Below are 55808 nucleotides of genomic sequence, written 5' to 3' on the forward strand. Positions count from 1 at the left end.
GCCGGTCTTGAGTTGATGATATTGCGTGCTGATCTGCGTGTTGTCGGGCGTGAGCATCTGCACCGGCGATTGCGGATTCGCAAAACGCACGAGCCCCGGCTCGCGAAGCGGATTGAACGTGATGATCGGCACCCCGCGCTTGCGCGCGTCCTGCAATTGATGAAGCATGCGCGGGCTATTGGTGCCCACATTCTGGCCAAAGAAGAACATCAGGTCCGTCTTCTCGAAGTCGTCGAGCGTAATGGTGCCGACGCCTACCCCGATTGCTTCCTTCAGCCCGACGCTGGTGCTTTCGTGACACATGTTCGAACTGTCGGGCAGATTGTTCGTACCGTACATGCGCGCTAAAAGCTGGTACATGTACGACGTTTCGAGCGACGCGCGGCCCGACGCATAGAACACCACACTGTCCGGCTCGAGCTTGTTGAGCTCGCGACCGATTTCATCGAACGCCTGTTGCCATTCCACTTGCACGTATTTGTCGGTGGCTGGATCGTAGCGCATCGGCGCGGTGAGCCGCCCCGCTTCTTCCAGGTCATGGTCGTGCCATGACAGCAGTTCGGTCACGGTATGCAGCTGAAAGAACTCTGGCGTCATTCGCTTGGACGTCAGGTCCCAGGCGGTGGCCTTCGCACCGCTCTCACAGAACTCGAATACGTGCGGGTCGGCCGGCTTGGCCCACGAACAGCTCACGCACATGAAGCCGTCCGGCTTATTCTGCTTCGCGAGCACAGCACTGTCTTTCAGGCCGACATGTTCCTGCGCGAGAATTGTGGTGACTGCCTTCAGCGATCCCCATCCGCCCGATGCGTAGGGGTAATCTCGTGTCGTGTCCTTTTCTTTCATTACGGTCTCCGCGCGAACGTCAGTACAGAACGAGAGCAAAGTGTGTACCTGTTGGCGAAAAGAGCGCATGCTCCTGACAATAGGTTTACACGCCTTTCGCATGGTCTTGCGCGGGTACCCGCGCTATGCCGGCAGACACAGTCAGGCCACGCATTTGCATTTACATTGCTTATATTCAGAAGCATGCGCTGCGGCGCAAATTGCGAATCCGTCCATCAGGTCAGCCACGTCCTTATTCGAGGTACCGTAATGCCACCCTCGGTCGACGCACTGTTTCTTGCCCGAACGCAGTTCGGTTTCACCATCGCCTTTCACATTATTTTCCCGGCAATGTCCATCGGGCTCGCCAGCTATCTTGCAGTGCTCGAGGGCGCATGGCTCTTCACCGGCAAGCCGGTATACCTGGCCGTATTCCGCTACTGGCTGACGATTTTCGCAGTGGTATTCGGCGTCGGCGTGGTGTCTGGCCTTGTCATATCGTATGAGTTCGGCACCAATTGGGCGGGCTTTGCCTATCGGGCGGGACCTGTTGTCGGCCCGCTTATGGGTTACGAAGTACTAACCGCGTTCTTCCTCGAATCGGGCTTTCTTGGTGTGATGCTGTTTGGCATGACCCGCGTCGGCCCCAAGCTGCATTTTCTTGCCACAGTGCTCGTCGCTATCGGCACTTTGCTAAGCGCCTTCTGGATTCTCGCTGCAAATTCATGGATGCAAACGCCGCAAGGATTCGAGATGGTCGACGGCCGCTTTGTGCCCACCGACTGGCTCAGCATCATCTTCAACCCTTCGTTCCCTTACCGGCTCGTGCATATGGTGCTCGCGGCCTATCTGAGCGTGGCGTTCATCGTCGGCGCGGTGGGTGCGTGGCACTTGCTGCGCGATCCCGGTAACGAGCCCGCGCGGCTCATGGCTTCCATGGCGCTATGGATGGCGTGCATCGTCGCGCCGATCCAGATTCTCGCCGGCGACGCGCACGGTGTGAACACGCTCAAGCATCAGCCCGCAAAGATCGCCGCACTCGAAGGCGACTGGGAGTCGAAACCAGGCCAACCGCTTATTTTGTTCGGCATGCCAAACATGAAGACCGAGACTACCGACTACGCTGTCGAGATCCCGCATCTGGGCGCGCTGATCCTCACACATACATGGAACGGATCTATCAGAGGACTCAAGGAATTCGCGCGAGAAGACCGCCCGTTTTCGCCGCTTATTTTTTGGACCTTTCGCGTCATGGTCGGCCTTGGCGTGCTGATGGCGCTGACCGGTTTCGCGAGTCTGGCACTTCGGGCGCGTCATTCGCTTTATCGCGCGCGCTGGCTGCACCGGATGATGGTCGCAATGGGACCGTCCGGCCTCATCGCCCTGTTATGCGGCTGGACCGTGACCGAAGTGGGCCGTCAGCCTTACACCGTATATGGCCATTTGCGCACCGCCGACAGCGTGTCGCCCATCGCCGCGCCCGGCGTCGCGACATCGCTTGCGGCTTTCGGCGTCGTGTATCTGATCGTATTCGGCGCGGCAATGGTATTTGTACTGCGTCTCATGGCGAGGCGGCCATCGCTCGCGACAGAAGGGCCCGCCAAGGACAAGCCGCATCGCAGCGCGGGCATCACGCCCGGACCGGCGCAACGGCAGACTGCATCGACCACCACTGGCAACACTTCTGCACGGGACGATCGCCATGACCGCCACGATTGATCTGCCGCTCGTCTGGGCGGCCATCCTGGCGTTTGCCGTGCTTGCCTACGTGCTGCTCGACGGATTCGATCTCGGCGTGGGCATCCTGTTCGCCGTCGAACGCAGCCGGGACGATCGCGACCTGATGGTGAACACCATCGCGCCCGTATGGGACGGCAATGAAACATGGCTCGTGCTCGGCGGCGGCGGACTTTTCGCCGTGTTTCCCCTCGCCTATTCGATCATCCTTCCAGCGCTCTATCCGCCGATCATCGCGATGTTGCTCGCACTCGTGTTTCGCGGCGTGGCTTTTGAATTCCGTTTTCGCGCAACGGGTTCTGGCCGCGCGTGGTGGGACGTCGCTTTCTTCTCGGGTTCCACCACGGCCGCTTTGTGCCAGGGACTCGTGCTGGGCGGACTGCTTCAGGGCATCCACGTGAAGGGAGTGTCGTATTCCGGCGGCTGGTGGGACTGGCTTACCGGCTTCACCGTGCTGTGCGGCCTCGCCGTGGTCGTCGGCTATACATTGCTTGGATCGTGCTGGCTGATCTGGCGCACCGAAGGACCGCTGCACGAGCGCTGCCGGCGTTATGCGCGCACCATGGCAGTGGCGGTGCTTGCGCTGATCGTCGTCGTCACGCTGTGGACGCCAATGTTGCAAGGCTCGCTCGCTGCACGCTGGTTCCGCTGGCCGGACATTGCATTCACCGCTGCGGTGCCGATATTGCTGATTCTTCTCGCGGCCGGCTTCTGGCGCAGCCTTTCGGCGCGGCGCCAGGCGCTGCCTCTGCTCTTCGCCTATGGCATTTTCATTCTTTGCTATGCAGGTCTTCTGATCAGTCTGTATCCGTATCTCGTGCCACCTGCCATTTCCTTCCGCGATGCCGCCGCGCCCCACGCAAGCCTCTTATTTCTGCTGGTGGGCGCAGCGATTACCGTCCCGATGATTCTCGGCTATACGGTGTATGCCTATTCCGTTTTCAAAGGAAAAATGCGTCCCGGCGAGGGATATCACTAACATGTGGCGACGATTCGCATGGTTTGTGGGCCTGTGGTTGCTGGGCGTTGCAACCGTCGCCCTCGTGGCAGGCGTATTGAAAGCTGTATTACACGCCGCTACGCATTAAGCGATCTTCGAACCTTCTGCGCGCGCCGCGGCGGCTGGAATGTTTGCGCGCCGACGCGTAACGTTTTCAACCGGATGCACATTGGAGTGCATTCGCTTACTTGACGCAGAAACTCGCGCGCCTGTCGCAAGCGCGCGGCGGGCCTTAACCGCGACGCTCCTGCGGCGCCCGCTCGCGCGCGATCCTCAAACGCTCTTTCAGGGCAGCGTGTACGCGATCACGTAATCTCCTTGCTTCGTGCCGAGCGAGCCGTGCCCGCCCGCGGTGACCAGCACATACTGCTTGCCGTTGCTGTCGGCGTAGGTCATTGGCGTTGCCTGCCCGCCTGCGGGCAAGCGGGCTTGCCACAGCCGGTCGCCAGTACGTACATCGTAAGCGCGCAGATAGTAATAAAGCGTGCCGGAGAGGAATGCCACACCGCCGGCAGTCGTGATCATGCCACCCAGACTCGGCACGCCGAGCGGCATGGGAATGGGCAACGGCGCGCTATCGCGGATGGTGCCGTTCTTGTGTTCCCACACAATGTGGTTCGTGCGCAGATCGACGCCCGCGACATATCCCCACGGCGGCGCCTGGCATGGAATGCCGAGCGGCGAAAGGAACGCATTGAGCTCGAATCCATAAGGCGTGCCGCGAGCGAGCTTGATGCCGCTCGTTTCACTGCCCTTCTTCTCTCCGTTATCGGACGGAATCTGCGAGCGCGGCACCAGCTTTGATGTGAAAGCCATGTAACTCGGGTTCGCGATCAGTATTTGCCGAACCGGGTCCACCGCAATGCCGCCCCAATCGAACACCCCGAAATTGCCCGGGAATACGAGCGATCCCTGCTCGGACGGCGGCGTGAACATGCCGTCATATCGCAGCGATTTGAACTTGACGCGGCACCACAGCTGATCGAAAGGATTGGTGCCCCACATGTCGCGCTCGCGCACTTTCGGCGGTTTGAAGTTCAGCGCGGAGAACGGTTGCGTAGGCGAAGTGTGATCGCCTGTTCCCGCGCCCTGGGGCACCGGTTCTTCCGTGATCGGCACGATCGGCTTGCCGGTCTCGCGGTTCAGCACGTACAAACTGCCCTGTTTCGTCGATGCGATCAGCGCAGGTTGCACGCCACTGGGTGTCTGCAGATCGATCAGCGAAGGTTGGCCGCCTACGTCCATGTCCCATAGATCGTGGTGAGTGAACTGGTAATTCCAGCGCATCTTGCCGGTTGCGAGATCCAGTGCAACGACGCCCGCCGCCACCTTCTCCGAAGCCGGCGTGCGCAGGCCGCCCCACTGGTCGGGTGTCTGATTGCCGAGCGGCAGATACACCATGCCGAGTTTTTCATCCACGCTGAAGACCGACCACATGTTCGGCGAATTGCGAACGTACGTCTGATTGCCGGTAATCGGCTGGGTCTCGTCTGGATTGCCCGCATCCCAGTTCCACACGAGATGACCGTCGTGCACGTCGAACGCGCGGGTGACTCCCGACGGCTCGTTGGTCGACTCGTTATCCGTGACGTGGCCGCTGATAATGACCAGATCGCGAGTTACCGCGGGCGGCGACGTCGAGTAATAACCGCCCGGCGTAAAGGGACCGATATTCGTGCGCAGGTCGATTTGACCGTTATTGCCAAAGTGCGTGCATGGCTGGCCCGTGTCGGCATTGAGCGCAATCAATCGTGCATCGGCGGTCGGCAGGAAAATGCGGCGCGGACATTCGGCGCTCACGGCAGCGGCGGCCGTCTGTTGGGTCGCAGCCGACGTATCGCTGGCGGCCGTGGCGGCGGATGCCGATTGCGTTGATTCCGCCGATGCAGATGCACCGTTGGCCGCGTCAGTGGTCGCTGATGCGCCATCCGCCGCAGGCGCCGAGGCCGATGCTTGGGTATTCGAAGCCGCAGCGCTCGCATCAGTGCTCGCAGCCGCGCCTTCAGTCGGCGCTGAAGCCGCTGATGAAGCCGCCGCATTATCCGCCGCTGCTACCGCGGCATTTGCCGGATACATCGCGTCGTCGTGATATGACACGCCGCGGCAAGTCATATGCTCCCAGTGCTTGAAGCCAACGGGACTCTGAATATGCGGATCGTATCGCCAGAGTTCCTTGCCCGACGCCGGATCGAGCGCGATCACGATACTGTGCGGCGTGCAAAGGAAGAGCTTGTTGCCGACCTTGATCGGCGTGTTCTCATCGGTAGTTTCGGTGGGGTCGCCCGGGCCCGGCTTGTCGCCTGTTTCGAATTGCCAGGCCACTTTCAGTTGCCCCGCATTTTCCGGTGTGATTTGCGTAAGCGGCGAATAGCGCTGACCGAGCGGCGAGCCGCCGTAGTCGGTCCAGTCGGCCGCCTGCCGGTTCGCGTCACCGGCAATTGGTGTAGTGGGTGGAGCGGCAGTGGAAGCCAGGGTGCCCGCGCGATCATACGGATGATTGAACGCTGTGACGAGGCCGAGAAGTACGGTCAGGACCACGGCGGCAGTCAACGGCACGACGCCCTCGCGATGCGCGGCCGGTGGCCCGAACACAAGTTTGCGTGTGACGGGCGGCAGCAATAGCCACAGAGCGAGTACAAGCCACACCCACAAGCGCGGCAACAATTGCCAGAAGTCGAAGCGCGCTTCCACCACGGCCCAGATCGTCGAACCGAACAGAATCAGCGCGAATAGCCATAGCGCCGAACGTCGGCGAATGCTGATCAGCACGCCGGTCAGCGCAATCGCGATCCCGGTCACCACGTAATACCACGAGCCACCCAGCGCGACGAGCGGGACTCCGCCCCCAGCTAGCGCCAGACCAATGATGATGAAGACGACAGCGGGGACGGCAAGTGCGGGCGGAAACCGATGTGGCTTCGACATATTCACCACCTCTACAGACAATGATTCGAATTGGATTACACGAGAAAAACCGACCGTTTGGCCGAAAGCGCCGTTTGTGCAAGTAGCATTTACAGTTCCCGGTGGACTCATCGGCAAGGCATGCAACATGCAACGTGTGCCAAAGTCGCACAATTACCCCGAAATGTCATGAAGCATCGAGCCACCGTCCTTTGCCTGCGCGCTAATCACATCCTGCTGGTCGCGAGATCCAACGGCCGGTGGGCGCTGCCCGGCGGTCGATGCAAGATCGGTGAGCCCGCGTTCGACGCGGCCGCTCGCGAGCTTCTTGAAGAGACTCAAATGAGCGGCATCCCGCTCCAGTACATTTTCGAGTTCTGGGGCGCCCGCACTCGACACTATGTATTTGCCGCGCGTATTCCCGACGACGTCGAGCCGATACCGAGCAATGAAATCAGCCGATGCCGCTGGGTCAGCGTGAAAGACGTTCGTTCGGCATGGGTCAGCGTGTCGACTCGCGGCATCGTTCAGATACTTCTGGAAGAGAGCAGTCCGATGGGGCCCGCTCGGAGGTCGAGTCCATTGCGGGCGTTCTGAGCGCAGCTGGCGCGTGGCACGAGCGTTGCATGACGAAGCTTGTCGCTTACTTACCCACGGAGTTTCACAATGGCAGGAGATAACTCGTTCAAGCCCGGCGAACTCGTCAAGACCTCCGGCATCTATTCAGTCGTTCACGACCACGGCAAAGACACCTTCGAAGTAACGTGCGTGGAGGGAGAACATTTTCCGCCTACGCGCAGCGGCAAAGGTGCGCACTTCGAGCTCAAATACGCGGCCACGCATGCGCATCGGCACGGTGAGCTGAAGGGAAGCGAAGCAAGGCAAAACGCCTAACCGGCGACAGATCGTCGAAACAGCGCGCCCGGCGAGGAGCACAAAACGATGCCTAAAACTTCCGCTTCGCCGTTCGCTCTTGCCGAGCGCGCAATCATCAGCCTGTACGACGGCGGCGTGCTATCGCCCGCTGTCCTCGAACGGCTATTGGCCGTTTTCGCGCAAGAGAACACCGACTGGGACACGAAACCGTCTCAACGCACCGTCGACGGACGCTCGCTTCACGAAGTGGTCGTTCTCACCATGCTGCCAGGCGAATCTTTACGTTCGGCGAGCAAATCCTTCCTGTCGGTAATCGAGCACATAGCCGGCGTATCGCGAACTGAAAATCCTGCGAGCGCGGCGGAGGACGTAGACGAGCACGAAGAAGAATCCGCGGACCAGGACGACGACAGCGCAGAACTGGCGCAGCAATTGTCCGGCAGTGCTCGCGCTACGCGGCGCGGCCGTGCCGCGAACGTGAAAGACAAAGCGAAAGACACCGCCAAAAACAAAAAGAGAGACTCCGACTCGCCCACGCGGCAGCCGAAGAGAACAGCAGCGTTCAATCCGCTGCTGAACGCTGCAGCACCGCGCAAGAGCAAAAACTAAACTGCGGCGCATGGGCACAGTGCTTGCGTTACCCCGTTCAAACCTGCCGCCAGGCGGCGTTTCAACACGGAGAGCGACATGCCCGAAAAACAACCGAACCCCAATACAGACGATGCACTCGAACTGCTGATCGCGGATCATCGCGCCGTCGAGCGACTATTCACCGCGTTCAAAGAAACTAAAGAAGACGATCTGGAAGCGAAAGCCACGCTGGCGCAGCGCGCGTGCGAAGAGCTCACCATTCACACCATCATCGAAGAAGAACTGCTCTACCCCGCTGCGGCTGAAGCGCTGCCGTCAGGCGATGTGGTCGACGTGGAGGAAGCGTACGTCGAGCACTTTCTCGTGAAGACACTGATCAGCAAATTCGAAACGCTCAAGGCCGGCGACAAAGGCTTCGACGCGACGTTCAAAGTGATGAGCGAAATGGTGCAACATCATGTGGAAGAAGAAGAGAACGAACTGTTTCCGGAATTGCGAAAGGCCAATCTCAATGTGAAGGGACTGGGTCAGAAAATCGCGCAGCGCAAGATGGAACTGCAGGGCAAGCTCGACGCAGTCGGCAGCCGTGCGGTCGGCGACAAAACCTGACGCGCGGAGTTGTCGCGGGTCATGCGGCGCGCGTGGCTCGCAAAAAAACCGGCCCTTGAATGGGCCGGAGCACACGATCAAAACCGCTCTCTCAGTCCCGCGTCGCTTTTCAGCCGGCGGGACTTCCCCACTTACTTCTGCTGCTTCGCCTTTTCGTTGCCGGCTCGCTCAGCGAATTCGGTCAGCTTCAAATCCGTCGCCTTCTCTTCTTCCAGCGTTTCCTTCAGCAGATTGACGGCATCGGTGAAACCCAGCTGCTTTCCGATCGCGCACAGGCTGCCGTATGCGGCGATTTCGTAGTGTTCCACCTTTTGCGCGGCGGCGACCAGACCGGCATCGAGCACTGCGCCTTTCTCCATTTCGTCGATCAGCTCCTGCCCTTCCTCGATCAAGCCTTCCATCGCGACGCACTTCATTCTTTTCAACTTCACGCCACTCGTTTCTACAACCTTATCGATTCTTTCCACCTGTCCTTGCGTTTCCTCCAGGTGCATTTTGAACGCCTCGCTCAATTGCGGATCGGACGCAGCACGCGAGAGTTTCGCCAATGCCTTGGTCAACTGCTTCTCGGCGCTGTAGATATCCGACAGCATGTGAACGAACAGATCGTCGATGGTCTTTCGCTGTGTCATGTGCAACTCCCAAGGTAGTGGTTAGGAGCCCTGCAATCCGCAACGCGTGTGCCAGAACATCGGCACGCGCGTTGTGACGATTTAATGGCTCAGGTATGCGGGATGCGCAAGGAAGCGTGCAGTCGAAAGTTTTCCAACCATACTCAGCGGAGAAACCAATGTTCGTCCACAACAAACGACTTCAATATACCGTGCGTGTCGCCGCCCCCAATCCGGGCCTCGCCAATCTGATGCTCGAGCAATTCGGCGGACCTCAAGGCGAGTTAGCGGCCGCGTGCCGGTACTTCACTCAGGCCGTCGCTGAAGACGACCCGGGCCGCAAGGATTTGCTGTTCGACATCGCTACTGAAGAACTGAGTCACCTTGAAGTAATCGGCTCCATCGTCGCTATGTTGAACAAGGGCGCGAAAGGCCAACTCGCCGAAGGCGTCGAGCAGGAAGCAGAGCTGTATCGCTCGTTGACAGGCGGCGGCAACGACTCGCATACCACCGCGCTGCTGTATGGCGGCGGACCTGCGCTCACGAACTCCGCGGGCGTACCGTGGACGGCTGCGTACATCGACACGATTGGCGAACCGACCGCCGACCTGCGCTCGAATATCGCTGCCGAAGCGCGCGCGAAGATCGTCTATGAGCGCCTGCTGAATGTCACGGACGACCCGGGCATCAAGGAAGCGCTCGGTTTCCTGATGACGCGCGAGATCGCTCACCAGAAGTCGTTCGAGAAAGCGCTGCACTCGATTCAGCCCAACTTCCCGCAAGGCAAGCTGCCGGGTGTTCCGGAATTTACAAACGTGTACTACAACATGTCGGCTGGCGAAGGCGACGCACGCGGTCCGTGGAACGAGGGCCCGGAATGGGAATTCGTCGAGGCACCGCAGCCGGCAGTGGATGGCGGCGACGGTCTGCCATCGGTCAACGTGACGCAAGCTGATGTCGAAGTGCTAGGCGCGCTGGCCGAGAGGACCGCATCGGATACGGAATCGGATCCGATGACGGGCGCCGATCTTGGCTCGGGTAAGCAGCCGGGCTAAGCGTTTATCCGCGGCGGGCTGCCCCGCGATCAAGAAGAAAAAATGCCGCGAAGCGCATTGCGCTTCGCGGCATTCGAACATCAGTTCCACGCTCTTTAAGAATCATAGGCGTCCGCAGCGAGGACTAACTCGCGGTCGCGATGTGTGCATTCACCTTGACTGGCGGCGGGTGGTCGAAAGGAGGCTGCGGCACGAAGCTGCTGATGACACCCGGTTCGAAGACGAGACAGCAGGTCGAACCGCCGTACTGGAAGAAGCCTATTTCATCGCCCTTGGCGACGCGCTGGCCAGGCAACGCCTCTATCATGCACGATGACACGTCGGCCATGCCGACGAAAAGACAGCCGACCTGACCGATCGCAGGATCGTCGCTTTCAATAACGATCACGGCGCGCGCCGCCACCGCGGTAATGTAGCCCTGCGAATCGTTCAGACCGCCGGCGTCGCGGCCTTCCGAATCGGCGTCGGAATAATAGGTGCCGTCCAGCGCGTACGCTTTCTTGATGACGCCACTTACCGGCGCATGCCACCGGTGGTAATTGAATGCACTGAGAAAGGACTGATAGATCGAGCCGCCGACAAAGCACTGTGCAATTTCGCGCTGGCTAGCAGAAAACATATCCAGTAACGAATAAGGCTGTGCCTTGATCCAGAAGGTATCGGTCAGCTTGACGTCTGTCTGGATGTTATACGGAGCCGCCTCGCAGGCACTGACAATGATCTTGTCGTTATCCGGCTGATCGACTGGCCGTACGCCCTCGCGGAACCGGCGCGTGAAGAAGTCGTTCCATGACGAGAAGCCCCAATACGGCTTGTCGGTATCGCAAACGAACTGCGACATGCCGATCTGCTCATCGGCCTCGGGCGAAAACCATCCATTCGGCGCCGAGGTATTCAGGTGTTCCCGCGAATGCGGCCCGCTCAGGAACCCGCACCAGCAATTGAGCACGCGTTTAAGCCGCTGGTTCAATGCCGGGTCGCGGAACAACGCGTAGCCGGACGGCATGCACATCGGCCAGTCCAGCACCGCATTCAATGGGCAGTGAATCAGACTGGTCTCGCTGAACGGCGGCGCATAAGTCATTACGTAATCGATGATCACCATCAACTCGTCTATTGACGTATAGCCGAGCACATAACCAGCGTCGCGGGCCTGATCGATTGCACGCGTCATATCCATGCGAAGTACGGGGTCGCCGCTCAGAAGCGCGGCCAGATCTTCTACCGCCGACGTTCGCGGCGCATGCATCGCGCGAGCGCGGGCTTTCTCCGCGAGGTCGGTGCGATATTGCGCGAGATGCTCTTCGTTCGATGGCAGCCAGCCGCCGAGCCTGCGCCGCTCGGTGGCGGTTTTGTCGTTGTCTGTCATGCTGATCCTTTCGGCTCATCGGAAACAATACTCCCACCGGTTTGCAAAGGTCATTCCTGTTAGCTTCAGGTCATGTTTCAGAACCAGGCCCGCTATTTGCACGCCATCTGTTCCTTTCGTCTTTAAGCAAGTCCATCATAAAATGATGCAATCGCGCGCCCGTTTGCTCGTCGTTTCTCCACATCTCGACGACGCCGTTTTGAGTTGCGGGCTGCTTCTCGCAGCTAATCCATCGGCCATTGTTTGCACGGTGTTCACCGCGCCGCCGCCGGAGAACATGTCCACTGACTGGGACCGGCAATCCGGTTTCACGGATGCGTTTGAGGCAATGCAGACGCGCAAGCAGGAGGACATTCGGGCGTTGCAAAAGCTCGGCGCACAGCCGGTACATCTGTCCTTCTGCGATGCGCAATACCTGTTGACACCGAGCCCCGATGATCTGACCGGAGCGCTTCGCCGCACGCTCAACGAGCACAGTCCAGACAACGTGTTCTTCCCGCAGGGCATCTTCCATTCCGACCACACCTTAGTGTCGGACGCATGTCTCGCGCTGATCGACGTCATGCCCGACACCGCATTTCATGCCTATGAAGACGTGCCGTATAGGCAGAGGCAAGAAGCGGTATCGGAGCGCATTGAAGAACTGACGAAACGCGGCTACGCGCTGTCCCCCTCTACCGACGTGAGCGCACCGGTCAATGCATTCAGCGCGCATGAGCAGATCAAGCGAGAAGCTATCGCCGCCTACGCGAGCCAGTTGCGCGCATTTGGCCCACAGGGGCAAAGCTCCCTTTATTCAACCGAAAAGTATTGGCGGCTGCAAAGAGCCTCAAGCTAGTTGAAAGCGAACGGCACACCGATTGCTTGAACGGGGCATCGCCTCGTCAAGAATAAAGAACCGCATGGAAAAAAAATCGCTTTCCCGGCGCATTTCGGTCGTCGTTCTGACGTACAACCGCGCCGATGAGCTTGTGGCCACTCTCGAGCGCCTACTCGCCCTTCCCGAAAACCCGCCCATTTTTGTCGCGGACAACGGCTCCAGCGATAACACCGTCGCGCTCGTGAAGGCGCTTTTTCCCACTGTGTGCATCGTCGAATGCGGGGCGAATCTCGGCGCGGCCGGACGTAATCGCGCCGCCGCGTACGTCGGCACGGACTACGTGGCCTTCTGCGACGACGACACGTGGTGGGAGCCGGGCTCCCTCGATCGCGCGGTGCAACTGCTCGATGCGTGGCCGAACGCGGGCGTACTGAGCGCGCGCGTGGTGGTCGGCGAGGATAACCTCACGGACCCGACCTGCTCGGTCATGCGTGCAAGTCCGCTCGGCAGCGAAGGGCTGCCGGGCCCCTCGTTGATCGGCTATATGGCAGGCGCATGCGTTTTTCGCACGTCGCTGTTTCGCCAACTGGGCGGCTACGAGCCGCGCCTTTTTATCGGCGGCGAAGAAGAACTCGTCGCGCTGGACGTGCTGGCAGCCGGGCACTCGATTGTCTATTGCGATCAATTGACCGTGCACCATCATCCGTCGCCGTCACGCGATAGCGGCATGCGGCGCCGCACACTCGCGCGTAATGCCGCGTGGATCGCGTGCCTGCGCCTGCCCTGGCCCGAGGCGAGCCGCGCGACCATGCATGCGCTCGCGACGTTCTCACGTGAAGGCACCCTCGCGCGCGACGCCGTTCCGCTGTTGCGCGGGCTCGCATGGGCATTGAGACACCGCACGCCAGTACCGGCTCAGGTGCTGAGCATGCGCGAACGGGTACGCACGGGCGAGCGTCAAATGGCGGCGCCGGTGCCGGCCACCGCCCGCCCAAAGCCAACCGTAAGCAAGGTCGACGCGCGTACCTGAGCCGCAGGACGTGGAGAGGCGCACATGCGCGCGGCGAACGCGCACCGCCTCCCGCTTCATACGCCCGTGCGTGCGGACGCCATCGCCAGATTGCGAATTTCGCCTATCAGCTTTTCAGGTGCAACCGGCTTCGAAAGATGCGCCTGGAAACCGGCCATCTGCGCTCTCATACGGTCTTCCCCCACCGCGTAGCCGGTGATCGCGATCGCTGGCACGCGGTCCTGCAGCGGCAGTTGCCGATCGGCTTCCAGACGTCGCAAACGGCGCAGTACGTCATAACCGTCTTCGTCCGCGAGCACGATGTCGCATAGCAACGCGTGCGGCCATTGTGTGGTCGGTGTGGCGGCGAACCAGTCCAGGGCCTCCTTGCCCGACGACGCGGTTCGCACGCGCGCGCCACTCGACACAAGCACCGCTTCTAATGCGTCGAGCGCGTCTTCCTGGTCGTCGATAGCCATGACAAAGAGACCTTCTAGCGGCGCCGCGCCGTCCACTTCCGAGGTCAACGGCATTGCCGCCGAACCGGCACGTGAATCAGCGTCGGCCACCGGACGCAAAGGCAGCATGGCGACATAGGCGAGCCGCCCGTTGAGCGTCATTAGCGTGAAGCTGCCGCCCGCCGCAGCCAGCGCTTCCTCCATATAGCGAGCGGCCGCTTGCGACAGTTCAGCGGGCTTTTCGCCCATGCCGAGTACCGTGACCCACACCTGATTGTTATGCCGCTCGACGCGAAGCTCGATGCGCTGCCCCGGCCTCGCGTGCACGATCTCATTGCGGCACAGCTCGGCGATCAGCGGTTGCAGCACGCTCGGGTCGCCGGTCACTCGCAGATCGTTGTCGCTGATCTGCGGATACAGCGTCACCCGCTGCGCGGCAATTTCGTCGTGCAACGCGTCGATCACACCGGCCATCAGCGCCGCGAGGCTGACCGACTGCGCAGTGAGCTTGCGTTGCGCGTGCTCGAGTTCGCCCTGCTGCCATTGCAGAGACCACATCTTCGCGTACACGCCTTCACGCGTGAGCAACTCGCGGTGCGTGCCCTGCTCGACCACGCGGCCATGCTCCATTACCAGAATCCAGTCGGCGTCGACCACGGTCGATAACCGGTGCGCGATCACGATCGACGTGCGGCCTTGCGCGAGCCGCGTCAACTCCGTCTGAATCGCGCGTTCCGAACGCGTGTCGAGCGCGGAGGTCGCCTCGTCGAATACGATGATGCGCGGGTCCTTCAGGATGGCGCGTGCAATGGCAATGCGCTGGCGCTCGCCGCCCGAGAGCCGCACACCGCGCTCGCCGACGCGGGTGTCGTAATGATCTGGCAGACGTTCGATAAATTCGTCGAGTTGTGCCGCGCGCGCCGCCCGCACCACATCCGCGCGCGTTGCCGAAGGCCTGCCGTACGCGATGTTATAGGCAATGGTTTCGTTAAACAGCACCGTGTCTTGCGGCACGATGCCGATTGCTTCGCGCAGGCTCTTTTGCGTAACGTGACCGATGTCCTGTCCGTCTATAAGAATCCTGCCGCTGTTTGGCTGATAAAGACGAAAGAGTAGCTTCACGAGTGTCGACTTGCCCGACCCGCTGCCGCCGACAATCGCCAGCGTCTTGCCAGGGTAGGCATGAAAGTCCACGTCGCGCAGAATCTGCCGAGCCGGGTCGTAGCCGAAGTCCACGTGCTCGAACGAGATTTGCCCTGCGCTCACCACTAGCGGTTTCGCGGCCGGTTCGTCGATATCCTCGCCAACGCGCCCACGCGCGGCGAGTATTTCGAACATGCGCTCGACGTTGACCATCGCGTCGTTCGTCTCACGAAATACGAAGCCGAGCGTATTCAGCGGCATGCAGATCTGGATGATGTACGCATTGACCAGAATCAGATCGCCGACAGTCATGCTTCCGGCCACCACGTGCTGCGCCGCGAGCAGCATGATTGCGCCAATGCCGAACGCGATCACCGCGCTCTGCCCTACGTGCAGCGCCGTCAGCGCGCGCTGATTCGCCGTTCTGGCGTGCACCCACTTGTCGAGCACGACCGACAACCGCTTCGTTTCCGTGTCTTCGGTGGCGAAGTATTTGACCGTGTCGTAGTTAAGCAGACTGTCCACGAGCCGGCCATCCGATTGCGCCTCCAGAGCATTCACCGCGCGCTGGAACGCAACGCGCCGCCGGGTGAACACGAATGTATATGCCGCATAGCAAACGAAGGTTGCCGCAATCGCGATCATGAATTCGCGCGCGTAATTGTGGACCATGATCGCGACGATGGTCGCAATCTCGAACGCGGTCGGCACAATCGTAAATAGCGCGACGCCGAGCAGAAAGCCGATGCCGTCGGCGCCCTTTTGCACGTCGCGAACTATTGCGCCGGTCTCGCGTTTCGTGTGAAAGCGCGCACTCATGCGATGCAGATGCGCGAAAGTCCGCTCGGTAAATGCGGCGACAGTGCGCTGCGTGACAATGCTGAACACCACGTCGCGCGCTTCATTCAATGCATCGCCGAGAAAACGCAGTAATGCATAAGCCAACACGAGGAACACTGGGAACAGCGCCTGCGCGACCGGGTGCCCCAGCTCGTCCACCACATGCTTGAGCACGAGCGGAATCAGAACGGTGGAGAGCTTCGCGGCAACCATCAGCAGCAAGGCAGCGACGGTCTGGTTGCGATAACGCCAGACTGCTCGCATCAGGTCGGCGGCAATGCGGCGGGTCAACTGGGAACGGGGCAGCGTTGCGGAGTTCGGCATGGTGTCCTGAGAAGGCCGCGGCAGCGCGTGAACTGCAACCCGGCATTAGATTCCACGAAGCGGATTCGCAAAGCGGCGCGACGAGCAACGTGCATGTCGGGCACGTGCGCCAGGGGCAGTAATGCCCACACAGCGGAGCACACCTCACAGCAAACCCTGCGCCCGCCGCCGGACAAAACTTAGCATAGACGACACATTAGCGGCACGCGATGAAAGCCGCGCGTTGAAGAAAATATTCTCGTCTACGTTGGTGACGGTGATCGAACTTACATGGCCGCTTGTAGAAAAAGGGAACGCCACACCGTTTCCTTGCGCGAAAAAAGGGAACGCTACAGCGCTTGTCCGCACCCCACACCGCATTGCGCTTCGCGCGTCACTCGCAGCGCATAGGCACAGCGCATGCTGATGCCGGATAACAGCGTTGTATTGCGTGAAATTGCATAAGAGTGCTCAGCAAAACGCGCCATGGACACCCCCGCTAATGCCAATCTCCGCGAAGGAATCTCAATGAAGATCGCCCTCATCAGTGAACACGCCTCGCCCCTCGCCGTCGCCGGAGGCGTCGACAGCGGAGGACAAAACATCTATGTCGCGAATGTTGCGCGTGAACTGACAGAGATGGGCCATCAAGTGGATGTGTTCACGCGGCGCGACCGCGCGTTGCTACCGCTCATATCCGACATGGAGGGCGTCCGCGTGATCCACGTCCCCGCAGGGCCACCGATGCAGTTGCCGAAAGAACTGCTGCTGCCCTTCATGGATGAGTTCGCCGCGTTCCTGATCGAGTTCTTCCGCCGCGAGAAAACGCCATACGACGTCATGCACGCGAACTTCTTCATGTCGGGCCTTGCGGCATTGAAGGTCAAAGCCGCGCTCGGCGTGCCCCTCGTCACGACGTTTCATGCGCTCGGCCGTGTTCGGCGGATACACCAGGGCGCGAGCGACGGCTTCCCAGACGAGCGCTTCGCAATCGAAGACGACCTCGTCGCGCAGTCCGACGTGGTGGTCGCGGAATGCCCGCAGGATGAAGCAGACCTGATTGAGCTTTACCACGCCAACCCCGCGCGCATCGAGATCGTGCCGTGCGGTTTCGACGCCGACGAGTTTCACCCGATGGACCGTGCAGCCGCTCGCGACGCACTCGGCTGGCAGCAAAACCAGTTCACCGTGCTTCAGCTCGGACGGCTCGTGCAGCGTAAGGGTATCGACAACGTCGTTCGCGGCGTGGGTGTACTGAAGAAAGCCTTCCGGACCTCTGCGCAACTCTACGTGGTGGGCGGCAATTCCGACGCGCCGAATGAAAAGGCCACGCCGGAAATCGCGCGCCTTCGCGGCATCGCGCGTGAATGCGGCGTAGCTGAACAAACCATTTTCGTGGGACGGCGCGGGCGCGCGCAATTGCGCTACTACTACAGCGCGGCAGACGTGTTCGTGACGACGCCCTGGTACGAGCCGTTCGGCATCACACCGGTCGAGGCGATGGCTTGCGGCACGCCGGTGATCGGCGCCGATGTCGGCGGCATCCGCTATTCGGTTGCAGACGGCATCACCGGCTTTCTCGTGCCGCCGCGCGATCCGGCCGCGCTCGCCGCGCGCCTGAACCAGTTGCGGCGCGACCCCGCGCTCGCTCGGAGGATGGGCGAAGCAGGCGTCGAACGCGCGCGCAAGGAGTTCACATGGCGCGGTGTGGGCGAATCGCTCGCGCAGATCTATATGCGCACCGCGCGGCTCGTGCCCGCCAAAGCCACGGAAGACCGCGTGGAAGTTCCGCTGCGAGCAGCGGCCGGCGCATCGTTCCGTTAGGCGCCGCGCAGCATTGCAGCGCTGCTAGCGCAGCCAGTTATGTCGAGCCGGTGCGGACGCATGGTCCGCTTGCGGCGATTCCGCCCACATTTTTCTACACCGCCTTCGTCATGCTGCGACCCGCTGTATTTCTCGACAAAGACGGCACGTTGCTCGAGGACGTGCCCTACAACGTAGACCCTTCGCTGATGCGCCTCGCACCGGGCGCGCGCGAAGCGTTGACGCTGCTCGCGACCCAGCCGTTCGAGCTGTTCGTGATCAGCAATCAGTCAGGCGTCGCACTCGGCAAATTCCCGCGAGCGGCGCTAAAGAACGTGGAAGCCGAACTCACGCACATGTTCGCCGAATCCGGCGCGATGTTCTCCGGCGCGTACTGGTGCCCGCATCATCCGGACGGCACCGTTGCGCCTTATTCGACCGCCTGCGATTGCCGCAAGCCGGCGCCAGGCCTGTTGCTGCGCGCAGCCCGCGAGCATCGGCTGGACCTCGCGCGCAGCTGGTTCATCGGCGACATTCTCGACGATGTCGAAGCGGGCAATCGTGCCGGATGCCGCACGATTCTGCTCGACAACGGCCATGAGACCGAGTGGATAGAAGGACCTCAGCGCGTTCCTACCGCGCGCGCCGCGGATCTGCACGAGGCTGCCCGGATCATCGCAAACGCTATGGAAGCAGCGGCGCCGCCCGCGCCCGCCGGCGAGGAAACCGCTCAATGAATGCGCCGCTGCTGATCACCCAGCCGACACTCGCTCACGCTCGCGTGCCCGACAGCCCGCAGCTTGAGCATTGGGGCGAGGAGATCAAGCGCATTCTGTGCGTGCGGCTCGACAATCTCGGCGACGTGCTGATGACCACGCCCGCGCTGCACGCACTGCGCGAGTCCTCACCCGGCCGCCACATCACGCTGCTTGCGTCGCGCAGCGGCGTTGCACTCGCGCCGTTTCTCGACGATGTCGATGACGTGATCGAATACGAAGCGCCGTGGGTTGCGAATCCGCCGACGAGCGCGCGTTCGCTCGCCGACGATCAGCGCATGCAGGAACGATTGCGGCGCGGCGGCTTCGATGCCGCCGTGATCTTCACGGTCTATAGCCAGAGCCCGTTGCCCGCGGCAATGCTGTGCCATCTGTCGGGCATTCCACGGCGCCTCGCGCATTGCCGTGAGAATCCGTATGAGTTGCTGACAGACTGGCTGCGTGAACCGGAGCCGCAGCAGCGCACCCGTCATGAGGTGGAACGGCAACTGGACCTCGTGCGCCAGGTCGGCGCAGAAGCCCCCGACACGCGTATGCGCTTCACGGTTCATGAGTCGGACCGGCGAACGCTTGCAGAGCAGTTTGCCGCGAGAGGCATCCACAGCGGCGCAACAACCGGCACGCCGTGCATCGTGTTGCACCCCGGCGCAACCGCCGCATCGCGGCGCTATCCGCCCGAGCGCTTCGGTCAGATCGCGACGCGCCTTGCCACCGAAACCGGAGCGCCGCTTCTGATCACCGGCAGTGCGAGCGAGCGTCCTCTCGTCGACGCGGTGATCGCCGCCGCTGCGCCGCGAGTTCGCTCACAACTGCACGATATGAGCGGCGCGCTCACGCTAGGCGAACTGGCAGCGCTGATCGAACAAGCGAGCGTGCTGGTGTCGAACAACAGCGGACCCGTGCATCTCGCGTCCGCGCTCGGCACGCCGGTCGTCGATCTATATGCGTTGACCAATCCGCAGCACACGCCGTGGCAGACGCCGAATCGCGTGCTGTTTCGCGATGTCGAATGCCGCTGGTGCTACCGCAGCGTGTGTCCTCAGCATCATCATGCGTGCCTGCTGGGCGTCACGCCCGGCGAGGTCGTGAAAGCGGCGCTCGAGTTGCGTGCCGAAGCACGAACTCGCGCAGCCTCCGTCGACTCCGACGCTCACCGCTCGGACGCTATCGAATTCAACGCCCACCACAGCGACGCGGCGCCGCCGCTCGCCGATGAACCCGTGGCTCCCTGAAACCCACTCCTACTGCGAACGCCCATGTACACACTCGGAATCAATGCCGTCTATCACGACAGCGCCGCAGCCCTGCTGCGCGACGGTGTGGTGCTCGCCGCCGCCGAAGACGAACGCTTCACGCACGTCAAGCATGCGAAGCGCCCCGTGCCCTTCTCGACCTGGCAACTGCCGTTCGACGCAATCGATTACTGCCTGAAGGCCGCCGGCATCACGCTGGCCGACGTCGATCATGTGGCCTACTCATACGATCCGAGCCTCTTTAGCGGCATGCCGAAGCGTCCCGGCGCGACTATCGAGTTGCCCTTCGATCCCGCGAACACGCGTCTGTCCGACCCGTCTGCATCGCCGTGGGACCCGCTCTTTCTCAGCTATATCGCGAACGCCAAGGGCCAGTTGCTCGACGGCGCGCCGCATCATTTGCGCAAGCGCTTTCAGGGTGTGGACCGCGACAACGGCTTCAAGTGGCATTTCGTCGACCATCACCTCGCGCACGAGGCCAGCGCGTTTCTCGCCGCCCCGTTCGAGAATACGGCGGTGCTCACCATGGACGGCCGCGGCGAAGGCGTGACGACCAGCATGGGCCAGTTCGTCGACGGGAAATACACGCGGCTCAAGCAGGTCGAACTGCCGCACTCGCTCGGACTGCTTTATGAAGCGGTAACGGACTGGCTCGGCTTCCTGCATTCGTCCGACGAGTACAAGGTGATGGCGCTCGCGTCGTACGGCAAGCCGGAATACCTCGACGTGTTCCGCGATATCGTGCGTTATCGCGGCGACGGCAGCTATACGGTCGACGCCCCGCGCCTCGTCCAACGCTTCGGTCCGGCACGCGAACGCGGCGGCCCGCTCGAACAGCGCCACTTCGATATCGCTCATTCGTTGCAGCGTGTGCTCGAAGAAACGGTGCTGCAACTCGCGGGCTGGCTGCATGAGAAAACCCGCTTGAGCAAGCTCAGCATGGCAGGCGGCGTCGCATTGAACTGCGTGATGAATTCGAAGCTGCGCGACGCAGGTCCTTTCGATGATGTGTGGGTCCAGCCCGCAGCGGGCGACGCGGGCACCGCGCTTGGCGCAGCGTTGTGGATCGATTCTCGCGAGCGCGGCGAGCGCGGCGATCGGAAGCGTCATTGGGTAATGGACCACGCGTACCTCGGTCCCGAATATCCGGAACAGGAAATCGAGCAGTTCCTGCAATGGTCGAAGGTGCCGTACCGGCGGCTCAACGACATTGCCGGCGAGACCGCCGACCTGCTCGCGAGCGGCAAGGTGATCGGCTGGTATCAGGGCCGCACCGAGTTCGGTCCGCGGGCACTCGGGGCACGTTCGATCCTCGCCTCGCCGGTCGATCCGCACATGCAGGCGAAGCTCAACGAGATCAAGGATCGCGAGGACTTCCGCCCAGTCGCGCCGGTCGTCATGGAAGAACATGCGAGCGAATGGTTCGTGAACGGCCAGGTTGCACCGTTCATGCTGTTCGTGTTCGACGTGCGCGCCGACAAGGCCGAGCGCATTCCGGCAGTGCGTCACGTGGACGGCACCGCGCGCGTGCAGACCGTGAACCGCTCGCAGCACCCGCTCTACTACGATCTCCTGTCCGCGTTCAACGAGCGCACCGGGGTGCCGATTCTCGTCAACACGTCATTCAATACGCGCGGCGAGCCGATGGTGAATTCGCCCCGCGATGCGGTGGAGTCGTTCTGGACATCGCCGCTCGACGCGCTCGTGATCGGCCCCTTCGTCGTCGAGAAAGCGCGGGGCGGCGCATGAGTCCATCCGCTACGCGACCGATCGACGTAGGAGGCAGCTTCGGCAATCCGCATAGCGAAGCCGAGCCGATTGCGGCCGGGTATCCGGGCGTGCTGCTCGCGCACCTCGACGTGTCGGTGGTCGTGCCGACTTATCGGCGGCCCGACATGCTCGCGTCGTGTCTTCGCGCATTGACGGAACAGGACTTTCCCGCAGATCGCTACGAGATCGTGGTCTGCGACGACGGTCCCGACGAAGCGACTCGCGCATGCGTCGCGCGCATTGCCGGCGAGCAGGCAGAGCGCGGCCTCGCCGTGCGCTACGTGCCGGTGACTCGCACGCAAGGCCCAGCGGGCGCGCGCAATGCCGGTTGGCAACACGCGCGCTCGCCGGTAATCGCCTTTACCGACGACGACACGCTGCCCGATCCGCAATGGCTGCAAGAAGGGCTTGCGGCGATTCGCCAAGGGGCGGCCGCCGCCGCGGGCCGGATCGTCGTGCCGCTGCCCTCGTCGCCGACCGACTACGAGGCGGATGCGAGCGGCCTCGAGCGTGCGGAATTCGCGACCGCGAACGTATTCGTAGCGCGCAGCTTTCTGACGATGACAGGAGGCTTTGACGAGCGTTTCACCTCGGCGTGGCGCGAAGATTCCGATTTGCAGTTCACGCTGCTGCAAGCGGGCGGCAAGATCGTGCGCGCAAGCGATGCGGTGGTCGTGCACCCGGTGCGCCCCGCGCGCTGGGGCGTCAGCATCTCGCAGCAGAAAAAGAGTCAGTTCGACGCGCTGCTCTACAAGAAGCACCCTGAACTGTTCAAAACGCGGATTCGCTCGTCGCCTCCGTTGCTGTACTACCTCATTCTCTGCGCCGCATTGGCCGCGCTGGTCGGCATTTTCGTGGGCGATGGCAATACCGTGACGCTAGCGGTGCTGGCGTGGTTCGCACTGACGGCGTATTTCTGCGCAATGCGTTTGCGCGGGAGGGACCGCAGCTTGCGCCACATTGCCGAAATGGCGTGGACGTCCATCCCGATTCCATTCCTGTCGATCTTCTGGCGGCTCTACGGCGCTGTACGTTACAAGGTGTTCTTCTTATGAATGCAGACTCGTTCATCGCCTCTGCCGCGCCGCGCCGCATAGCGATCTTCCGTGCGTTGCAACTGGGCGACATGCTCTGCTCGGTGCCCGCGCTGCGAGCGCTGCGCGCGGCCGCGCCGCAAGCGCATATCGCGCTGATCGGCTTGCCGTGGGCGCAGTCGTTTGTCGAGCGCTACGCCGATCTCGTCGACGAACTGATCGTCTTTCCTGGAGCCGCAGGCTTTCCCGAGCAACCCGAGACGGACGAAGGGCTGCCCGCATTCCGTGAGTGGATGCGCGCCCAACGCTTCGATCTCGCAATCCAGCTGCATGGCAGCGGCGGCATTGCGAACGATCTGCTGCTTGAGTTCGGTGCCAACGCCTATGCGGGCTTCGTACAACCTGACGAGCGGCCGCGTGAAGGCGTGTTTATCGACTGGCCAGACGACCTGCCCGAACCCGAGCGCTACCTTGCATTGATGAGTGCGCTCGGCGCCGAAACCACCGAGCGGCAATTGTCGTTCCCTCTTTGCGAGCGGGATGGCGACGAATACGCGTCGTTAGTGGCCGCGCACGGCATCGAAGCGGAGCGCCTCGTGCTGGTTCATCCAGGTGCGCAATTGCCCTCGCGCCGCTGGCCGGTCGAGCGTTTCGCGGAAGTCGCCGACCGCCTCGCCGCCGACGGCTGGCAGATCGCCATCACCGGCACAGCGGCGGAAGCTTCGCTGACCGGCGCGGTGCTCGGCGCGATGACCGCGCCCGCGTTGCACCTCGCCGGTTCGACATCGCTCGGCGGACTGGCTGCGCTCGTCGCGCACGCGCGACTCGTCGTCTGCAACGACACGGGCATTTCGCACATCGCCGCGGCCATGGCGACCGCGTCCGTCGTCGTCGCGTCGGGCAGCGACACGCAACGTTGGGCGCCGCTCGATCACGAGCGGCACCGCGTGCTTGCCGACTATCCGCCGTGCCGCCCGTGCATGTTCCGCGAGTGTCCTTACGGCCACCCTTGTGCGCTGAACATCGGCGTGGACCGCGTCGTCGAGACGGCGCGCGCCCAACTGGCCGAAGTTCGCGGCGCGCATCCGGCCAGTGCCTGCGCATTGCATACGCATGCCGAAACCGGATCCTTCGAGGAGTTGCACCATGCTGCGTAACTGCCGCCGTCTCCGTGTGCTGACATGGCACGTGCACGGCAACTACCTGTACTACCTGACACAGGCGCCGCACGATTTTTATCTGGTGACGAAGCCGGGTCATCCGCCTGGTTATGCGGGCAAAGTCGGCGTGTTGCCGTGGGGCGACAACGTCCACGAAATCAATGCGGACGACGTGCCGGATCAGGAGTTCGACGTGATCCTGTATCAGCACAAGACGCATTGGGAATACGACCGCGAGCATGTGTTGAGCGACGCGCAGCGCCGCTTGCCGCGCGTGTATATCGAACACGATCCGCCGCAGGAAAACCCGTTCCAGCAATGGCATTGGGTCGACGATCCGGACACGCTGCTGGTTCACGTCACGCACTTCAATCAGTTGATGTGGGATTGCGGCGTGACGCCTACGCGCGTAATCGAACATGGCGTGGTGGTACCGGAAGGCGTGCGCTATACCGGCGAATTGGAGCGCGGCATTGTCGTCGTGAATCATCTCGCTCAGCGCGGCCGGCGCCTCGGTGCCGACGTATTCGCCGACGTGCGCACGCGCGTGCCGCTCGACCTGGTCGGCATGGACGCCGAGCGGCTCGACGGCATTGGTGAAGTCGGCAATCTGGATCTCGCCGCGTTCACCGCGCGCTATCGCTTCTTCTTCAATCCGATCCGCTGGACCAGTCTCGGCCTCGCCATCGTAGAGGCGATGACGATCGGCATGCCGATCGTGGGCCTCGCGACTACCGAACTGGCGACGGTGATCCGCAATGGCGAAAACGGCTTCGTGCATACAGACGTGAATGCGCTTGTCGACGCAATGCACGAACTGCTGCGCGATCCTGCGGAAGCCAGGCGCCTCGGCGAGGGCGCGCGACGCACGGCGCAGGAGCGGTTCCACATCGACCGTTTCGCGCAGGACTGGCACGACGCGCTGCTGCAAGTGACCGCGTAGGCCACCGATCGGCGCGGCTTGCGCCGAACAATCGTAAGACGACTAGGACCACGCAACATGAAAGAACTTACCCGCAAGCGGATTCTGGTCACAGGCGGCGCCGGCTTTCTCGGCTCACACCTGTGCGAGCGGCTCGTGACGCAAGGCCACGACGTGCTGTGCGTCGACAACTTCTATACGGGCACGAAGGACAACATCGCGCATCTTCTCGATTGCCCGAACTTCGAGCTGATGCGTCACGACGTGACATTTCCGCTCTATGTGGAAGTCGACGAAATCTATAACCTCGCCTGCCCTGCGTCGCCGATTCACTATCAGCATGATCCGGTACAAACCACCAAGACGAGCGTGCACGGTGCGATCAACATGCTCGGACTCGCCAAGCGCGTAAAAGCAAGAATCTTCCAGGCATCGACGAGCGAAGTGTATGGCGATGCGCTCGTGCATCCGCAGAAAGAAGACTACTGGGGCCACGTGAATCCGATCGGACCGCGCTCCTGCTACGACGAAGGCAAGCGCTGCGCTGAAACGCTCTTCATGGACTACCGCCGTCAACATGGGCTTTCCATTCGCATTGCGCGAATCTTCAACACGTATGGACCGCGCATGCATCCCGCCGATGGCCGCGTCGTGTCGAACTTCATGATGCAGGCGCTGCGCGGCGAGCCGATCACGCTGTATGGCGACGGCTCCCAGACGCGTTCGTTCTGCTACGTGGACGATATGATCGACGCGTTCATCCGTTTGATGAACACCGCCGAAGATCCCGGCGGCCCGGTCAATCTCGGCAATCCGCACGAAGTGAGCATGCGCGAAATCGCACAACGGATTGTGGCGACTACGGGCTCCAATTCGCCGCTTGAATTGCATCCGCTGCCGACCGACGACCCGTGGCATCGTCAGCCGGACATCTCACGCGCGCGCGAGCTGCTCGGCTGGCAGCCAAAAACCTCACTCGACGACGGACTTAAAGAGACCGCGCGCTACTTCCGTGCGCGGATCGAGGCATCGTCGGAAGCGACTGCCGACGTTGCCTCGATTGGAGCGCATGCGGATCAGCGCCCCGCCCTCACGTAACTCGCCAGAAACGTGCGGGTGCTGCCGTCGGGGAACTGCACGGCCACCTGCTCGCCGCTCGCTAGTGCGACCTCACCGGCGCCATAGCGCGGCACGCGCACGGCATCGCCCGGAGTCCAGACGCGTGGTTTGCGCGCATTCTCGCGCTTGCGTTGTGCAACTTCATTCGCGTGCGTCTCCGGTGCAACGATAGCGTCGGACGCCATGTCGATCTGCGGCGGATTCACGCAGTTGTCGCAGACGCCGCAGCGCTCGGCGGCAGGCGAGTCGCCGTAATAGTCGAGAATCGCGCGCCACCGGCATTGACCCGTTTGCGCGTAGTCGATCATCTGCTGCAGCGTTTCCCTGTCGTGCGCGCTCATCTGCTCGAATTGCGCCGCGGCATTGGCAACCGCGTCGCGCGCGGATTCCTTCGCGCCCTCGCGGCTTCGCAGACGATAGCGACGCTGCCGGTCGCGGCCGGCCACGCGGGCGTCGACCAGCATGTTCAACGCGACTTCCAGCTTGCCCGCACCGACATCCGGCAATGCCTGCTTGAGCGCGGCCAGCGTGACGCCCTTCGGTTCGTCGGCAATACGCGCGGCAAGCGTGTCATACACACGCTGCGCGAGTTCGACACTCGGATAGCGTCCCGCAAGGAAAAATTGCTGGATGCGCCGGTCGTTCAGATCGAATAGCAGCACGCAATCGGCGGGCTCACCGTCGCGGCCCGCGCGTCCCGTTTCCTGATAGTAAGCGTCGAGGCTGCCGGGAATCTGGTAATGGATCACGAAGCGTATGTCCGCCTTGTCGATGCCCATGCCGAACGCGTTGGTTGCGATCATCAAACGGGTGGCGCCCGACATGAACTGCTCCTGCGCCTCTTCGCGAGCGTCAGCCGCCATTCGACCGTGATAGCGCGAGACCGACTCGCCTGCCTCCGTGAGCCAGCCGTAAATGCGATCGACGTCGCGCACAGTCGCCGCGTAGACGATGCCGGTCCCGCTGAGCGATGCAATCAGCTTCGACAATTGCTCGCGCTTGGCGGTCACGGCGCGCGCTGCGCCGTCCTTGCCTCCCGCCGTGCTGACCTGCACGACGCGATAGCGCAGATTCTCGCGATACGTGCCAGTGCGAACCACACGCGGTTCGCGCAATGCCAGCGAGTGCACGATGTCGTCGAGCACGCGCGGCGTGGCCGTGGCGGTCAACGCAAGCACCGGCGGCTGACCGAGCGACTTTACCGCAGCCGCGATCTGCAGGAACGCGGGGCGAAAGTCGTGTCCCCATTGCGATACGCAGTGCGCCTCGTCGACCACCACTAGTCCAACGCGGTTTTCGGGGCGCGCGCGCAACGTTTCGATGAAGGCCGGTTGCGCCAGGCGCTCCGGCGTCACGAACACAATGCCGCTCTCGCCTGCCGCAATCCGCTCCAGCGCTTCGCGCTCGGCGCGACTACGCAGCGTGCTGTTCACGAGCGTGCAGTCGATTCCAGCGGCCAGCAGTTTGTCTGCCTGGTCTTTCATGAGCGCGATCAGCGGCGACACGACGAGCGTGGTGCCCTCGAGATGCAGCGCCGGCAACTGATAGCAAAGCGACTTGCCCGCGCCCGTCGGCATCGTGGCAAGCGTGTCCTTGTGTTGCAATACGCTGCGGATAATGTCCTCCTGACCGGCGCGCAAGCGCACGATACCGAACATGTCACGCATGGTCTTGCGCATGCTGCGAAGCCGTTGGTCGACTGTCATAGTTGGAAACAAGCGTCCTTGCGGGCGTTTTCGCCCGCGGTTGTAGTGAGATGAGTGTGAAAGACGATGTGAAAGACGAATTCCCGCGCGTAGCGGCGTGACCCGCCGCTCACGGCTGCAGCTTGACCTTGATCCAGCCCGGCTCGCGATTGTCGAACGCGCGATAGGCCTCGATCGCGTCGGTGATCGGCTCGCGCTGCGTCAGCACGGCAAGCGGATCGAACGAGCCGTTACGCACGATCTCAACGAGATGCGGCGTAATCGCGCGGTGATTGCAGTTGCCCATGCGCACGACGAGATTGCGATTCATTGCTTCGCCGATCGGGAAAACGCGGTCGTTCGGCGGATACACGCCGATGATCGACACGGTGCCCGCTTTCGCCACCGCTCTGACCGACCACGTCAATACTTGCGACGGTCCGCTGCCCGGACGCCAGTTATCGCCATCGGGGTTCGTATCGGGCGCAATCTCCTTCACTTCCTTGTCGAAGGCCTGTTGCTGGTCGCGCTCATTCTGCGCGGCCGGGCCGTGCTCGGCACGCACCGCGTCCACGCCCACTGCATCGATCACGCGATCCACGCCGATGCCGCCGGTCAGTTGCAAAATCATGTCCACCGGATCTTCCTCGTCGAAATTGATCACTTCTGCGCCTTGTGTGCGAGCCATGTCCAGCCGCGACGCTATGCGATCCACCGCAATCACACGGCCGGCGCCCATCAGCTTCGCGCTCGCAATGGCAAATTGGCCCACCGGACCCGCTCCGAACACCGCGACCGTATCGCCGGTGCGAACGCCCGCCAGCTGGGCGCCGAAATAGCCGGTGGGAAAGATATCGGAGAGCAGGATCGCGCGATCGTCGTCGATTTCGTCGGGCAAACGGATCAGGCTCGCGTGCGCCAGCGGCGTGCGCGCGTATTGCGCCTGCAGACCCTGGAATGGGCCGGTCGTTTTCGGGCCGCCGAAGAATGCAGTGCCGGCGCTTGCGCCATTCGGATTTGCGTTGTCGCATTGAGCCGTGTAGCCCGAGCGGCAATACGAGCAATATCCGCACGAGATAGTCGACGGAATCAGCACTCGATCGCCTTGGCGCAGATTGCGCACACTGCGGCCCACTTCCTCGACGATGCCGATTCCCTCATGACCGAGAATCGTGCCCGGCACCATGCCGCCCAACGTGCCACGCACCATATGCAGATCGGTGCCGCAAATCGCGCTGGACGTGAGACGTACGAGCGCGTCCGTCGGTTGCTCGAGTTTGGGATCGGGAACATTGTCGAGACGGATGTCCCCTATGCCGTGAAATACCACTGCTTTCATCTGCACTCTCCTTCTCTCAGGTCTGGCAGCGTCGCGGCTTATGGCTGCCTGCATCGACAGCCCGCGTCGATTCCGCGGGCCTTGTTACGGCACAGCAATCCGCGTGCAACGCTTCGTGTGAAGCGTCGGCAGCGAAGCGGGTATCGCTTTTGCTCGATTTCGATGTGCATGAACGAAGCGTCAATCAACCAGAGAGGAGAAAAGCATGAACCAGGAACCGTCCGATCCCGTGGAACGCGCGGACCAGCGACGCGAGAAGCTGGGTGATGGAGACGTCAAGATCAAATCCGACGGCACAGTGGAAGAGCGGGAGCATGGAAGCATCGACCCGACTCTGGTTCCGAAGGGAAAAGAACACCCGTCTGAAGGGCCGTACACCCCTGAGCACGATCACGTGGACCCCGATCTCGAACCGGGTGGCGCCGAAGGCCACCCAACCAGCAAGGGTGATTTGTCAGCGTGACGTTGTGCGCGTGTTGCTCGCATTACCAGATGGTCTGCAAACACACCGTGCAAGACAAGCCTATATAGAACGCAAACTCAACGCGGAATCAAGCGTGCCCGCCGTCGCGGAGGGCACGCTTTCTACGCCGATGCGGAGGCTTATGCGGCGCTCGTCGCGCTTCCCGCACGCAGGCGCTGACCCGTCGTCGACGACTGATCGCCGCGCGTATAGGGCGCTAGCGCATCCGGCGTGCGCATGTCGCGTGGCGTTTCAAAGTCCGCGAGCGCGGCACCGCGCATCTGCTCGGGCGAGCTGGAAAAACCGGTGCGGTCGCTATAGTCCGCCGACGGCAAACGCGGCGCACTCTCCGCGCAATTGGCGGCATACACGTCGAGCGCCGTGACGCAGACCACGTTCACCGCCGCTGCTGCCGCCCGTTGCCGGTCGCGTGCGCTCCACTTGTTCGACGACAGCGCGAGCGTGCCAAGGTCGAGTGCATCGCCGCCCACGCGCGCCCACAAGAACGGCCGCGGATCGCGCGACGCCAGTATGCCGACGCCGCACGCAAGCTCGCGCAAACCATAGAAGCGCATCGTGCCGGGTCCTGTCTCGACGCCTGCCACGCGAGCCATCATGCGCGGCGCGACCAGTTCTGCGAGGCCGAGCGCAATGCTGTACCACCCAAGGCCGCGCGCGATCGAATCCGGTTGCGGCAGTCGTTCCTTCAGGGCGCGAGCGCTCTCCTGCTTCGGTTCAGTACGGGAATCCATTTACATCACCTTCATTCTGGGGAGCCACGTCAGCGCAGCTCACGTGAAATAACAGACGGCGTCTGTGCCGCGACGATCACTGCCCGACGCGTCAAGGTTTGAGCACGACCTTGATGCAGCCGTCTTCCTTGTCGCGGAACGTCTTGTACATGCGCGGGCCTTCATCGAGCGAAACCGTGTGCGTGATAACGAACGACGGGTCGATCTGCCCTTCCTGGATTCGCCGCAACAGATCGTCGGTCCAGCGGTTGACGTGCGTCTGTCCCATGCGCCATGTCAGGCCCTTGTTCATCGACGCACCGAACGGAATCTTGTCCACCAGACCGCCGTAGACGCCCGGCACCGACAACGTTCCCGCAGGACGGCAAACGTAGATCATCTCGCGCAGCACGTGCGGCCGGTCGGTTTCGAGCATTACGGCCTGCTTTGCGCGGTCGTACATTGAGTCGACCGAACGCGTTGCGTGCGATTCCATGCCAACAGCGTCGATACATTTTTCCGGCCCCTTGCCGCCCGTCAGTTCCTTCAACCGTTCGAGGACGCTCTCTTCCTTGAAATCGATCGTGACGGCGCCGCCCGCGCGCGCCATCGAAAGACGCTCAGGGACGCAGTCAATCGCAATCACCTGCTTTGCGCCGAGCAGTACGGCGCTGCGAATCGCCATTTGCCCGACCGGGCCGGCGCCCCAGATCGCGACCGTATCGGTAGGCTCGATATCGCATTGCACCGCAGCCTGCCAGCCGGTCGGAAAAATGTCGCCGAGGAAAAGCACCTGCTCGTCGCTCAGACCGTCCGGAATCTTCACATGCGTTTTATCCGCAAACGGCACGCGGACGAATTCGGCCTGCCCGCCAGGATAACCGCCCGTCAGATGCGTGTAGCCGAACAGGCCCGCCGTGGTATGGCCGAACATCTTGTCGGCAATGTCCTTGTTGCGATTACTCCGTTCGCACACGGAAAAGTTGCCGCGTTTGCATTGATCGCATTCGCCGCAGATGATGGTGAACGGCACGACCACGCGGTCACCCACCTTCAGTGCGCTGTTCTCCTTGCCGACTTCCATCACCTCGCCCATAAATTCGTGGCCCATGATGTCGCCGGACTCCATGCCGGGCATGAAGCCGTCGTAAAGATGCAGGTCGGAGCCGCATATCGCGCAACTCGATACCTTGATGATCGCGTCGCGCGGATGTTCGATCTTCGGATCGGGCACAGTGTCGCAGCGGATGTCTTTCTTGCCATGCCATCTAAGCGCCTTCATATATCCTCCACACTGAACGGTTCAACTACTCGCGGGTGAAACGCGAACACATGCGCATCCCGCGTGCCGCGCGGTCTCGTACCGCGCGATAGTCGCCGCATCGCACGTGGAGCGATGGCGCCGGCATGAAAGCGTTAAATCGCGCTAGCGCTGAAACACACTGCGCGCGGTCCTCGTGAGCCACGCCATTACGCTTGTGCGTGCGAGCGTTCCAATCGCTTTGCGCGGCCCGAGAAGCACGGCCGCAAGACCGGCCGCGAGCACCAGTGCCAGGTAAGGCGTGTCGGCGAGAGAACTCATTGCGTTGACGGCCGGCACACCCGCTATCGTGGTTCGCCGAGGTGTGTGCAACGCCAGATTTGCAGACAACAGGCGCGCGCGAGAGGCGGCCATGCGCTGAAGGATCGCCGCGCGGCGTTCCTGATGCCAGGCTGGATCGTGTTTCATTTCAGGGCGTCCTTCAGGGCTTCCAGGTCATGGGACACTTCGTCGCGCAGCACATGCAACGGCTCGACGGGCTTCTGGGCCTTCATCATCGCGAAGGTGGCGATCGATATGACGAGCCATGCGGCCGCAACACCCCACGCAACAGAAATGACGTAAGGCGTGTTCCACGCCGTCACGATGATGGCCACGCACAGAAAAGAGAGGGTGAACATGGCAGCGACCGCCAGCACGACCATCGCGATGACTTCGCGCACCAATCGCCCTTTCGCCTCCTCCAGTTCGAGTGCCAGAAGTTCGGCGTAGTCCACCGCCCGACTGGAACAGAAACGCGCCACGTTGCGCCACTGGCTCACTTTGGTATGTATTGACATCCTGTATCTCCCGCCAGCAATTGCCGTCACGGGCGCTCGCCACCGGTTGCGTCAACCGGCGACGAGCGCTTGATCCGAACGATGCAATCGACTCTGTGTCAACCGTATCTAACGGTAATCCCTGTCGCCGCGAACGTCGCGGGCGGTTGCCGAGCGCAGCGCGCCGAGAATGAAACCCGCGGCCGCCGCAATCGCGAGCGCGGTGAACGGCCGCTCCGTGGTCGTCTCGCGCACGACGTCCGTGAGATCCGCCCACACCTGTTGAGCCTTGCCGCTTAGTTCGCGGGCGGTGCCGGCCATCTGGGTCCCGGTGTCGCCGAGCATCTCGCCCGCCGCCTCCTGCACCTTGCCGCCTATTTCCTTCACTGCCCCTTCCACTTTTCCTGTTTCCATGTTTGCTCTCCGTGGTTTGCGCGCACTAGGGTGCACAACACTGGCCGCGCAGCCGGAGCCCCGGCATGCGTTGTCGTCACGCCGCAAGAAGCGCGCCGCGTGAACGCCCGAGGAGAACTCATCGGTAGTAGACGGGAGTGAGCCGAAGGAAGCCGGCGCGCGAGAGAGAGGAACGGGGGACGATTACGGCGGATGCGGAGAGAGAAACGGCGGATACAAGCGAAGTACGAATAGCGCATCGCGCGTATCGAGAGCATCGAGGCTGTGCCCGAGGTCAAAAACGCGCCGCTACATGGACGTGCGCGTTGGCGCAACCAGGGTATGTCATGACGCGCGCCTATGCGTTGGAGGCGCGCGTTTCAGTGTCGGACGAGTGGTTTAACTTTGCGGCAATGCGCCGTTGAGCAGACGCTGCAGTGTGTCGATCTTGCGAAGATGTACACCCCACAGTTGGCCGCCGTCTTTGATGCGACTCAGACGCTCGTGCCAGTAGCTGAGCGGAAAAGCTGAATTGTCGCGGGCACTTGCATGCGAGCGCACGAGAACCTGTTCGATATGGGCGAGATCGCGTTCGATCATCGCCTGTCGCATGGAGCCGAGAGTTCTGGAATTGAAAGTTTGTTGCATGACAGTGAGGGCGGCGGTAAAAACGGCTACTACAGCAAGCCGCGTGCCGCGACTTCACACGGCCTCCGTTCGATACCGCCGAAATCCATGCGCCACGCGCTATTCGACGATTTGGAAAAGCTCATGCACGCGGCATGGGCTCCCGGTTTTTCGCGCCAGGCATGGCCCAAAACGGTGGATATCCCTATTCCCTTTTTACAAGCCTGTCCCTGCCGCTGTGAAGCCAGCCAGCGCGCAACGCGAAGACTCGCGCCGATTCAAGCTTCCCTTTCCCGCGCCGATAACAAACAGGTGACGATCCACTTTGAAGGAGCGTTCCCGATTTACCGGCTGTCATGGTTCCAACTACGCGCGCTTCTTTTTTCCTTTCTCAACGCCTGGTCGCCTGTTCTGTCGCGGGATTGGCAACGCTCTGTTCGCCGGCAGCTGTCGCCGGTAACGAGCCGCGCGCGAGCGCAGCTTCGACCCCGGACACAGAGGAGTTGGCGGCGATGCCATTGGAGGCGCTGATGCAGGTCACTGTCAGCACGGCGTCACGTTTCGATCAGTCGGTTACCGACGCACCGGCCGCCGTGGTCGTTCTTACCGCCGAAGACATCAGTCAGTTCGGCTGGCGCACGCTTGCCGACGCGCTCGCGTCGTTGCCGGGCCTGTATGTGACAAACGACCGCTCATATGAATACCTCGGCTCTCGCGGCTTTCAGCGTCCTGGCGATTACAACAGCCGGTTTCTGCTGCTGATCGACGGCATGCGTACGAACGACGGCGTGTACGGTCAGGCGCCCATCGGCACGGACTTCCCGCTCGACATGGATCTGGTGAAGCGCATCGAGTATGTGCCGGGCCCCGGTTCGGCGATGTACGGCGCGAACGCGCTTTTCGGCGTGATCAACGTGATCACCAAAACCGGCAGCGATCTGGCGGGCGCGGAAGCCGCCGTCGCGGTGGGGAGCTTCGGCGAGAAAAAGGCGCGTGCGTCATACGGCTGGCATGGTGCGCACGGTGCCGACATTCTTGTTTCCGCGACGTCGTATGGACGCAGCGGTCAGGATCTGTACTACCCGGCATTCGACACGCCCGAGCAGAACAACGGCGTCGCCAACCGGCTCGACTACGACCGCGCGCAGAACTTCCTAGGCAAGGCCGCGTATGGCGATTTCCGCCTCACGTTCATTTACGGAAACCGCACGAAGGGCGTGCCCGATGCGCCGTACGGCGCGGTGTTCAATGCGCCCTTCAGCGTGACGGACACGCGAAGCTATCTGGATCTTTCGTACCAGCATTTGCTTGCCGACGGCGTCACGCTGGCATCGCAGGTGTACTGGGGCCGCTACGACTACCGGATGCCGTCGGTCTACGGTCCGCAACCGTATGTGGCCAATGTCGACGGCAGCCACGCGCTCTGGTACGGCGCCGACGTGCACGCGACCGTGTCGTCGATCGACAAACATCGAATCGTGATCGGTACGGACTTCACCCGAGACGCGCGCCTGAACCAGTACAACTACAACGTCGACCCGTATTCCCAATTGCTCGACGACCATCACAGCGGCAACCGCGCCGGTGTCTATATCGAAGACGAAATCACGTTGCCCGCCAATTTCACGCTGAATGCGGGCTTGCGTTACGACCAGCAGACGGCCTCGGGCGGCAACCTGAGTCCGCGCATCGGGCTCATCTACAAGCTGACTCCGCGCGATACGTTCAAGCTGCTGTACGGCGAGGCCTATCGCGCGCCGAACGCATACGAGATGTACTACGCTGTAGGCGGCGCCGACGGCCAGTTGGGTAATTCATCGCTGAAGGCAGAGCACATCGCGACGACCGAAGTCGTATATGAAAGAGCCGTGTCCGCGATGGCCCGCGCGACACTCTCGCTGTTCCAGTACAACGCGCGCGAGTTGATCTCGACGACACAGCAGAGCTCCGGTCTTTATATCTTCCGCAATGTCGATCGCGCCACCGCGCGAGGCGCGGAACTCGCCTATGAGCAGCAAATGGCAGGCACGCGGGTGCGCGCGAGCTATTCGTACCAGATAGCTCACGACTCCAACACCGGGGCCGCACTCCAGAATTCGCCGAAGCATCTCGCGAAAGCCAATGTCGCTGTGCCCTTCTTCGCGAATGCGTTGGTATCGGGACTCGAAGTGCAATGCACGTCCACGCGACTGGCTGCGGTCGGCGAGACCGGCGGTTTCTGCCTCGCGAACGTGACGCTAAGTTCGCGCCGGCTGATTCGCGGTGCGGACCTGTCGTTTTCCATCTATAACCTGACCGATAAACGGTACGCCGACCCAGTGGGTCCGGGCTTCACCCAGGAGACAGTTGCGCAGCAAAGCCGGACCTTCGTGTTCAAGGCCGTCTACGGGTTCTGACATGAATCGCGTTCGCATCAGGACCATAGCGGCGTGTTTCGTGTTCGCGTCGCCTCTGATCGTGCAGACATCAGTCGATGCGCAGGTGGACCTGTCCGCGCTCGAGGCGGCCTACATCTTCAACTTCGCGCAGTTCACCGACTGGCCACCGGGACGTTCGGCGGACAACCTGCTCTCGGTATGCGTGGATCAGGAGAGCCCGCTCGGTCAGGCACTCGCCAAGCTCGACGGCAAGCGTGCGGGCAAACAGGGATGGCGCGTTCGCCCGCTGCCTCGCACGGAAAAAGCCGCCGATTGCCACCTCGTCGTGTTAACCGCAAACACTCCATTGAGCGCGGCAGTCAAGGCGCTGCTGACATCCGACGCGCCCGTCGTGATCGTGAGCGAGGTCGACACCACCGAGCAGGGCTGGGTGATTCGCCTCGTGCGCGACGGCGATCATCTGAAGTTCGATATCAACGTTAGCGAAGCTTCACGCCGGCGCATCACGCTCAGTTCGAAACTCATGCGCCTCGCGAGGACGGTTCTATGAAAAGTTTCTCCGCATGGTCACGGCTTGCATGGCCACGCGAACATGTGAATCTGGTCGGCGTGGCGATCGCGCTGCTCATTTCCAGTGTCGTGCTGCTGATCTATCAGGCGCTTTCGCTGCGCGCGTCGCTGACCGACGACGTCAGCATGCAGGCATCGGTGCTCGCGGAGAATCTGACCGCCTCGGCCATGTTCGGCGACCGCGAGGCGACTGCTGAAATACTAGGCTCGCTTCGCAAGGTTCCGCATGTCGAGAGCGCAACCGTCTATACGCCAGATGGAGAACTCTTCGTGCGCTATGCGCGCCCCGGGCTCCGCCGCGCTGACTACGAAGAAGGCACGCTCGAGAACGTGGGCAACTCGCGCCGTCTTTCACTCGAAGACATCTTCGTCGCGGCGCCCATCATTCATAACGACCGGTTGCTCGGCAGCATCGTCGTCGTAGCAGCAACTGACGCGATAAAAATGCAGCTTGCCCAGTACGGCTGCTTTCTCATTGGCGCGTCGCTGTGTTCGGTATGGATCGCATCGCTCGTCATGAAGCGCATGCGCGAGCGTGTGTCGCGCGCGGAGAAAGACCTCGAATATCTTGCCTCGACCGATCCGCTGACGGATCTGCCGAACCGCCGTGCGTTCTACGATGAACTGAAGATGCGCCTGCACAAGGCAAGCGCCGCCAACAAGCGCGTCGCGCTGATGATGGTGGACCTCGACAACTTCAAGACCGTCAACGATACGCTGGGCCATGGCGCCGGCGATGAACTGCTCAAGCAGGTCGCCGAGGCGTTGCGCAACGTCGTCCGGCCTCACGACCTCGTGAGCCGAATCGGCGGCGACGAATTCGCTATCGTGCTCGGGCCCGATGCAAGCCGCGTTCGCGCACGCGCGACTGCGGGCCGCGTCGCACGCAACCTGTCACGCCCATTTGTTCTGCACGGTATTGAGTCGGCCGTATCGGCAAGCGTAGGCTTCAGCGTTTATCCCGAGGACACCGCCGAAATTGCGGAGCTGGTGAGCAATGCGGACATTGCGCTGTATTCGGCGAAAAGCAGGGGCAAGAGCATTGCCGTCGAGTTTCAGAGCGAGATGACAGCCGAGGCGCAACGGCGCGCGCGCATCGAAGCCGAACTGCGCAAGGCGCTCGAACAGGACGGGCTCGACATCGTCTATCAGCCGCAATTCGACTGCCTTTCCGGCCGGCTGCTCGGCGCGGAGGCGCTGGTCCGCTGGACGCATCCGACGGAAGGCCCCATTTTGCCGGCCGAATTTGTTCCAATTGCGGAAAACAGCGATCTGATCGTCGCGCTTGGCCGCTGGGTCTTGTGGCGCGCTTGCCGCGACGCCGCGAACTGGAATGCCGGCACGAATGCAGGCGTGCATGTGGCCGTGAACATTTCCGCACGCCAACTGCGAACCGAAGGCTTCACGGACGAAGTCTGCACCGCGCTGAAGAAAAGCGGCTTGCCGGCTTCGCTGCTCGAACTCGAACTGACCGAGAGCCAGTTGATGTCCAATATGTCGGTGGGCATTCAGGCAATGCAGGAATTGCGCGCCGCCGGCGTGCGCCTGTCGCTCGACGACTTCGGCACAGGCTACTCGTCGCTGTCATACCTGCAGTCTTTTCCCGTGCACAGCATCAAGATCGACCGCAGTTTCATCTGTCCATTGCCCAATGGCGGTCAGCCCATTGTCACCGCGATCATATCGATGGCGCATAGCTTCGGCCTGCTGGTCGTCGCGGAAGGCGTCGAGTATCCGGCGCAACTCGAATGGCTTTGCGACGCGCGCTGCGATGTGGTTCAAGGCTTCCTGACGGGCCGTCCGATGCGGCTCGAACAATTGCTCGCGATCATTCGCGCGGAAGAAGAGCAGAAAGACACGCGTAGCAGAACGCCGGCCGCGCCGCGGCCGCACCGTGTGCCAACCGCCTGAGAGACTGACGGTCCACTTGACCCGTGCCATATATGAAGGTAGCCTACACAGGTTACCTTCATATATTCGTCTGGCTTTCTGCTGGCACACATGGGCAAGAACGATTCGCCGCTCGACTCCGATTCGCTTCACACACTCGCCGAAGACCTGCGGGTGCTGACCGGCAAGCTGCGTCGCCGTCTGCGCGAAGAGGCGCATCTGGGCGATTTCACTCCCTCGCAGATACAGGTTCTCGGCCTGCTTGAGCGCGACGGCCCCGCAACGGTCACCGAACTCGCGCGCAGCCAGGGCATGCGTCCGCAATCCATGGGCGAGACGCTTTCTGTTTTGAAAGCCGCAGGGCTAGTGAGCGGCGCGCCCGATCCGAACGACGGCCGGCAAACGGTTCTTTCGCTCACGCCCGCCTTCCGCAAGAAGATCAAGGCAAGTCGCGCCGCACGCGAAGACTGGCTGTTTCGCACTATCCAGACGCGCTTTTCGGCAGCCGAGCAGCAGCAACTTGCCGCTGGCGTCGAATTGCTCAAACGCCTGACCGAATCGTAATTCTCACGCAAACCAGAACTGGAGCTCACATGGCACTGACCACGCTCGACGCAAAGACCGCACTGGTGGTGATCGACTTACAGCAAGGCATCGTCGCAATGCCCACCGCTCATCCCACGGCTGAAGTGGTCGCACGCGCGGCCCAATTGGCCCACGCGTTTCGCCGCCACGGCCTGCCCGTCGTGCTCGTGAACGTGGCGGGCGGCGCGCCGGGTCGCGCGGAGCAGGCGCGTCCTACCGGCAATTTCCCCGCGGGTTTTGCCGATCTCGTGCCCGAACTGAACCGGCAGGAGTCAGATCATCTGGTGACGAAACGCACGTGGGGCGCGTTCACGAATACTGATCTCGAAGCGTATCTGCGCGAGCAAGGCGTGACGCAAATCGTGCTGGCGGGTGTGGCGACCAGCGTCGGCGTTGAATCAACCGCGCGTTTCGCCCACGAGCTAGGTCTGAACATCGCGTTTGCTGTCGACGCGATGACCGACCTGCACCTGGACGCTCACACGAACAGCCTCACGCGAATCTTCCCGCGGCTCGGCGAAACGGGCACCACGCAGGAAGTGCTCGACATGCTCGAACAAACGCGCGCATGAGCATGCGCTGCAGGCCAGACACCATCCAGACATTCGTAGGAGATAAATTCCGGTGAGCAGTACGTTCCGTTCGCTGCGCAACTTCAATTACCGTGTGTGGGCGAGTGGTGCGATCGTTTCCAACGTCGGTACATGGATGCAGCGCACCGCGCAGGACTGGCTCGTCCTCACGGAACTCACGCAACACAATGCGACTTCCGTGGGTATCGTGATGTCGCTGCAGTTCGGGCCGCAAATGCTTTTACTGCCGCTCACCGGCTATGCGGCCGATCATTTCGACCGTCGAAAGCTCCTGTTCATCACGCAGGCGGCAATGGGCAGTCTCGCGCTCGGCCTTGGGCTGCTTACGATTACCGGCCTCGTGCAACTCTGGCAGGTCTACGTTTTCGCAGGACTGCTCGGCTGCGTAACCGCATTCGATTCGCCCGCGCGTCAGACCTTCGTGTCGGACCTCGTCGGCGAAAGCGATCTTTCCAATGCGGTCGCGCTGAACTCCACGTCGTTCAATGCCGCGCGAATGATCGGTCCGGCGGTGGCGGGTCTGCTGATCGCGTCGGTCGGAACGGGCTGGGTGTTTCTGATCAACGCGCTCTCGTTTATCGCCGTACTCGGCGCGCTGCGCATGTTGCGTGCTCGCGAGCTACATGCAAAGCCTCGCGCAATGCGCTCGCGTGGCAGCTTCGTGGAAGGTTTCCGCTACGTATGGAAGCGCCCCGATCTGAAGGCGGCGCTGCTCATGCAGTTCCTGATCGGCACGTTCGGCCTTAACTTCCCTATTTTTATTTCGACGATGTCCGTCACCGCATTTCATGCGGGCGCGGGCGAATACGGCGTGTTGAGTTCGACCATGGCGATCGGTTCCGTCACCGGCGCGCTGCTGGCCGCGCGCCGCGCGCAACCGCGCATGGCGTTGCTGCTCGGCGCTGCGGCAGTATTCGGCGTGGGCTGCACGGCAGCTTCGTTGATGCCGAACTATGTGCTCTTCGGCGTGATGCTCGCCTTCATCGGCGTGTCGACGCAAACCTTCAACACGTCCACCAACAGTCTAGTGCAACTCTCCACGGAGCCGGCCATGCGAGGTCGCGTGATCGCGATCCTGCTCGCCATTGCGCTCGGGGGCACTCCGCTTGGCGCGCCCGTGGTCGGCTGGGTCGCGGACCGTTTCGGCCCGCGCTGGGCGCTCGGCGTGGGCGCGGCGTCGGGCTTCGCCGCCGCTCTCGTGGGCTTGCTTTACCTCGTCAAATACAGGGGCTTTCGCGTGTATGTCGACGCGGGACGTCTGCGCTACAGCATTGACGAGCCACGCCAGGCACCGCCTTATGTGAGCCCCGCGATGGCCGTGCAAAACGCAGTCCTGGATGAAGCTGAAGAAGAGTCTTCATCAGGTGTGTAGCGCGAGTTACTTCGCGACCGGCATCGTGAACTCGGCACCCTTTGCGATGCTGTCCGGCCAGCGCTGCATGATGCTCTTGTAACGTGTATAGAATCGCACGCCTTCTTCACCATACGCATGATGATCGCCGAATAGCGACCTCTTCCACCCACCGAACGAGTGCCACGCCATTGGCACCGGAATGGGCACATTGATGCCGACCATACCCACCTGAATTTGCCTACCGAAAGCGCGCGCCACACCGCCGTCCGACGTAAAGAGCGACACGCCGTTACCAAACTCATGCGCGTTGATGAGTTCCACCGCGCTGGCGAAATCGGGCACTCGCACCACGGCCAGCACTGGGCCGAAGATCTCTTCCTTATAGATCTTCATTTGCGTGCCGACATTGTCGAACAGCGTTCCGCCAAAGAAGAAGCCTGCTTCGTTCGCGACCGGATGCGCGCGGCCGTCCACGATGAGCGTCGCGCCCTCTTCTTCGCCCGATGCGATATAGCCCGCGACTTTCGCCTTGTGCTCCGCGGTCACGAGCGGACCCATTTCAGCGTCGAGGTTCTCGCCGTTCTTGATCACGAGCGACTTGACGCGCGGCACCAGCTTTTCGATCAGCTTGTCGGCGACATTACCCACTGCCACCGCCACCGAAATTGCCATGCAACGCTCGCCGGCCGATCCGTATGCCGCGCCGATCAGCGCGTCCACGGCCTGGTCGAGATCGGCGTCGGGCATCACCACGAGGTGATTCTTGGCGCCGCCGAGAGCTTGCACGCGCTTGCCGCGCTTCGAGGCCTCCGTATGGATGTACTCGGCGATCGGAGTCGACCCGACGAACGACAGTGCGGCGACGTCCGGATGTTCGATGAGTGCATCGACGGCCACTTTGTCGCCGTTGACCACATTGAACACGCCGTCCGGCAAACCGGCTTCTTTCAACAGTTCCGCAATGCGCAGCGACGCTGAAGGATCGCGTTCCGACGGTTTCAGCACGAAGGTGTTGCCGCAAGCCAGCGCCACGGGGAACATCCACATGGGCACCATGACCGGGAAATTGAACGGCGTGATGCCCGCGACCACGCCGAGCGGCTGACGCAGATTCCAGTTGTCGATGCCGCCGCCGATCTGGTCGGTGAAATCGGTCTTCAGCAGATTCGGAATGCCGCACGCGAATTCGACCACTTCGATGCCACGCACGACCTCCCCTTGCGCGTCCGTGAACACCTTGCCGTGCTCGCGCGTAATGAGCATCGCGAGTTCGTCGTGGTGCTTGTTGAGCAGTTCTTTGAACTTGAACAGAATGCGTGCTCGCTTGAGCGGCGCGGTTTCGCTCCACGCAACGAAGGCGGCTTTCGCGGATTGCACTGCAGCATCCACTTCCTCAATCGACGCAAGCGCGACCGCCCCTGTCACCTGACCCGTCGCGGGATTGAACACTTCCTTGAAGCGGCCGCTGGTCGGGTCGACCGCAACCCCGCCGATATAGTGGCCGATCTGCTGCACCGAAAGTTTCGCTTGTTCGTTTGCTGCGTTCATTGATTACCTCGGATTCGGGATGTGCCGCGGCATACGGACCGGGCGGACAGACGGATTGGAGTCCGTCAACTGTATCCACGCTGCGTCGCATATTCCCGATACAGCAAAACAGAACCGCGCCTCACTGTATTGTTTTTTGCGCGGCAACTGTGCTGGGCGCACTGCATGTCACCGGCGGCGTTTTGCGTTCTGCGGCATCGCAGCATGCGTTTGCCGCAATCTTGACCCCGTCGTACAAATCCTGGTTGCATAGTTGGCCCGCCGGTCGCCAAATGAGGCAGCCGCAGAAGCTGGTCACCCAAAAAATCAGGTGAGGAGGCGCAACATGACAACGAATGTATCGGTGGATGACCGCAAGCATCGCGGGCAGGCGCGCAAGGCAACCGCCAGTGGCTGGATCGGCTCGGCACTCGAATACTACGATTTCTTCATTTACGCGCAGGCAGCGGCGCTGATCTTTCCTCAGCTGTTTTTTCCGTCCGGCAATCCAAAGATCGCGATCGTCGCCTCACTCGCCACTTACGGTGTGGGTTATGTCGCACGGCCAATCGGTGCGTTCGTGCTCGGACATTGGGGCGACACGCATGGCCGCAAGAACGTTCTGCTGCTCTGCATGTTCCTGATGGGCTTTTCGACGATGGCCGTGGGATTCCTGCCCACCTATCAGCATGTCGGCTTGCTTGCACCGGCGCTGCTCGTTGTGCTTCGTCTGATTCAGGGCTTTGCGGTCGCCGGCGAGATCTCGGGCGCGAGCTCGATGATTCTTGAACATGCGCCATTTGGACGACGCGGCTATTACGCCAGTTTCACGCTGCAAGGCGTGCAGGCCGGACAGATTCTCGCTGCCGCCGTGTTTCTGCCGCTCGCCTATTTCATGGAGGAGAGTTCGTTCAACTCGTGGGGCTGGCGTATTCCATTTCTACTGAGTGCCGTGGTGCTCGTGGCTGGCTATATCATCCGGCGCGAGGTCGAGGAAACGCCCGCTTTCGCTAAAGAAGACGCGAGCGGCGGCGTGCCGAAGTCGCCGATTGCCGAGGCGTTCCGCTACAACTGGGTCGACATGCTGCGTGTGGTGGGCTGCTCGCTGATGAACGTCATTCCCGTGGTTGCGACGATTTTCGGCGCTGCCTATGCGGTGCAGGCCGCGTACGGTATAGGCTTTTCCAAAAGCGTCTATCTATGGATTCCGGTGATCGGCAACATTGTGGCCGTGCTCGTGATCCCGTACGTGGGCAATCTGTCGGACCGGATCGGGCGACGCCTGCCGATCATTGTCGGCGCACTCGGCGCGGGGCTTCTCTCTTTTGCGTACCTCTATGCGATCAGTATCCACAACGTAGCGCTCGCGATCGTCATGTCGATCCTGATGTGGGGCATCGTCTACCAGGGCTATAACGCCACATTCCCGAGCTTCTATCCAGAACTTTTTCCGACCCGCTCGCGCGTCTCCGCGATGGCGATCGGGCAGAACATCGGGACGACGATTACGGCGCTGCTGCCCGCACTATTTGCGTATGTCGCGCCGCCGGGATCGCACAATGTTCCGCTCACGATTGGAGCGATCACGTTCGGCATCACGATCATTGCGGCGGTGACCGCATGGAGCGCGCGGGAGAACTACCGGGTCAAACTGTCCGATCTGGGTCAGCCGGGCGCGGTGCCGCTCGACAAGACCAGCTACGACCGGCTGAGGGCAGAAACAATGGCGGAATCGAAAAAGGCCGTGGCTTCTTAGGCAGAAGAACAATGCGCGTTTAGCGCCATTGCGCAGTCAACTCGTTAGCGAGGACCATTTGCTCGCGCACTCGTTCGATGAAGGCTGCCTCCATACCGCTTTGCGCCTTGAGAAATTTTAGCGCTGCGGAATGTACCGCGCGCATCGACCCGCCGTCTATCGCGCCGATGCGCGCCGCGTTGCGTCGCGTTTCCTCGACCAGATCGCGCGCGCCGCTGAAATCGGGCGACAAGCCGCTCTGCGCCTCGAAGCTCGCTCGCAGACGAGCTGCGTATTCGCGCGACTGCCCAAGCTGGTCCATGTCGATGAGCAGATCGACTCCTTGCCCCATTCGCCACGCGCAAAGAATCCACAGCGCGACGAATGCGCGGTATGCATTATTGCCTTCCGCGCTGCGTGCGTACTGTTCGCAGGCCATTGCGTAGGCGTCGTCGGAAGCCGGCGTGGCGGGCGGCAACTTTACATCGCACATGTCGATAACCTGCTTCACCACGGGTTCCGCACGATTCAATCCAAGCACGCGAAAAGGCGCGGCCACAAAAAACGGATTACGCCACTGCTGGTTGAGGAGCCAGCCAGAAGCAAATTGCGAAGCGGGATTGCGCAACACACCGACATGCATTGCATCGGGAAAGGCGTGTCTGAGCCACGGCAACCTTCCTGAGGACCGGCAGAACTTGAACACCGGCACGCTGCCTTGCCGCGTCGAGTGCTCGCACAAGTTGCGTAAATACGCGTGCAGCGCGGGGAATCCGGCATCCGGCACGTCGCCGAAACGGTCAATGCTGAATTGCCTGCTGTAGCCGGCCACGCCGCGCGCGCCTTCTTGCAGAAAGGGCGTGTACTCGTTGAAGTAAGGGGCATCGAGCGGCGGATGTCCGGAGGTCAGCGTGGGACGGCTTGCGGCAACATCGGCGAGACTCAAATCAGCCAGTACGTTGCTGAGCGGCTCGTAAAATCCGGTTACAGCGTTGAGCGCCCGGAGACGGGACCACACCCAGGTGCCTGCGCTCCGCCACCCGGTGTGCAAAAATACGCCCTGTTTCAGGGCACTTTTCGGCGCGGCGTCGGCCTCATGTGACAACGGCATCGGTGTTCTCGTTAGTGAAAGCGATAGGGAATCATCTGCGCATACTGTAGCGTTTAGAGCTGTCGTCTGCGTTACAGAAGCACCACTTTACCTTTCATCCTGCACCGCCACTGGAAGCGTGCGGACAAACGCATTAAGCTCCAGAGTCCAGGACTGAAAATAGTACCTTCATGAACGATTCCGCCGACATACGCTTCCTGCTGACCATACGCGAAAGCGGCAGCCTCGTCGCCGCGGCGCGAAAGTTGGGGCTGTCACCTTCGGCAATTACGCAGCGTCTGCAACAACTGGAGAAGAAGCTCGGTGCTCAACTGCTCAATCGCAGCGCGCGCCGCCTTCAATTTACCGAGGAAGGTACGCTGCTCTGCGAGCGTGGCGCGGAACTGGTTCAGCAGTTCGATACACTATTCGAAGATCTGCAGATGCGCCGCGGCGGCCTCGTCGGCACATTGAAAGTCAACGCGCCGCTCGGTTTCGGGCGGCGTTACGTGGCGCCCGCGATTGCCGGCTTTCAGCAACAGCATCCGGATATCGACGTCGCGTTGACGCTGTCGGACCAGCCGCTCATGGAAACGGCTGAACGCTTCGACATCGTCGTGCATATCGGCGACCTGCCGATATCCAACCGCGTGGGTTACACGATCGCCCCGAACGCGCGCTTCGTATGCGCGGCGCCCGCGCTCGTCAAGCGTATCGGCGCGCCCGAGTCGCCCGACGACCTCGCCGGGATGCCCTGTATCGTGCTTCGCGAGAATAACGAAGACGTCACCCTCTGGCAGTTTAGCCGCGGCCGCACACGCCGCAGCGTACGCGTTTCATCGCACTTGATCTGCAACGACGGCGACGTGATCCGTCAATGGGCATGCGAAGGCCGCGGCGTGATCCTGCGCTCCGAATGGGACGTGGCGGACGACATCGCGAAAGGAAGGCTCGTGCGCCTGCTGCCCGCGTGGAAAACTCCGGACGCGAACGTCATCGCGCTCACCCATCAACGTGCTGGCTTGCCCGCGCGTACACGAATTTTCATGCAGCACTTGCAGGCGAGATTCCGGCCGCTGCCGCCGTGGCGAATCTCGCATTAAGCCAGACTGAATCTATGAATTCGATCCGCTGAAGTTTCGCGCCGCATGCCGACTTTATAATTGGCACCTGGTGTCCCGCTCCCACGGGCTTGAGCCGTATCCTCCAAATCCCGCCCATTTCCCGGTGAAAGCATGAAACTCGAACAGATCGAAACGCCCGCGGCCCTGATCGACATCGGCCGGATGCAAAAGAACATTGCGCGCATGCAGGCGCATATGAACACGCTCGGCGTCGCGTTCCGTCCGCATGTAAAGACCACCAAATGTATCGACGTCGTGCGGGCGCAAATTGCGGCCGGCGCGCGCGGCATCACTGTCTCCACGCTAAAGGAAGCCGAAGCGTTCCATGCGGCCGGCGTGAATGACATTCTTTACGCAGTCAGCATCGCGCCTTCGAAACTGCCGCGAGCCTTGGCGCTGCGCCGCCAGGGCTGCAATCTCAAGCTGGTGGTGGACAACCCGACCGCGGCAGCGGCCATCGCCGCGTTCGGCGATCAACACGGCGCAACGTTCGAGGTATGGATCGAAGTAGACACCGACGGGCACCGCTCCGGTATCACGCCGGAGCACGAGAGCTTGCTCGACGTCGGCCGGATTCTGCACGAGAACGGCATGACCGTCGGCGGCGTCATGACGCACGCGGGCTCCAGTTACGAACTCGACACGCCAGAAGCGCTTGCCGCGCTGGCGGAACAGGAGCGCGCCGGCTGTGTTCGCGCGGCGCAGCGCTTGCGCGAGGCTGGCATCCCTTGCCCGCAGGTCAGTGTCGGCTCCACGCCCACGGCGCTCGCGGCCACACAGCTGGATGGCGTGACCGAGGTGCGGGCGGGCGTCTATGTATTCTTCGATCTCGTCATGCACAACGTCGGCGTTTGTGCGCTCGAGGACATTGCGCTGAGCGTGCTGGCCACTGTTATCGGTCATCAGCCCGAGAAAGGCTGGGCCATACTCGACGCCGGATGGATGGCTTTTAGCCGCGATCGCGGCACGTCGAAGCAGGCGCACGATTTCGGCTATGGTCAGCCGTGTCTGCTCAACGGCACGCCGCTTGCCGGTTACGTGGTGAGCGGCGCGAACCAGGAACACGGCATTCTTTCACCGATCGAAGAAGGCGCGCACGAAGCTAACGGAGACATTACGCAACGCTTTCCGATCGGCATGAAACTGCGCATTCTGCCCAACCACGCGTGCGCGACCGGCGCGCAGTTCCCCGAGTACTACGCCGTTGCGCCAGACGGCCAGAGCACGCCCTGGATGCGTTTTCAGGGCTGGTAAGCAACGCCGCGTGCCCCGCTCAGTCGTCTTCTTCCTCGAGACCGGCCAGCAGATCGTCCACGGCGCGATAAACCCGCTCGACGATCTCCGGCCCCACCTTGCGCTCCAGCTCCCGATAGTGCGCCTCCAGATCCTTCGAGATCACGCGCACCAGCTCGACGCTCGTGTCGGTTAGCGACACGAGCACGCGGCGCTGATCTTCCGCGAAACGCTCCTTCGTCACCAGTTCCATGCTCTCCATGCGTGCGAGCACGCCTGCCATGCTCGGGCTCGAAATCGTGCAGATGTCGGAGATATGGCGCGGCTCCATCGGGCCGTGCTCGTTGAGCGCGCGAATCACGCGCCATTGCTGCTCAGTCAAACCATGCGCGGTAATCAATGGGCGAAAACGCTCCATCATTTTTTCTCGGGCGCGCAGCAACAGCATCGGCAGATTGCGGTGCAAAACTCGTGTGGAAGCGGACGAAGACATAGTGGACGATGGTTGGAAGCAGCCGTCGAAGCTTAAGGGAAAACCCGCGATCAGCCGACTGGCTATTGACCCTGGATCATATCAAGCGCAATACTACTAACATGTTAGTGTTTATGCCAAGTATCTATCCAGAGGCACTGTCAGGTCATGTTTGCACTTGCCGATCATCTGCTGCACCCTGAAGGCGACGCGCTGCCTCGCGATGTCGACGCGCATGCCGCAGCGGCGTTACTCGCGCGCGGCATCGCCTGCCGTCCGCCGGTTAGCGGCGCGATTTACGGAACATTGCTCAATGACCGTGCGGCGCTAGAAGCGCTAGGCGATGCAATGCACGCAGCGCCGTACAAATCACCGCCGAAAGCGCCGGTTCTTTATCTGAAGCCGCGCAACACGCTCGCGGGGCATCGCGCGCAAATTGTCATACCCGACGATACACCGGGCGTCGAAGTAGGCGCGTCTCTCGGCATCGTGATTGGGCGCACCGCAACGCAGGTTAGCGTGGAGCGCGCGTTCGATTACATCGCGGGCTATACGGTCGTGGCCGATCTCAGCGTGCCGCATGCGAGTGTCTATCGACCGTCGGTGCGCTTTCGCGCCCGCGACGGCTTCTGTGTGGTCGGACCCGCGGTTGTTGCGGCGCGCCATGTTGCGAATCCCGACGATCTGGCCATCGCGGTGTCGTTGAACGGTGCCGGTGCTTTCGCGGCCAGTACCGCTTCGTCGGTACGCGGTGTGGCGCGACTGCTTGCCGACGTCACCGAATTCATGACGCTCGCGGCGGGCGACGTCATCACGCTCGGCGTTCCGCATGGCTCGCCCATTGCCCACGTCGGCGACGCGGCGACCCTTTCGATCGGCGCGCTGCCGACGCTTCACGTGTCGTTCACCGGCCCAAAAGAATTAGACGGAGAACAGCCATGATGCGCGGCCGTGTTGCATTTGCCGGAGCGATTCACGAAGCCTATCCGCATCCACAAGGCGTGCTGCTTGCAGACGGACGCGTGTGTCGCGAAGATCAGGTCGTCTGGCTCGCGCCCATTGAAGTCGGCACCATCTTCGCGCTCGGCTTGAATTACGCCGAGCACGCGAAAGAGTTGCAATTCAACAAGCAGGAAGAGCCGCTCGTCTTCCTCAAAGGACCGGGCACGGTTCTAGGTCATTGGGGCTTTACGCGCCGCCCGGCCGACGTCGCCTTCATGCACTACGAGTGCGAACTTGCTGTCGTAATAGGCCAGGGAGCGCGCCATGTGACGCGCGACAATGCGATGCAACACGTGGCCGGCTATACGATCGCCAACGACTACGCGATCCGCGACTACCTCGAAAACTATTACCGCCCCAACCTGCGCGTGAAGAATCGCGACGGCGGCACGGTGCTCGGCCCTTGGTTCGTCGACGCCGCCGACATTGAAGACGTCACGCAACTGGAGTTGCGCACGTTCGTCAACGGCACGCTGCAACAGCGCGGCAATACGCGTGATCTCGTGACCGATATTCCCGCGTTAATCGAATATCTCAGCAGCTTCATGACGCTCGCACCCGGCGACGTGATCCTCACAGGTACGCCCGAGGGTATTGTCAATGTGAACGCGGGAGACGAAGTGGTGTGCGAGATAGACGGCCTTGGCCGTCTCGTCAATACGATTGCATCCGACGCGGACTTCGGCCGCGCCTGACCGCCAGAAAAAAGCAAAGGACAACGCAATGCGAATCGAACATCTGATCAACGGCAAAGCAGGCGGCGCGAAAGATTATTTCGAAACGGTCAATCCGGCGACGCAAGAAGTACTTGCGGAAGTGGCCCGTGGCACAGAGGCGGAAGTCGATGCCGCGGTGCGAGCCGCAAAGGAAGCATTCCCCGCATGGGCAGGCAAGCCCGCTGCGGAACGCGCAAAGCTGATTCGCAAGCTCGGCGAACTGATCGCGAAGAACGTGCCCGAGATATCGGAAACCGAAACGAAGGACACAGGCCAGACCATTTCGCAAACGCGCAAGCAACTCGTGCCGCGCGCGGCCGACAACTTCAGCTATTTCGCCGAGATGTGCACACGCGTGGACGGCCACACGTACCCTACCGACACGCATCTGAACTACACGCTTTTTCATCCGGTCGGCGTGTGCGCGCTCATTTCACCGTGGAATGTACCGTTCATGACGGCGACATGGAAGGTCGCGCCCTGTCTCGCGTTCGGCAATACTGCAGTTCTGAAGATGAGCGAGCTGTCGCCGCTTACCGCGTCGATGCTCGGCAATCTCGCTCTGGAAGCGGGAATCCCAGCAGGCGTGTTGAACGTCGTGCATGGTTTCGGCAAAGAAACGGGCGAGCCGCTCGTCGCGCATCCGGACGTGCACGCGGTGTCCTTTACCGGATCGACTGCAACGGGCAACCGGATTGTGCAGAGCGCCGGACTCAAGAAGTTTTCAATGGAACTTGGCGGAAAGTCGCCGTTCGTCATTTTCGACGACGCCGATTTCGAACGCGCGCTCGATGCTGCCGTATTCATGATCTTCTCGAACAACGGCGAACGCTGTACGGCCGGCTCGCGGATCCTCGTGCAAAAGTCCATTTACGCGAAATTCGCTGAGCGCTTTGTCGAACGTGCGAAGCGTCTCACGGTTGGCAATCCGCTTGCCGACAGCACGATTATCGGACCGATGATCAGCCAGGGGCACCTGGCGAAAGTGCGCAGCTATATCGAACTCGGACCGAAAGAAGGCGCAACGCTCGCCTGCGGCGGTCTCGACATGCCCGGGTTACCCGACTCCATGCGCCATGGCAACTTCGTGATGCCCACGGTATTCGTCGATGTCGACAACCGTATGCGTATTGCTCAGGAAGAGATCTTTGGCCCCGTTGCGTGCCTGATCCCATTCGACGACGAAGCCGACGCGATCAGACTAGCTAACGACATCTCATACGGTCTGTCGAGCTACATCTGGACGGAGAACACGGGGCGCGCGCATCGTGTGGCGGCTTCCGTCGAAGCCGGCATGTGCTTCGTCAACAGCCAGAACGTGCGCGACCTGCGACAGCCGTTCGGCGGTACGAAGGCATCGGGCGTAGGGCGCGAAGGCGGTACGTGGAGTTATGAAGTATTCCTCGAACCGAAGAACGTTTGCGTGTCGCTCGGTTCGCATCACATTCCACGCTGGGGCGTCTGACACGCCGACGTGTCGAGCGCGAGCCGCATTGCGTTTCGCGACATAAACAAGAGGAGACCGCGATGGGCGAACTCGCGCTGGCAGCAAAAGTGACACACGTGCCGTCGTTATATCTGTCCGAGCTCGACGGGCCGCACAAGGGTTGCCGTCAGCCCGCAATCGACGGCCATCGTGAGATTGGCCGGCGTTGCCGCGAACTGGGCGTGGATACGATCGTCGTGTTCGACGTGCATTGGCTCGTTAATAGCGAGTACCACATCAATTGCGCACCGAAGTTCGAAGGCGTCTACACGAGCAACGAATTACCGCATTTCATCAAGAACATGCCCTACGCGTACCCGGGCAACGTGGACCTCGGCAATCTGATTGCGGAAGTTGCCAACGAAATGGGCGTGAAAAGCCGCGCGCATAGCGAGACCACGCTCGAACTCGAATACGGCACGCTGGTGCCCATGCGCTATATGAATGGCGATCAGCACTTCAAGGCGGTGTCGGTAGCCGGCTGGTGCATGTGGCATGACCTTGATACAAGCGCGCGCTTCGGTCTCGCGGTGCGCAAGGCGATCGAAGAGCGTTACGACGGCACCGTCGCGATTCTGGCAAGCGGTTCGCTGAGTCACCATTTCGCCAACAACGGCACCGCCGAGCAGTTCATGCATAAAGTATGGAGCCCGTTCCTCGAACAGATGGACCGCCGGGTTGTCGAGTTGTGGGAAGCCGGTGACTGGAAGACGTTCTGCGAAATGCTGCCGCTTTACAACGAAAAATGCTGGGGCGAAGGCGGCATGCACGACACGGCAATGCTGCTGGGCGCGCTCGGCTGGGACCGCTATGACGGCAAGGTGGAAGTCGTCACGCCTTATTTCGGCAGTTCGGGTACGGGACAGATCAATGCGATCTTTCCGGTGACTCCACTGACAGCCTGACTTGCGTAAAGGAGACTGACGTGCCGCATCTAACACTCGAGTACAGCGCGAATCTTGCTGACGCAGAAAGTATTAGCCGCCTGTGCAATACCCTCGCTCAATGTCTTGCTGAACAGCGCGATAACGAACAACGTGTCTTTCCGCTTGGCGGCATTCGCGTCCGCGCGTTGCGGTGTGAACACTATTGCATTGCAGACGGACGCGCCGACGCAGCATTTCTCCACGCAAACCTGAAGATCGCTGCGGGCCGCTCCGATGCTACGAAGAAGGCAACGGGCGATGCGCTATTCGCGCTCATCAAACAGCACTTCGCCAATGAGTTTGAACAGAGCGGGCTAGCGTTATCGCTCGAAATCAACGAATTCAGCGAAGCAGGCACCTGGAAGCATAACAACCTGCACGCGCGGCTCAAAGCGCAGTAGCGAGCCGGAACACACACTGACAGCGGCTCAATAGAGAACTCATCATGCTAGACCAACAAACCATTCGCGAGCTCGCCGCACAACTCGACAACGCAGAGAAAACACGCACGCAATTGCGCCACTTTTCCGCGGCATATCCGCAGATGACTGTCGAAGACGGTTACGCGATCCAGCGCGAATGGGTGAACCTCAAGCTCGCCGAAGGACATGTGATCAAGGGGCGCAAGATCGGCCTCACGTCGCGCGCGATGCAGCGTTCTTCGCAGATCGACGAGCCGGACTATGCGCCGCTGCTCGACAGCATGTTTATCGAAAACGGTCAGGACATTCGCGCGGACCGCTTCATTGCGCCGCGCGTCGAAGTGGAACTTGCGTTTGTGCTTAGCAGGCCCCTGAAAGGCCCGGGCGTTACGCTGTTCGACGTGCTCGATGCAACGGCTTATGTGACGCCCGCAGTGGAAATCATCGACGCGCGCATCGAGCAGTTCGACCGCGAGACGCGTGCCCCGCGCAAGGTCTACGACACTATCTCCGACTTCGCGGCGAATGCGGGCATCGTGCTGGGCGGGCGTCCGGTGCGTCCGCTCGATGTCGATCTTCGTTGGGTCGGCGCGTTGCTTTATAAGAACGGCGCCGTCGAAGAAAGCGGGCTTGCGGCGGCCGTGCTGAATCATCCAGCTACAGGCGTCGCGTGGCTCGCGAACAAGATCGCCCCATACGACGAAATGCTGAATGCGAACGACGTGATTCTCAGCGGTTCATTCACGAGCCCGATTCCCGCCAAAGCGGGAGACACCTTCCACGTCGATTATGGTCCGCTCGGCGGCATCGGTTTGAACTTCATTTGAGCACGCACATGTCCCTGCCGCAGAACACATTCAAACGCGCACTGCGTGAAGGCACGCCGCAATTCGGCTTGTGGGCGGCACTGGCCGACGCCTACGTGACCGAGTTGCTCGCCACTGCCGGTTTCGACTGGCTATTGATCGACAACGAGCACGCACCGAACGACGTACGCAGCACGCTCGCGCAGTTGCAGGCGGTGGCGGCTTATGCGTCGCATCCGGTGGTACGTCCTGTGCGAAGCGATAGCGCGTTGATCAAGCAGCTGCTCGACATCGGCGCCCAAACGCTATTGCTGCCGATGATCGACACCGCAAGTCAGGCGGCCGACGCGGTGGCTGCAACGCGCTATCCGCCGCAAGGCATTCGCGGCGTGGGCAGCGCATTGGCGCGCGCGTCGCGCTGGAACCGCATCCCCGACTACCTGACCCGCGCCGCAGACGAACTCTGTGTACTGGTTCAGGTGGAGACCGTGGAAGGCATGAACAACCTGGCGGCGATTGCCGCTGTCGACGGCGTGGATGGCGTGTTTTTCGGCCCCGCGGATCTGAGTGCGTCGATGGGCTTTCTCGGCCAACCCGGCGAGGCCAGCGTGCGCGAGGCGATTCGCGGCGGCATCGAAAGCGTACGGCGCGCAGGCAAGGCGGCGGGCGTGCTGGCGCCGGATCGGGCGATCGCCGAAGAATATCTTGCGGCCGGTGCGACGTTTGTCGCTGTCGGAACGGATACGGGTTTGCTGAGCCGCGCGGCAGCAGATCTGGCGGCATCGTATAAGAACACTGCGGGATCGCACGTCAGCGCGCGGGGCGGGTACTAAAGAGCCGCAAGCAAGGCCGCAACCAGCACCGTAAGGCAACCGCGTTTCGTCATGCCTCGCGGCTTGACATTTATATACTCCGTGAGGTATATAAGCACTATGGACTCAACATTTGCTGTCATCGCCGAGCCGAGCCGCCGCGCTATCCTCAGTCTGCTTGCCTCTTCGGAGCAATCCGTGGGCGATATCGAGGAACAGCTCAAGCTCTCGCAACCCTCTGTTTCAAAGCACTTGCGAGTGCTTCGAGACGCCGGCTTCGTTGAGTCGCGTGTCGAGGCGCAGCGGCGTGTGTATCGGATCAAGCCCGAGCCGCTTATGGAAATCGACGCCTGGCTCGCTCCGTTTCGCCGTTTCTGGTCGGTTCATCTCGACGCGCTCGAGCGTCATCTCGATCAGACCCATCCCGCACCGCCCCGCAAGGAGAAGAAACGATGAGCAATCGCGAGTCTTACCGGCCCGGTCCTGCCGCCGGAGCCAAAGTTCAGAAAGACGGAGACAAATGGACACTCGTCCTCGTGCGTGAGTTGCGCCATTCGCCGGACAAAGTGTGGCAAGCGCTGACGGATCCTGCCAGCCTGCGCGAATGGGCGCCGTTCGACGCGGACCACAGCCTCGCCTCGGTCGGTCCAGTGAAGCTCTCCACGGTGGGCACGCCCACACCTCAGGTGTCCGAGACCCAGGTGACACGCGCCGACGCGCCCAACCTGCTCGAGTATCGCTGGGGCGAGAACGATCTTCGCTGGCAGCTCGAAGCGCTCGGCGACGGCACGCGTCTCACGCTATGGCACAACATCGATCGCAACTTCATATCGATGGGTGCGGCCGGCTGGCACATCTGCCTCGACGTGCTCGACCGCTTGCTTGCCGACGATCCGATTGGACGTATCGTCGCCGGCGAAGCAATGAAATTCGAGTGGCCGCGCCTGAATACCGAATACGCAAAGCAGTTCGGCCTTTGAACCGGAAAGCCGAGGAGAACGATATGAACCGCTCTGCTTCCACAGAAACCCAGTCGGCCTCCGAACTGATCGACAAAAGAATCGCGGACCTCGGAGACTGGCGCGGGACGACCTTGAGCGCGATGCGCAAGCTCATCAAAGAGGCTGATCCGGATGTGGTGGAAGAATGGAAGTGGATGGGCACGCCTGTGTGGTCGCATGACGGAATCATCTGCACGGGCGAGTCTTACAAGTCGGTCGTGAAACTGACCTTCGCGAAGGGGGCATCGCTGGAAGACCCGGCGAAGCTGTTCAACTCCAGCCTCGACGGAAACGTGCGGCGCGCAATCGACATTCATGAGGGTGAAGAACTCGACGCGGATGCGTTCAAGTCCCTCATTCGCGCCGCAATCGCGTTGAACACGTCCAGCAAAAAGGCAAAGCCGAAGCGGGCGAAGTAGTCGCGGCTCCGGGCCGTAGTGCCAGCGAGTCGAGACGCGCTTGCGTCGCTCCTTGTTAATTGCGCACGCCGAATCGCGCCACGCACGCCTGCCTCACTCTTTCGACGACCACGGCCCATTCCTCCCCTCGCTCGCGGCGAAATAACCGCAGCGTGTGCGGATACCACGGCGAATCGCTACGCTCGTGCATCCAGCGCCAGTCGACATCTTTTTCCGGCAGGATCACCCAGCAGGCTTTGCCGAGCGACGCAGCGAGATGCGCGATCGACGTATCCACGCAAATCACCAGATCTAGTTGGCCGACGATCGCAGCGCTGTCGGCCAGATCGGTCACCATCGAGCCGAGGTGAAGCAACGGCTGAC

At 61.7% G+C, this 55808-nt stretch carries 55 protein-coding genes (2 of these 55 running past the window's edge); 38 read left to right on the forward strand and 17 right to left on the reverse strand.

Annotation, left to right across the window (positions count from 1 at the left end; all coding sequences use genetic code 11):
- Positions 1-846, reverse strand: the beginning of a protein-coding gene (locus tag J2W46_RS10595) for an FdhF/YdeP family oxidoreductase (protein WP_310069342.1). 1461 nt of this gene lie to the left of the window's left edge; 846 of the gene's 2307 nt are visible here — the first part of the coding sequence; it begins with the start codon at positions 844-846; its stop codon lies beyond the left edge, outside the window.
- A 249-nt stretch (positions 847-1095) separates the two neighbouring features.
- Here J2W46_RS10595 and J2W46_RS10600 point away from each other — a divergent pair, with 249 nt between their 5' ends.
- Together J2W46_RS10600 and cydB are read left to right on the forward strand one after the other, a co-directional pair.
- Positions 1096-2544, forward strand: a complete 1449-nt coding sequence (locus J2W46_RS10600) for a cytochrome ubiquinol oxidase subunit I (RefSeq protein ID WP_310353471.1) — start codon at positions 1096-1098, stop codon at positions 2542-2544.
- Entirely contained in the window at positions 2528-3541 is a 1014-nt protein-coding gene (gene cydB / locus J2W46_RS10605) for a cytochrome d ubiquinol oxidase subunit II (protein WP_310353474.1), read from the forward strand. The genes J2W46_RS10600 and cydB overlap by 17 nt, the downstream gene beginning before the upstream one ends.
- Before the next feature lie 306 nt (positions 3542-3847).
- On the opposite strand, the gene J2W46_RS10610 is transcribed toward cydB, so the two are convergent.
- Positions 3848-6487, reverse strand: coding sequence for an outer membrane protein assembly factor BamB family protein (locus J2W46_RS10610; protein ID WP_310353475.1), 2640 nt, complete (start codon positions 6485-6487; stop codon positions 3848-3850).
- A 168-nt stretch (positions 6488-6655) separates the two neighbouring features.
- Between J2W46_RS10610 and J2W46_RS10615 the strand changes: the two genes are divergently transcribed.
- The 4 genes from J2W46_RS10615 to J2W46_RS10630 all read left to right on the forward strand — a co-directional run bounded on the left by J2W46_RS10615 (position 6656) and on the right by J2W46_RS10630 (position 8542).
- Positions 6656-7063 (forward strand): NUDIX hydrolase, encoded by a 408-nt coding sequence (locus tag J2W46_RS10615; protein WP_310353477.1) that lies wholly within the window; start codon positions 6656-6658, stop codon positions 7061-7063.
- 69 nt (positions 7064-7132) lie between these two features.
- Positions 7133-7360, forward strand: a complete 228-nt coding sequence (locus J2W46_RS10620) for a hypothetical protein (protein WP_310353478.1) — start codon at positions 7133-7135, stop codon at positions 7358-7360.
- Positions 7361-7408: 48 nt separating this feature from the next.
- Entirely contained in the window at positions 7409-7951 is a 543-nt protein-coding gene (locus J2W46_RS10625) for a hypothetical protein (RefSeq protein WP_310353482.1), read from the forward strand.
- A gap of 78 nt (positions 7952-8029) precedes the next feature.
- Positions 8030-8542 (forward strand): hemerythrin domain-containing protein, encoded by a 513-nt coding sequence (locus J2W46_RS10630; protein WP_310353485.1) that lies wholly within the window; start codon positions 8030-8032, stop codon positions 8540-8542.
- Positions 8543-8673: 131 nt separating this feature from the next.
- Here J2W46_RS10630 and J2W46_RS10635 read toward each other — a convergent pair whose 3' ends face one another.
- The gene (locus J2W46_RS10635) at positions 8674-9174 is read right to left on the reverse strand and encodes a YciE/YciF ferroxidase family protein (RefSeq protein WP_020068335.1); all 501 of its coding nucleotides are present in this window, start codon (positions 9172-9174) and stop codon (positions 8674-8676) included.
- A gap of 158 nt (positions 9175-9332) precedes the next feature.
- On the opposite strand from J2W46_RS10635, the gene J2W46_RS10640 reads away from it, so the two are divergent.
- Positions 9333-10208 carry a manganese catalase family protein gene (locus J2W46_RS10640; protein WP_020068334.1) on the forward strand — a complete coding sequence of 292 codons (876 nt, stop codon included), beginning with the start codon at positions 9333-9335 and terminating at the stop codon, positions 10206-10208.
- A 124-nt stretch (positions 10209-10332) separates the two neighbouring features.
- Here the strand turns inward: J2W46_RS10640 and J2W46_RS10645 are convergent, their stop codons facing one another.
- On the reverse strand, positions 10333-11577 hold the full coding sequence (locus J2W46_RS10645; protein ID WP_310353487.1) for a phosphatidylserine decarboxylase family protein: 1245 nt from the start codon (positions 11575-11577) through the stop codon (positions 10333-10335).
- On the opposite strand from J2W46_RS10645, the gene J2W46_RS10650 reads away from it, so the two are divergent.
- Positions 11576-12415: a PIG-L deacetylase family protein gene (locus J2W46_RS10650; RefSeq protein WP_374726818.1), complete on the forward strand. Its 840-nt coding sequence runs from the start codon at positions 11576-11578 to the stop codon at positions 12413-12415. The two genes, J2W46_RS10645 and J2W46_RS10650, sit on opposite strands and share 2 nt — an antisense overlap.
- 64 nt (positions 12416-12479) lie before the next feature.
- Complete coding sequence (locus tag J2W46_RS10655) at positions 12480-13427, forward strand: glycosyltransferase family 2 protein (protein WP_310353492.1); 948 nt, start codon at positions 12480-12482, stop codon at positions 13425-13427.
- A 56-nt stretch (positions 13428-13483) separates the two neighbouring features.
- Here the strand turns inward: J2W46_RS10655 and J2W46_RS10660 are convergent, their stop codons facing one another.
- A complete protein-coding gene (locus J2W46_RS10660) occupies positions 13484-16171 on the reverse strand; it encodes an ATP-binding cassette domain-containing protein (RefSeq protein WP_310353495.1) in 2688 nt (895 codons plus the stop codon).
- Between the two features lie 507 nt (positions 16172-16678).
- Here J2W46_RS10660 and J2W46_RS10665 point away from each other — a divergent pair.
- The 8 genes from J2W46_RS10665 (at position 16679) to J2W46_RS10700 (ending at position 25966) form a co-directional block, all read left to right on the forward strand.
- Positions 16679-17974, forward strand: a complete 1296-nt coding sequence (locus tag J2W46_RS10665; protein WP_310353497.1) for a glycosyltransferase family 4 protein — start codon at positions 16679-16681, stop codon at positions 17972-17974.
- 110 nt (positions 17975-18084) lie between these two features.
- Entirely contained in the window at positions 18085-18690 is a 606-nt protein-coding gene (locus J2W46_RS10670; protein WP_310353499.1) for a D-glycero-alpha-D-manno-heptose-1,7-bisphosphate 7-phosphatase, read from the forward strand.
- The gene (waaF, locus tag J2W46_RS10675) at positions 18687-19961 is read left to right on the forward strand and encodes a lipopolysaccharide heptosyltransferase II (protein ID WP_310353501.1); all 1275 of its coding nucleotides are present in this window, start codon (positions 18687-18689) and stop codon (positions 19959-19961) included. The genes J2W46_RS10670 and waaF overlap by 4 nt, the downstream gene beginning before the upstream one ends.
- Positions 19962-19985: 24 nt before the next feature.
- Positions 19986-21731 (forward strand): carbamoyltransferase family protein, encoded by a 1746-nt coding sequence (locus J2W46_RS10680; RefSeq protein ID WP_310353502.1) that lies wholly within the window; start codon positions 19986-19988, stop codon positions 21729-21731.
- Positions 21728-22807 (forward strand): glycosyltransferase, encoded by a 1080-nt coding sequence (locus tag J2W46_RS10685; RefSeq protein WP_310353504.1) that lies wholly within the window; start codon positions 21728-21730, stop codon positions 22805-22807. Before J2W46_RS10680 ends, J2W46_RS10685 begins: the two co-directional genes overlap by 4 nt.
- Positions 22804-23943 carry a glycosyltransferase family 9 protein gene (locus J2W46_RS10690; protein ID WP_310353507.1) on the forward strand — a complete coding sequence of 380 codons (1140 nt, stop codon included), beginning with the start codon at positions 22804-22806 and terminating at the stop codon, positions 23941-23943. The genes J2W46_RS10685 and J2W46_RS10690 overlap by 4 nt, the downstream gene beginning before the upstream one ends.
- Entirely contained in the window at positions 23933-24889 is a 957-nt protein-coding gene (locus tag J2W46_RS10695; RefSeq protein WP_020068323.1) for a glycosyltransferase family 4 protein, read from the forward strand. The genes J2W46_RS10690 and J2W46_RS10695 overlap by 11 nt, the downstream gene beginning before the upstream one ends.
- Positions 24890-24946: 57 nt before the next feature.
- Positions 24947-25966, forward strand: a complete 1020-nt coding sequence (locus J2W46_RS10700) for a UDP-glucuronic acid decarboxylase family protein (protein WP_310353509.1) — start codon at positions 24947-24949, stop codon at positions 25964-25966.
- Here J2W46_RS10700 and J2W46_RS10705 read toward each other — a convergent pair.
- On the reverse strand, positions 25945-27693 hold the full coding sequence (locus J2W46_RS10705) for a RecQ family ATP-dependent DNA helicase (protein ID WP_310353510.1): 1749 nt from the start codon (positions 27691-27693) through the stop codon (positions 25945-25947). The genes J2W46_RS10700 and J2W46_RS10705 overlap by 22 nt on opposite strands.
- 109 nt (positions 27694-27802) lie before the next feature.
- Complete coding sequence (locus tag J2W46_RS10710) at positions 27803-29011, reverse strand: zinc-dependent alcohol dehydrogenase (RefSeq protein WP_087753811.1); 1209 nt, start codon at positions 29009-29011, stop codon at positions 27803-27805.
- Between the two features lie 205 nt (positions 29012-29216).
- On the opposite strand from J2W46_RS10710, the gene J2W46_RS10715 reads away from it, so the two are divergent.
- Positions 29217-29474, forward strand: coding sequence for a hypothetical protein (locus tag J2W46_RS10715; protein ID WP_084166866.1), 258 nt, complete (start codon positions 29217-29219; stop codon positions 29472-29474).
- Between the two features lie 140 nt (positions 29475-29614).
- Here J2W46_RS10715 and J2W46_RS10720 read toward each other — a convergent pair whose 3' ends face one another.
- The 6 genes from J2W46_RS10720 to J2W46_RS10745 form a co-directional block, all read right to left on the reverse strand.
- Positions 29615-30226, reverse strand: coding sequence for a hypothetical protein (locus J2W46_RS10720; RefSeq protein WP_310353511.1), 612 nt, complete (start codon positions 30224-30226; stop codon positions 29615-29617).
- 91 nt (positions 30227-30317) lie between these two features.
- On the reverse strand, positions 30318-31487 hold the full coding sequence (locus tag J2W46_RS10725) for a zinc-dependent alcohol dehydrogenase (RefSeq protein WP_087753813.1): 1170 nt from the start codon (positions 31485-31487) through the stop codon (positions 30318-30320).
- Between the two features lie 144 nt (positions 31488-31631).
- Positions 31632-31934: a hypothetical protein gene (locus J2W46_RS10730; RefSeq protein ID WP_020068316.1), complete on the reverse strand. Its 303-nt coding sequence runs from the start codon at positions 31932-31934 to the stop codon at positions 31632-31634.
- The gene (locus J2W46_RS10735; protein WP_020068315.1) at positions 31931-32305 is read right to left on the reverse strand and encodes a phage holin family protein; all 375 of its coding nucleotides are present in this window, start codon (positions 32303-32305) and stop codon (positions 31931-31933) included. The genes J2W46_RS10730 and J2W46_RS10735 overlap by 4 nt, the downstream gene beginning before the upstream one ends.
- A 108-nt stretch (positions 32306-32413) precedes the next feature.
- Entirely contained in the window at positions 32414-32698 is a 285-nt protein-coding gene (locus J2W46_RS10740; RefSeq protein WP_020068314.1) for a CsbD family protein, read from the reverse strand.
- Between the two features lie 378 nt (positions 32699-33076).
- Positions 33077-33277 (reverse strand): hypothetical protein, encoded by a 201-nt coding sequence (locus J2W46_RS10745; protein WP_020068313.1) that lies wholly within the window; start codon positions 33275-33277, stop codon positions 33077-33079.
- Here J2W46_RS10745 and J2W46_RS10750 point away from each other — a divergent pair.
- The 7 genes from J2W46_RS10750 (at position 33254) to J2W46_RS10780 (ending at position 40692) form a co-directional block, all read left to right on the forward strand.
- The gene (locus J2W46_RS10750) at positions 33254-33835 is read left to right on the forward strand and encodes a hypothetical protein (RefSeq protein ID WP_310353515.1); all 582 of its coding nucleotides are present in this window, start codon (positions 33254-33256) and stop codon (positions 33833-33835) included. The two genes, J2W46_RS10745 and J2W46_RS10750, sit on opposite strands and share 24 nt — an antisense overlap.
- Positions 33835-35700 (forward strand): TonB-dependent receptor plug domain-containing protein, encoded by a 1866-nt coding sequence (locus tag J2W46_RS10755; protein WP_310353517.1) that lies wholly within the window; start codon positions 33835-33837, stop codon positions 35698-35700. The genes J2W46_RS10750 and J2W46_RS10755 overlap by 1 nt, the downstream gene beginning before the upstream one ends.
- A gap of 1 nt (position 35701) precedes the next feature.
- Positions 35702-36232, forward strand: coding sequence for a YfiR family protein (locus J2W46_RS10760; protein ID WP_310069280.1), 531 nt, complete (start codon positions 35702-35704; stop codon positions 36230-36232).
- The gene (locus tag J2W46_RS10765) at positions 36229-38163 is read left to right on the forward strand and encodes a putative bifunctional diguanylate cyclase/phosphodiesterase (protein WP_310353521.1); all 1935 of its coding nucleotides are present in this window, start codon (positions 36229-36231) and stop codon (positions 38161-38163) included. The genes J2W46_RS10760 and J2W46_RS10765 overlap by 4 nt, the downstream gene beginning before the upstream one ends.
- A gap of 90 nt (positions 38164-38253) precedes the next feature.
- Positions 38254-38706 (forward strand): MarR family winged helix-turn-helix transcriptional regulator, encoded by a 453-nt coding sequence (locus tag J2W46_RS10770; protein ID WP_310353524.1) that lies wholly within the window; start codon positions 38254-38256, stop codon positions 38704-38706.
- 29 nt (positions 38707-38735) lie between these two features.
- Complete coding sequence (locus tag J2W46_RS10775) at positions 38736-39299, forward strand: isochorismatase family protein (RefSeq protein ID WP_020068307.1); 564 nt, start codon at positions 38736-38738, stop codon at positions 39297-39299.
- A gap of 52 nt (positions 39300-39351) precedes the next feature.
- Complete coding sequence (locus J2W46_RS10780) at positions 39352-40692, forward strand: MFS transporter (RefSeq protein ID WP_088173395.1); 1341 nt, start codon at positions 39352-39354, stop codon at positions 40690-40692.
- 6 nt (positions 40693-40698) lie between these two features.
- Here the strand turns inward: J2W46_RS10780 and J2W46_RS10785 are convergent, their stop codons facing one another.
- Positions 40699-42222: a CoA-acylating methylmalonate-semialdehyde dehydrogenase gene (locus J2W46_RS10785; protein WP_310353527.1), complete on the reverse strand. Its 1524-nt coding sequence runs from the start codon at positions 42220-42222 to the stop codon at positions 40699-40701.
- Positions 42223-42547: 325 nt separating this feature from the next.
- Here J2W46_RS10785 and J2W46_RS10790 point away from each other — a divergent pair, with 325 nt between their 5' ends.
- Complete coding sequence (locus J2W46_RS10790; RefSeq protein ID WP_020068304.1) at positions 42548-43957, forward strand: MFS transporter; 1410 nt, start codon at positions 42548-42550, stop codon at positions 43955-43957.
- A 19-nt stretch (positions 43958-43976) separates the two neighbouring features.
- On the opposite strand, the gene J2W46_RS10795 is transcribed toward J2W46_RS10790, so the two are convergent.
- Positions 43977-45047 (reverse strand): hypothetical protein, encoded by a 1071-nt coding sequence (locus tag J2W46_RS10795; RefSeq protein ID WP_310353530.1) that lies wholly within the window; start codon positions 45045-45047, stop codon positions 43977-43979.
- A gap of 170 nt (positions 45048-45217) precedes the next feature.
- On the opposite strand from J2W46_RS10795, the gene J2W46_RS10800 reads away from it, so the two are divergent.
- Both J2W46_RS10800 and J2W46_RS10805 read left to right on the forward strand, forming a co-directional pair.
- On the forward strand, positions 45218-46129 hold the full coding sequence (locus tag J2W46_RS10800) for a LysR family transcriptional regulator (protein WP_310353533.1): 912 nt from the start codon (positions 45218-45220) through the stop codon (positions 46127-46129).
- A gap of 132 nt (positions 46130-46261) precedes the next feature.
- Positions 46262-47404, forward strand: a complete 1143-nt coding sequence (locus J2W46_RS10805; RefSeq protein ID WP_288828128.1) for a DSD1 family PLP-dependent enzyme — start codon at positions 46262-46264, stop codon at positions 47402-47404.
- 19 nt (positions 47405-47423) lie between these two features.
- On the opposite strand, the gene hpaR is transcribed toward J2W46_RS10805, so the two are convergent.
- On the reverse strand, positions 47424-47831 hold the full coding sequence (gene hpaR, locus J2W46_RS10810; RefSeq protein ID WP_020068300.1) for a homoprotocatechuate degradation operon regulator HpaR: 408 nt from the start codon (positions 47829-47831) through the stop codon (positions 47424-47426).
- 192 nt (positions 47832-48023) lie between these two features.
- Here hpaR and J2W46_RS10815 point away from each other — a divergent pair, with 192 nt between their 5' ends.
- The 10 genes from J2W46_RS10815 to J2W46_RS10860 all read left to right on the forward strand — a co-directional run bounded on the left by J2W46_RS10815 (position 48024) and on the right by J2W46_RS10860 (position 55445).
- Positions 48024-48797 carry a fumarylacetoacetate hydrolase family protein gene (locus tag J2W46_RS10815; RefSeq protein ID WP_310353535.1) on the forward strand — a complete coding sequence of 258 codons (774 nt, stop codon included), beginning with the start codon at positions 48024-48026 and terminating at the stop codon, positions 48795-48797.
- Entirely contained in the window at positions 48794-49552 is a 759-nt protein-coding gene (locus J2W46_RS10820) for a fumarylacetoacetate hydrolase family protein (RefSeq protein WP_310353537.1), read from the forward strand. The genes J2W46_RS10815 and J2W46_RS10820 overlap by 4 nt, the downstream gene beginning before the upstream one ends.
- A 28-nt stretch (positions 49553-49580) precedes the next feature.
- A complete protein-coding gene (hpaE, locus tag J2W46_RS10825) occupies positions 49581-51038 on the forward strand; it encodes a 5-carboxymethyl-2-hydroxymuconate semialdehyde dehydrogenase (protein WP_310353541.1) in 1458 nt (485 codons plus the stop codon).
- A gap of 62 nt (positions 51039-51100) precedes the next feature.
- Complete coding sequence (hpaD, locus tag J2W46_RS10830) at positions 51101-51964, forward strand: 3,4-dihydroxyphenylacetate 2,3-dioxygenase (protein ID WP_310353544.1); 864 nt, start codon at positions 51101-51103, stop codon at positions 51962-51964.
- A 20-nt stretch (positions 51965-51984) separates the two neighbouring features.
- Positions 51985-52386, forward strand: coding sequence for a 5-carboxymethyl-2-hydroxymuconate Delta-isomerase (locus J2W46_RS10835; protein WP_088173386.1), 402 nt, complete (start codon positions 51985-51987; stop codon positions 52384-52386).
- Between the two features lie 44 nt (positions 52387-52430).
- Positions 52431-53234, forward strand: a complete 804-nt coding sequence (gene hpaH, locus J2W46_RS10840) for a 2-oxo-hept-4-ene-1,7-dioate hydratase (protein WP_027777645.1) — start codon at positions 52431-52433, stop codon at positions 53232-53234.
- 8 nt (positions 53235-53242) lie between these two features.
- A complete protein-coding gene (gene hpaI / locus J2W46_RS10845; RefSeq protein WP_310353548.1) occupies positions 53243-54046 on the forward strand; it encodes a 4-hydroxy-2-oxoheptanedioate aldolase in 804 nt (267 codons plus the stop codon).
- Positions 54047-54145: 99 nt separating this feature from the next.
- Positions 54146-54481 (forward strand): ArsR/SmtB family transcription factor, encoded by a 336-nt coding sequence (locus J2W46_RS10850; protein ID WP_020068292.1) that lies wholly within the window; start codon positions 54146-54148, stop codon positions 54479-54481.
- Positions 54478-55005, forward strand: a complete 528-nt coding sequence (locus J2W46_RS10855; RefSeq protein WP_310069242.1) for an SRPBCC family protein — start codon at positions 54478-54480, stop codon at positions 55003-55005. Before J2W46_RS10850 ends, J2W46_RS10855 begins: the two co-directional genes overlap by 4 nt.
- 23 nt (positions 55006-55028) lie before the next feature.
- Positions 55029-55445 carry a DUF1801 domain-containing protein gene (locus tag J2W46_RS10860; protein ID WP_020068290.1) on the forward strand — a complete coding sequence of 139 codons (417 nt, stop codon included), beginning with the start codon at positions 55029-55031 and terminating at the stop codon, positions 55443-55445.
- 55 nt (positions 55446-55500) lie between these two features.
- On the opposite strand, the gene J2W46_RS10865 is transcribed toward J2W46_RS10860, so the two are convergent.
- Positions 55501-55808: the 3' end of a tetratricopeptide repeat protein gene (locus tag J2W46_RS10865; RefSeq protein WP_310353551.1), read on the reverse strand. It continues 1843 nt past the right edge of the window; only the last 308 of its 2151 coding nucleotides appear in the window; its start codon lies beyond the right edge, outside the window; its stop codon occupies positions 55501-55503.

This window comes from Paraburkholderia strydomiana (assembly GCF_031456815.1).
GTDB classification, from domain to species: domain Bacteria; phylum Pseudomonadota; class Gammaproteobacteria; order Burkholderiales; family Burkholderiaceae; genus Paraburkholderia; species Paraburkholderia caledonica.

What these genes read in the sequence shown, in the direction of transcription:
- J2W46_RS10660 (WP_310353495.1), bottom strand. Translation starts at nt 16,171, where the DNA reads ATGCCGAACTCCGCAACGCTGCCCCGTTCCCAGTTGACCCGCCGCATT.
- hpaI (WP_310353548.1), top strand. Translation starts at nt 53,243, where the DNA reads ATGTCCCTGCCGCAGAACACATTCAAACGCGCACTGCGTGAAGGCACG.
- J2W46_RS10765 (WP_310353521.1), top strand. Translation starts at nt 36,229, where the DNA reads ATGAAAAGTTTCTCCGCATGGTCACGGCTTGCATGGCCACGCGAACAT.
- J2W46_RS10710 (WP_087753811.1), bottom strand. Translation starts at nt 29,011, where the DNA reads ATGAAAGCAGTGGTATTTCACGGCATAGGGGACATCCGTCTCGACAAT.
- J2W46_RS10615 (WP_310353477.1), top strand. Translation starts at nt 6,656, where the DNA reads ATGAAGCATCGAGCCACCGTCCTTTGCCTGCGCGCTAATCACATCCTG.
- J2W46_RS10670 (WP_310353499.1), top strand. Translation starts at nt 18,085, where the DNA reads ATGCTGCGACCCGCTGTATTTCTCGACAAAGACGGCACGTTGCTCGAG.
- J2W46_RS10705 (WP_310353510.1), bottom strand. Translation starts at nt 27,693, where the DNA reads ATGACAGTCGACCAACGGCTTCGCAGCATGCGCAAGACCATGCGTGAC.
- J2W46_RS10860 (WP_020068290.1), top strand. Translation starts at nt 55,029, where the DNA reads ATGAACCGCTCTGCTTCCACAGAAACCCAGTCGGCCTCCGAACTGATC.
- J2W46_RS10640 (WP_020068334.1), top strand. Translation starts at nt 9,333, where the DNA reads ATGTTCGTCCACAACAAACGACTTCAATATACCGTGCGTGTCGCCGCC.
- J2W46_RS10745 (WP_020068313.1), bottom strand. Translation starts at nt 33,277, where the DNA reads ATGATCGAACGCGATCTCGCCCATATCGAACAGGTTCTCGTGCGCTCG.
- J2W46_RS10645 (WP_310353487.1), bottom strand. Translation starts at nt 11,577, where the DNA reads ATGACAGACAACGACAAAACCGCCACCGAGCGGCGCAGGCTCGGCGGC.
- J2W46_RS10665 (WP_310353497.1), top strand. Translation starts at nt 16,679, where the DNA reads ATGAAGATCGCCCTCATCAGTGAACACGCCTCGCCCCTCGCCGTCGCC.
- J2W46_RS10770 (WP_310353524.1), top strand. Translation starts at nt 38,254, where the DNA reads ATGGGCAAGAACGATTCGCCGCTCGACTCCGATTCGCTTCACACACTC.
- J2W46_RS10725 (WP_087753813.1), bottom strand. Translation starts at nt 31,487, where the DNA reads ATGAAGGCGCTTAGATGGCATGGCAAGAAAGACATCCGCTGCGACACT.
- J2W46_RS10685 (WP_310353504.1), top strand. Translation starts at nt 21,728, where the DNA reads ATGAGTCCATCCGCTACGCGACCGATCGACGTAGGAGGCAGCTTCGGC.
- J2W46_RS10700 (WP_310353509.1), top strand. Translation starts at nt 24,947, where the DNA reads ATGAAAGAACTTACCCGCAAGCGGATTCTGGTCACAGGCGGCGCCGGC.
- J2W46_RS10775 (WP_020068307.1), top strand. Translation starts at nt 38,736, where the DNA reads ATGGCACTGACCACGCTCGACGCAAAGACCGCACTGGTGGTGATCGAC.
- J2W46_RS10680 (WP_310353502.1), top strand. Translation starts at nt 19,986, where the DNA reads ATGTACACACTCGGAATCAATGCCGTCTATCACGACAGCGCCGCAGCC.
- J2W46_RS10620 (WP_310353478.1), top strand. Translation starts at nt 7,133, where the DNA reads ATGGCAGGAGATAACTCGTTCAAGCCCGGCGAACTCGTCAAGACCTCC.
- J2W46_RS10790 (WP_020068304.1), top strand. Translation starts at nt 42,548, where the DNA reads ATGACAACGAATGTATCGGTGGATGACCGCAAGCATCGCGGGCAGGCG.
- J2W46_RS10815 (WP_310353535.1), top strand. Translation starts at nt 48,024, where the DNA reads ATGTTTGCACTTGCCGATCATCTGCTGCACCCTGAAGGCGACGCGCTG.
- waaF (WP_310353501.1), top strand. Translation starts at nt 18,687, where the DNA reads ATGAATGCGCCGCTGCTGATCACCCAGCCGACACTCGCTCACGCTCGC.
- hpaE (WP_310353541.1), top strand. Translation starts at nt 49,581, where the DNA reads ATGCGAATCGAACATCTGATCAACGGCAAAGCAGGCGGCGCGAAAGAT.
- J2W46_RS10720 (WP_310353511.1), bottom strand. Translation starts at nt 30,226, where the DNA reads ATGGATTCCCGTACTGAACCGAAGCAGGAGAGCGCTCGCGCCCTGAAG.
- J2W46_RS10755 (WP_310353517.1), top strand. Translation starts at nt 33,835, where the DNA reads ATGCAGGTCACTGTCAGCACGGCGTCACGTTTCGATCAGTCGGTTACC.
- J2W46_RS10715 (WP_084166866.1), top strand. Translation starts at nt 29,217, where the DNA reads ATGAACCAGGAACCGTCCGATCCCGTGGAACGCGCGGACCAGCGACGC.
- J2W46_RS10785 (WP_310353527.1), bottom strand. Translation starts at nt 42,222, where the DNA reads ATGAACGCAGCAAACGAACAAGCGAAACTTTCGGTGCAGCAGATCGGC.
- hpaD (WP_310353544.1), top strand. Translation starts at nt 51,101, where the DNA reads ATGGGCGAACTCGCGCTGGCAGCAAAAGTGACACACGTGCCGTCGTTA.
- J2W46_RS10630 (WP_310353485.1), top strand. Translation starts at nt 8,030, where the DNA reads ATGCCCGAAAAACAACCGAACCCCAATACAGACGATGCACTCGAACTG.
- hpaR (WP_020068300.1), bottom strand. Translation starts at nt 47,831, where the DNA reads ATGCTGTTGCTGCGCGCCCGAGAAAAAATGATGGAGCGTTTTCGCCCA.
- J2W46_RS10655 (WP_310353492.1), top strand. Translation starts at nt 12,480, where the DNA reads ATGGAAAAAAAATCGCTTTCCCGGCGCATTTCGGTCGTCGTTCTGACG.
- J2W46_RS10625 (WP_310353482.1), top strand. Translation starts at nt 7,409, where the DNA reads ATGCCTAAAACTTCCGCTTCGCCGTTCGCTCTTGCCGAGCGCGCAATC.
- J2W46_RS10850 (WP_020068292.1), top strand. Translation starts at nt 54,146, where the DNA reads ATGGACTCAACATTTGCTGTCATCGCCGAGCCGAGCCGCCGCGCTATC.
- hpaH (WP_027777645.1), top strand. Translation starts at nt 52,431, where the DNA reads ATGCTAGACCAACAAACCATTCGCGAGCTCGCCGCACAACTCGACAAC.
- J2W46_RS10800 (WP_310353533.1), top strand. Translation starts at nt 45,218, where the DNA reads ATGAACGATTCCGCCGACATACGCTTCCTGCTGACCATACGCGAAAGC.
- J2W46_RS10600 (WP_310353471.1), top strand. Translation starts at nt 1,096, where the DNA reads ATGCCACCCTCGGTCGACGCACTGTTTCTTGCCCGAACGCAGTTCGGT.
- cydB (WP_310353474.1), top strand. Translation starts at nt 2,528, where the DNA reads ATGACCGCCACGATTGATCTGCCGCTCGTCTGGGCGGCCATCCTGGCG.
- J2W46_RS10735 (WP_020068315.1), bottom strand. Translation starts at nt 32,305, where the DNA reads ATGTCAATACATACCAAAGTGAGCCAGTGGCGCAACGTGGCGCGTTTC.
- J2W46_RS10740 (WP_020068314.1), bottom strand. Translation starts at nt 32,698, where the DNA reads ATGGAAACAGGAAAAGTGGAAGGGGCAGTGAAGGAAATAGGCGGCAAG.
- J2W46_RS10760 (WP_310069280.1), top strand. Translation starts at nt 35,702, where the DNA reads ATGAATCGCGTTCGCATCAGGACCATAGCGGCGTGTTTCGTGTTCGCG.
- J2W46_RS10635 (WP_020068335.1), bottom strand. Translation starts at nt 9,174, where the DNA reads ATGACACAGCGAAAGACCATCGACGATCTGTTCGTTCACATGCTGTCG.
- J2W46_RS10805 (WP_288828128.1), top strand. Translation starts at nt 46,262, where the DNA reads ATGAAACTCGAACAGATCGAAACGCCCGCGGCCCTGATCGACATCGGC.
- J2W46_RS10855 (WP_310069242.1), top strand. Translation starts at nt 54,478, where the DNA reads ATGAGCAATCGCGAGTCTTACCGGCCCGGTCCTGCCGCCGGAGCCAAA.
- J2W46_RS10610 (WP_310353475.1), bottom strand. Translation starts at nt 6,487, where the DNA reads ATGTCGAAGCCACATCGGTTTCCGCCCGCACTTGCCGTCCCCGCTGTC.
- J2W46_RS10650 (WP_374726818.1), top strand. Translation starts at nt 11,576, where the DNA reads ATGCTGATCCTTTCGGCTCATCGGAAACAATACTCCCACCGGTTTGCA.
- J2W46_RS10730 (WP_020068316.1), bottom strand. Translation starts at nt 31,934, where the DNA reads ATGAAACACGATCCAGCCTGGCATCAGGAACGCCGCGCGGCGATCCTT.
- J2W46_RS10750 (WP_310353515.1), top strand. Translation starts at nt 33,254, where the DNA reads ATGGGCGAGATCGCGTTCGATCATCGCCTGTCGCATGGAGCCGAGAGT.
- J2W46_RS10820 (WP_310353537.1), top strand. Translation starts at nt 48,794, where the DNA reads ATGATGCGCGGCCGTGTTGCATTTGCCGGAGCGATTCACGAAGCCTAT.
- J2W46_RS10690 (WP_310353507.1), top strand. Translation starts at nt 22,804, where the DNA reads ATGAATGCAGACTCGTTCATCGCCTCTGCCGCGCCGCGCCGCATAGCG.
- J2W46_RS10795 (WP_310353530.1), bottom strand. Translation starts at nt 45,047, where the DNA reads ATGCCGTTGTCACATGAGGCCGACGCCGCGCCGAAAAGTGCCCTGAAA.
- J2W46_RS10695 (WP_020068323.1), top strand. Translation starts at nt 23,933, where the DNA reads ATGCTGCGTAACTGCCGCCGTCTCCGTGTGCTGACATGGCACGTGCAC.